42 protein-coding genes and 3 pseudogenes are annotated in these 56,542 nt (G+C 64.1%); 26 read left to right on the top strand and 19 right to left on the bottom strand.

The window, feature by feature from the left end; translation table 11 throughout:
* The first annotated feature begins 222 nt into the window (after positions 1-222).
* The 4 genes from RA24_RS17310 to RA24_RS17295 all read left to right on the top strand — a co-directional run bounded on the left by RA24_RS17310 (position 223) and on the right by RA24_RS17295 (position 7,789).
* Positions 223-1,305: a substrate-binding domain-containing protein gene (locus RA24_RS17310; protein ID WP_039172760.1), complete on the top strand. Its 1,083-nt coding sequence runs from the start codon at positions 223-225 to the stop codon at positions 1,303-1,305.
* Between the two features lie 322 nt (positions 1,306-1,627).
* A complete protein-coding gene (locus RA24_RS21825) occupies positions 1,628-6,439 on the top strand; it encodes a GAF domain-containing protein (protein WP_052269622.1) in 4,812 nt (1,603 codons plus the stop codon).
* Positions 6,436-6,771, top strand: coding sequence for an Hpt domain-containing protein (locus RA24_RS17300; RefSeq protein WP_019296385.1), 336 nt, complete (start codon positions 6,436-6,438; stop codon positions 6,769-6,771). Before RA24_RS21825 ends, RA24_RS17300 begins: the two co-directional genes overlap by 4 nt.
* Entirely contained in the window at positions 6,764-7,789 is a 1,026-nt protein-coding gene (locus RA24_RS17295; RefSeq protein ID WP_019296386.1) for an adenylate/guanylate cyclase domain-containing protein, read from the top strand. Before RA24_RS17300 ends, RA24_RS17295 begins: the two co-directional genes overlap by 8 nt.
* Positions 7,790-7,888: 99 nt before the next feature.
* Here RA24_RS17295 and RA24_RS17290 read toward each other — a convergent pair whose 3' ends face one another.
* Complete coding sequence (locus RA24_RS17290) at positions 7,889-8,794, bottom strand: LysR family transcriptional regulator (RefSeq protein WP_039193185.1); 906 nt, start codon at positions 8,792-8,794, stop codon at positions 7,889-7,891.
* 440 nt (positions 8,795-9,234) lie between these two features.
* On the opposite strand from RA24_RS17290, the gene speB reads away from it, so the two are divergent.
* Positions 9,235-10,200, top strand: a complete 966-nt coding sequence (speB, locus tag RA24_RS17285; RefSeq protein ID WP_019296388.1) for an agmatinase — start codon at positions 9,235-9,237, stop codon at positions 10,198-10,200.
* 119 nt (positions 10,201-10,319) lie between these two features.
* Here the strand turns inward: speB and dld are convergent, their stop codons facing one another.
* The 3 genes from dld to RA24_RS17270 form a co-directional block, all read right to left on the bottom strand.
* Positions 10,320-12,002, bottom strand: coding sequence for a D-lactate dehydrogenase (dld, locus tag RA24_RS17280; protein ID WP_039193183.1), 1,683 nt, complete (start codon positions 12,000-12,002; stop codon positions 10,320-10,322).
* 19 nt (positions 12,003-12,021) lie between these two features.
* Positions 12,022-14,088 carry a TRAP transporter large permease subunit gene (locus RA24_RS17275; RefSeq protein ID WP_039193181.1) on the bottom strand — a complete coding sequence of 689 codons (2,067 nt, stop codon included), beginning with the start codon at positions 14,086-14,088 and terminating at the stop codon, positions 12,022-12,024.
* Positions 14,089-14,211: 123 nt separating this feature from the next.
* Positions 14,212-15,264 carry a TRAP transporter substrate-binding protein gene (locus tag RA24_RS17270; RefSeq protein WP_019296391.1) on the bottom strand — a complete coding sequence of 351 codons (1,053 nt, stop codon included), beginning with the start codon at positions 15,262-15,264 and terminating at the stop codon, positions 14,212-14,214.
* A 330-nt stretch (positions 15,265-15,594) separates the two neighbouring features.
* Between RA24_RS17270 and RA24_RS17265 the strand changes: the two genes are divergently transcribed.
* Complete coding sequence (locus RA24_RS17265; RefSeq protein ID WP_029204832.1) at positions 15,595-16,368, top strand: FadR/GntR family transcriptional regulator; 774 nt, start codon at positions 15,595-15,597, stop codon at positions 16,366-16,368.
* A gap of 465 nt (positions 16,369-16,833) precedes the next feature.
* On the opposite strand, the gene RA24_RS17260 is transcribed toward RA24_RS17265, so the two are convergent.
* Positions 16,834-17,673, bottom strand: a complete 840-nt coding sequence (locus RA24_RS17260; RefSeq protein ID WP_039193179.1) for a universal stress protein — start codon at positions 17,671-17,673, stop codon at positions 16,834-16,836.
* A gap of 284 nt (positions 17,674-17,957) precedes the next feature.
* Here RA24_RS17260 and RA24_RS17255 point away from each other — a divergent pair, with 284 nt between their 5' ends.
* A complete protein-coding gene (locus RA24_RS17255) occupies positions 17,958-18,374 on the top strand; it encodes a CBS domain-containing protein (protein ID WP_039148007.1) in 417 nt (138 codons plus the stop codon).
* 10 nt (positions 18,375-18,384) lie between these two features.
* Here the strand turns inward: RA24_RS17255 and RA24_RS17250 are convergent, their stop codons facing one another.
* The 7 genes and pseudogenes from RA24_RS17250 to RA24_RS17225 all read right to left on the bottom strand — a co-directional run bounded on the left by RA24_RS17250 (position 18,385) and on the right by RA24_RS17225 (position 25,708).
* Entirely contained in the window at positions 18,385-19,137 is a 753-nt protein-coding gene (locus RA24_RS17250; protein ID WP_019296395.1) for a Crp/Fnr family transcriptional regulator, read from the bottom strand.
* A 192-nt stretch (positions 19,138-19,329) separates the two neighbouring features.
* On the bottom strand, positions 19,330-20,688 hold the full coding sequence (gene lpdA / locus RA24_RS17245) for a dihydrolipoyl dehydrogenase (protein ID WP_039193177.1): 1,359 nt from the start codon (positions 20,686-20,688) through the stop codon (positions 19,330-19,332).
* Entirely contained in the window at positions 20,689-22,002 is a 1,314-nt protein-coding gene (locus tag RA24_RS17240) for a dihydrolipoamide acetyltransferase family protein (protein WP_039172772.1), read from the bottom strand. It abuts the gene before it with no gap.
* 4 nt (positions 22,003-22,006) lie between these two features.
* Positions 22,007-23,020, bottom strand: a complete 1,014-nt coding sequence (locus tag RA24_RS17235; protein WP_039193176.1) for an alpha-ketoacid dehydrogenase subunit beta — start codon at positions 23,018-23,020, stop codon at positions 22,007-22,009.
* Position 23,021: 1 nt separating this feature from the next.
* The gene (locus tag RA24_RS17230) at positions 23,022-24,257 is read right to left on the bottom strand and encodes a 3-methyl-2-oxobutanoate dehydrogenase (2-methylpropanoyl-transferring) subunit alpha (RefSeq protein ID WP_039172775.1); all 1,236 of its coding nucleotides are present in this window, start codon (positions 24,255-24,257) and stop codon (positions 23,022-23,024) included.
* Positions 24,258-24,569: 312 nt separating this feature from the next.
* Positions 24,570-24,764: pseudogene (locus RA24_RS22075) on the bottom strand (IS5/IS1182 family transposase); the annotation flags it as partial.
* Between the two features lie 134 nt (positions 24,765-24,898).
* On the bottom strand, positions 24,899-25,708 hold the full coding sequence (locus tag RA24_RS17225; protein WP_039193174.1) for a response regulator transcription factor: 810 nt from the start codon (positions 25,706-25,708) through the stop codon (positions 24,899-24,901).
* Positions 25,709-25,828: 120 nt separating this feature from the next.
* Between RA24_RS17225 and RA24_RS17220 the strand changes: the two genes are divergently transcribed.
* Together RA24_RS17220 and RA24_RS17215 are read left to right on the top strand one after the other, a co-directional pair.
* A complete protein-coding gene (locus tag RA24_RS17220; RefSeq protein ID WP_275041217.1) occupies positions 25,829-26,773 on the top strand; it encodes an ornithine cyclodeaminase family protein in 945 nt (314 codons plus the stop codon).
* Between the two features lie 16 nt (positions 26,774-26,789).
* Positions 26,790-27,911, top strand: a complete 1,122-nt coding sequence (locus RA24_RS17215) for an aminotransferase (RefSeq protein ID WP_039193171.1) — start codon at positions 26,790-26,792, stop codon at positions 27,909-27,911.
* Between the two features lie 312 nt (positions 27,912-28,223).
* Here the strand turns inward: RA24_RS17215 and RA24_RS22930 are convergent, their stop codons facing one another.
* Positions 28,224-28,349 carry a hypothetical protein gene (locus RA24_RS22930; protein WP_019296403.1) on the bottom strand — a complete coding sequence of 42 codons (126 nt, stop codon included), beginning with the start codon at positions 28,347-28,349 and terminating at the stop codon, positions 28,224-28,226.
* A gap of 200 nt (positions 28,350-28,549) precedes the next feature.
* Between RA24_RS22930 and RA24_RS17210 the strand changes: the two genes are divergently transcribed.
* The 9 genes from RA24_RS17210 to RA24_RS22070 all read left to right on the top strand — a co-directional run bounded on the left by RA24_RS17210 (position 28,550) and on the right by RA24_RS22070 (position 40,969).
* The gene (locus tag RA24_RS17210; RefSeq protein WP_019296404.1) at positions 28,550-29,134 is read left to right on the top strand and encodes an ANTAR domain-containing response regulator; all 585 of its coding nucleotides are present in this window, start codon (positions 28,550-28,552) and stop codon (positions 29,132-29,134) included.
* A complete protein-coding gene (locus RA24_RS17205) occupies positions 29,131-30,309 on the top strand; it encodes a CmpA/NrtA family ABC transporter substrate-binding protein (RefSeq protein ID WP_039193170.1) in 1,179 nt (392 codons plus the stop codon). The genes RA24_RS17210 and RA24_RS17205 overlap by 4 nt, the downstream gene beginning before the upstream one ends.
* A gap of 265 nt (positions 30,310-30,574) precedes the next feature.
* On the top strand, positions 30,575-31,942 hold the full coding sequence (locus RA24_RS17200) for a CmpA/NrtA family ABC transporter substrate-binding protein (protein WP_039193168.1): 1,368 nt from the start codon (positions 30,575-30,577) through the stop codon (positions 31,940-31,942).
* Between the two features lie 84 nt (positions 31,943-32,026).
* A complete protein-coding gene (locus RA24_RS17195) occupies positions 32,027-33,115 on the top strand; it encodes an ABC transporter permease (protein ID WP_019296407.1) in 1,089 nt (362 codons plus the stop codon).
* Between the two features lie 6 nt (positions 33,116-33,121).
* Positions 33,122-34,804, top strand: a complete 1,683-nt coding sequence (locus RA24_RS17190) for an ABC transporter ATP-binding protein (RefSeq protein WP_039193166.1) — start codon at positions 33,122-33,124, stop codon at positions 34,802-34,804.
* Between the two features lie 4 nt (positions 34,805-34,808).
* Entirely contained in the window at positions 34,809-37,250 is a 2,442-nt protein-coding gene (gene nirB, locus RA24_RS17185) for a nitrite reductase large subunit NirB (RefSeq protein WP_039193164.1), read from the top strand.
* Positions 37,247-37,579: a nitrite reductase small subunit NirD gene (gene nirD / locus RA24_RS17180; protein WP_019296409.1), complete on the top strand. Its 333-nt coding sequence runs from the start codon at positions 37,247-37,249 to the stop codon at positions 37,577-37,579. The genes nirB and nirD overlap by 4 nt, the downstream gene beginning before the upstream one ends.
* Positions 37,579-40,209, top strand: a complete 2,631-nt coding sequence (locus tag RA24_RS17175; protein WP_039193163.1) for a nitrate reductase — start codon at positions 37,579-37,581, stop codon at positions 40,207-40,209. Before nirD ends, RA24_RS17175 begins: the two co-directional genes overlap by 1 nt.
* 61 nt (positions 40,210-40,270) lie before the next feature.
* Positions 40,271-40,969, top strand: a complete 699-nt coding sequence (locus tag RA24_RS22070; protein WP_241480965.1) for a uroporphyrinogen-III C-methyltransferase — start codon at positions 40,271-40,273, stop codon at positions 40,967-40,969.
* Positions 40,970-41,058: 89 nt separating this feature from the next.
* On the opposite strand, the pseudogene RA24_RS17165 reads toward RA24_RS22070, so the two are convergent.
* Both RA24_RS17165 and RA24_RS17160 read right to left on the bottom strand, forming a co-directional pair.
* Positions 41,059-41,270, bottom strand: a pseudogene (locus tag RA24_RS17165) (transposase); the annotation flags it as partial.
* 222 nt (positions 41,271-41,492) lie between these two features.
* Positions 41,493-41,909, bottom strand: coding sequence for a c-type cytochrome (locus RA24_RS17160; RefSeq protein WP_052257625.1), 417 nt, complete (start codon positions 41,907-41,909; stop codon positions 41,493-41,495).
* Between the two features lie 174 nt (positions 41,910-42,083).
* On the opposite strand from RA24_RS17160, the gene RA24_RS17155 reads away from it, so the two are divergent.
* The 3 genes from RA24_RS17155 to RA24_RS17145 are packed head-to-tail and all read left to right on the top strand — an operon-like array spanning position 42,084 to position 46,891.
* Positions 42,084-43,079, top strand: a complete 996-nt coding sequence (locus tag RA24_RS17155; protein ID WP_039193161.1) for an HlyD family secretion protein — start codon at positions 42,084-42,086, stop codon at positions 43,077-43,079.
* Positions 43,076-45,766: a ribosome-associated ATPase/putative transporter RbbA gene (rbbA, locus tag RA24_RS17150; RefSeq protein ID WP_039193160.1), complete on the top strand. Its 2,691-nt coding sequence runs from the start codon at positions 43,076-43,078 to the stop codon at positions 45,764-45,766. The genes RA24_RS17155 and rbbA overlap by 4 nt, the downstream gene beginning before the upstream one ends.
* Positions 45,767-46,891: an ABC transporter permease gene (locus RA24_RS17145; protein ID WP_039193158.1), complete on the top strand. Its 1,125-nt coding sequence runs from the start codon at positions 45,767-45,769 to the stop codon at positions 46,889-46,891.
* Here RA24_RS17145 and RA24_RS17140 read toward each other — a convergent pair.
* Positions 46,888-47,295 (bottom strand): universal stress protein, encoded by a 408-nt coding sequence (locus tag RA24_RS17140; RefSeq protein WP_039193156.1) that lies wholly within the window; start codon positions 47,293-47,295, stop codon positions 46,888-46,890. The genes RA24_RS17145 and RA24_RS17140 overlap by 4 nt on opposite strands.
* Positions 47,296-47,471: 176 nt before the next feature.
* On the opposite strand from RA24_RS17140, the gene RA24_RS17135 reads away from it, so the two are divergent.
* Positions 47,472-48,317 carry a universal stress protein gene (locus RA24_RS17135; RefSeq protein WP_039193154.1) on the top strand — a complete coding sequence of 282 codons (846 nt, stop codon included), beginning with the start codon at positions 47,472-47,474 and terminating at the stop codon, positions 48,315-48,317.
* A 40-nt stretch (positions 48,318-48,357) separates the two neighbouring features.
* Positions 48,358-49,176: a formate/nitrite transporter family protein gene (locus RA24_RS17130; RefSeq protein ID WP_039172812.1), complete on the top strand. Its 819-nt coding sequence runs from the start codon at positions 48,358-48,360 to the stop codon at positions 49,174-49,176.
* Between the two features lie 10 nt (positions 49,177-49,186).
* Here the strand turns inward: RA24_RS17130 and RA24_RS17125 are convergent, their stop codons facing one another.
* Genes RA24_RS17125 through RA24_RS17115 form a run of 3 tightly spaced genes read right to left on the bottom strand, consistent with a single transcriptional unit; the run spans position 49,187 to position 53,767 of the window.
* Positions 49,187-50,332, bottom strand: coding sequence for a site-2 protease family protein (locus tag RA24_RS17125; RefSeq protein ID WP_039193152.1), 1,146 nt, complete (start codon positions 50,330-50,332; stop codon positions 49,187-49,189).
* A 58-nt stretch (positions 50,333-50,390) separates the two neighbouring features.
* Entirely contained in the window at positions 50,391-51,104 is a 714-nt protein-coding gene (locus RA24_RS17120; RefSeq protein ID WP_039172893.1) for a VIT1/CCC1 transporter family protein, read from the bottom strand.
* Positions 51,105-51,148: 44 nt separating this feature from the next.
* Complete coding sequence (locus RA24_RS17115; RefSeq protein ID WP_039193150.1) at positions 51,149-53,767, bottom strand: cation-translocating P-type ATPase; 2,619 nt, start codon at positions 53,765-53,767, stop codon at positions 51,149-51,151.
* Between the two features lie 302 nt (positions 53,768-54,069).
* Between RA24_RS17115 and RA24_RS17110 the strand changes: the two genes are divergently transcribed.
* The 3 genes and pseudogenes from RA24_RS17110 to RA24_RS22560 all read left to right on the top strand — a co-directional run bounded on the left by RA24_RS17110 (position 54,070) and on the right by RA24_RS22560 (position 56,502).
* Complete coding sequence (locus RA24_RS17110; RefSeq protein WP_039193148.1) at positions 54,070-55,278, top strand: Fic family protein; 1,209 nt, start codon at positions 54,070-54,072, stop codon at positions 55,276-55,278.
* 175 nt (positions 55,279-55,453) lie between these two features.
* A pseudogene (gene repA / locus RA24_RS17105) lies at positions 55,454-56,292 on the top strand (plasmid partitioning protein RepA); the annotation flags it as partial.
* Between the two features lie 39 nt (positions 56,293-56,331).
* The gene (locus tag RA24_RS22560) at positions 56,332-56,502 is read left to right on the top strand and encodes a hypothetical protein (RefSeq protein WP_193747141.1); all 171 of its coding nucleotides are present in this window, start codon (positions 56,332-56,334) and stop codon (positions 56,500-56,502) included.
* The last annotated feature ends 40 nt before the right edge of the window (positions 56,503-56,542 follow it).

Below are 56,542 nucleotides of genomic sequence, written 5' to 3'. Positions count from 1 at the left end.
GGGCGAGGCGGTGCGTCACGCCTTCGCGGGGCTTGGGGAAGCCGGGGAAGGAGCGGGCGGGGGTACTGAACCCCATGTTGTCGAAGTCGCGCAGGACTGCGTAGCGGGTCATTTTCATGCCGAATCTGGTTATGTAACTGGTTACATGGTTGATGAAACCAGTTACATGTGTCAAGAATTTCATTAAGGACGAACCGGAACCGGCAAAGGAAGGCAGGCGGAATGCAGCGGAGCACCAACCGGAAACGCGCCAATCTGCGGGATGTTGCGGCGGCGGCGGGCGTCTCAGTCGCCACCGTTTCCCGCGTCATGAACGCACCGGAAACCGTGGCCGAGGCGACCCGGAAGCGGGTGGAAGAGGCGATGAATAGCCTGCACTGGGTGCCGAGCGCTGCCGCCCGCGCGATCAATACCGGGCGCACACGGTTTGTCGGGGCGCTTGTGCCGACGCTGGACAACGCCATCTTTGCCCGGGTGCTGGCCAGCATGGAAAGCCGACTGGCGGCGCACCGGCTGTCGCTGGTGGTGGCGACAACCGACAATGACCCTGCCCAGGAGGCGGAGAAAGCCAAGGGACTGGTCGATATCGGCGCGGAGGGGCTGATCGTGTCCGGTATTACCCACGCGCCGCAGTTCTACAGCCTGATCGAACGCTGTCAGCTGCCGACGGTTTCCACATCGTTCTATGATCCGGGCTACCGTCTGCCCACTATCGGATATGATAACGCAGCAGCGGCCCGTACCGCTCTCACCCATCTGACGGATCTGGGCCACCGCCGGATCGCGGTGGTGCATGGACCAAGTTCCAGCAACGACCGGACGCGATCGCGCATTGCCGGGCTCGAGGGTCACAGCCCGAAGCCTGACCTGAGTTTCCATGAAGTCCCTTTGTCCATTGCCGGCGGCTGCGAAGCGGGCCGCGGCATCCTGCAGGCGGAGGAGCAGCCAAGCGCTGTTCTGTGCCTGTCGGACGTGCTGGCGTCGGGCGTGCTGTTTGAGCTTCAGCGCGAGGGTGTGGCTGTACCACAGGAAAAATCGGTGATGGGGCTCGACGACTTGGCCGCGTCAGCCCATTTGTTTCCCGCGCTGACCACCGTCCACTTGCCGGTGTCGCGGATGGGCACAGCGGCGGCAGACGCAATAGCCTCATGGGTTGAAACCCAACAGGCGCCCACGCCCAGCTTGTTGAAATCAAAACTGGTGGTCAGGGATTCGACAGCGTTCTTATCGGCAGCTGCCAAGCCTGGCACTGGCAATAGGGATGGTTCAGATTCGGATGGGCAATCCATTCCGGGCACTGCCTGAAACCGCTGCAAGTAAACGGTGTCCGTTCCCGCATCTCCTTCCCCTTAGACAGCCATTTCATTGGCCACGCATGCTATTTGCGTTGGGTTCTCTACTTTGCACCATGTCCCCTTGCACGCCGCAGATGTCCGACGGTGCGGTCGAATTTTGGCCGATTGCCTGCCCGGCATCTGGCAAAATGATAAGCATGCCGAAAACGCGGCAAGTGAGGGCTTAAACAAAATCTGTGATAACTGCGGGGGATCCGCTATGTTTTTAGTATCAGCCCTAGGCAGAATCCTGAATTGGCACCAGGCTGCCGGCAACCGGATTTTGCTTTTTGATGGGATACCGCAGAACGCAGTCAGAGCCGCAGATCACTCCTGCAGATGCTATCAAAGCACTTGAGAAGCAGCTGGCGCAGGAAAAGGCACGGTTTGCCGCCACCGCCGCAATCCTAAAGGTCATCGGACAGTCGCGGGAAGACATTCAGCCGGTTTTCGACATCATTGTAAAAAGCGCCACCGAGTTGTGCGGCGCACGGTTCTGCATGCTGTGGCGCTGCAGCGACGGCATGATCCACTACTGCGCAAGCCACGGCTTCACGCAGGCGTTCATGGACGGTTACCTGGCCAATTATCCGGCACCGCCAGCTGCCGGTTCCATTTCCGGGCCGGCTATCCGAACGGGCCGCACGGTTCATCTGACCGATGCCCAGGCGCCGGACTATTACGATCACAAGACCGCGCGTCAGTTCGGCTACAAGGAGATGGCCGCTATTCCGGTCAAGGCTGGGCCAGGCATATGGGGCGTTCTTGTTCTGGGGTGGCCAACAGGAAAGGCTGCTCTGGCAACTGACATCAGCTTGCTGGAAACCTTTGCCGAACAGGCCAGCATCGCCATCAGCAATGCGCGGCTATTCAGAGACACTAAGGAAGCGCTGACGCATCAAACCGCGACATCTGAGGTGCTGGGTGTGATCTCCCGCTCGCCCAATGAGATCCGGCCGGTGCTTGACGTCATTCTGAAAGTAGCCTCTGACATCTGCAAACCGCAGACGGCCTATGCGACACTGCTGGATCCCGACGGCAAATACAGGATCGCAGCGGCGCATGGCATGACGCCGGAATTCCGCGGGTTCCTTGCGGAGCAGGCGTTTGAGCCAGAGGCCGGCAGTTGCACGGGGAGAACGGCGCTGCTGCAGAAAACAGTGTATATCAGGGACACCGAAGCCGACGCGGAGTTCAAATGGAAAGCCGCCGCCAAGCAGGGAAATTTCCGGTCGGCGCTGGGGGTGCCGCTGATCAAGGATGGTGTCGTGGCGGGTGTCATAACCCTTGGCCACGAACAGACCGGAGCTTTCACGGAGAAGCAAATCAGCCTTTTAGAAACCTTTGCGGCGCAGGCGGTGATAGCGATCAGCAACACGCAGCTGTTCGAGGAAGTACAAATGCGCACGGCTGAGCTGAGCGAAGCGCTAGAGTATCAGACCGCGACATCGGAAGTGCTGAGTGTGATCTCACGGTCGCCGAGCGAACTGGAGCCAGTGCTGGACTCTATCCTCCAGGTGGCCTCCCGGCTGTGCGATCCTGAATATGCGTTTTTTGCAATGCTGGACGCAACAGACGGGCTGTACAGGATCAGCCGGTCCCACAACGTACGGCCTCGGTTTCTTCGCTATCTTGAAGACAACCCGATTGCACCGGGGGAAGGCAGCTGTATCGGCCGGACGGCTTTGACTGCCAGGACAGTGTATATTGCGGATACGCTAAATGACGACAGCTACACTTGGAAGGAAGCGGCGGGAATTGGCAATTTCAGAAGCACGCTGGGGGTGCCTCTGATCAAGGACGGTGTGGTCCTCGGGGTGATCGTGATGGCGCACAGCCAGCCGCGGGCCTTTTCCAAAAAACAACTGGGCCTGTTGGAGACCTTTGCCTCTCAAGCGGTAATTGCAATCAGTAACACCCGGCTATTCGAAGAGGTGCGGGCGCGCACCGCAGAGCTGAGCGAGGCGCTAGAGTATCAGACCGCGACATCAGAAGTGCTCAGCGTTATCTCGCGTTCGCCGAATGAGCTGGAGCCGGTTCTTGAAGCGGTGCTCAAAGTCGCTGTGCGGATTTGCAGCCCTGAGGTGGCCTATGTGGCGCTGCTGAACGAAGAGAGCGGCGCCTATGACGTGGCCGTCACCCACAATGCGAATGACATCTTTGAGGAGATTCTGGCTCAGCAGGAATTCGTGCCGGGGATGGCGACGACAACCGGCAGGGCCGCATTGACAGGCCGAACAATCTACATACCCGACATCGAGGCCGATCCTGACTACGGCTGGCGGGAGCAGGCGCGCAAGGGCGGCTTCCTGTCCAGCCTCGGTGTGCCGCTGATCAAGAACGGCAAAACCATCGGCGTGATCACACTGGCCCATGTCCGCAGGAATGCCTTCAGCACCAAGCAGATCGCCCTGTTTGAAACCTTTGCGGCGCAGGCAGTGATTGCGTTGAGCAATGCGCGGCTGTTCACGGACTTGCAGAATGCGCTGGTCCGCCAAACTGCCAGCGCCGATATCCTGCGAGTGATCAGCAGTGCGCAGGAGGATGCAAAACCGGTTTTTCTGGCGATCGCAGCGGCAGGGGTGCGGCTGCTAGACTGCGACGGGGCCGCAGTGCTGATCCGGAATGGGGATCATTTCTCCCCGGCCGCGGGAATGCGCAGAGACGGGCCGATGGACACTTTGAATCCCGATCCGGTGCTGATTGACCCCAAGCTCAATTTTCCTAGCCAGGTCTTTGTGACTGGAAAGATGGTGCATGTTCCGGACTTCGCCGAAACGGACCTGCCCCCGCATGAAGTCGCAACGGTGGAAAAATTCGGCCTGCAGTCCTGCCTGTACCTGCCGTTGCTCCGCGACGGCGATTGCGTCGGGGTGCTGGCGTTTTCGCGTGCGGACAGCAAACGCGCCTTCACCGGCGAGCAGGTCCGGCTGGCAGAGAGCTTCTGCGACCAGGCGGTCATCGCCATTCAGAATACGCGCATGTTCAACGAGACCCAGTCGGCCCTGGCGCGCCAGACGGCCAGTGCTGATGTGCTGCGGGTGATCAGCAAATCACCGACCGACACCAAGCCGGTGTTCGACGAGATCGTGCGCCTGGCGATCTCATTGATTTCCTGCGATCTGGCGATTGTGACCGAATGCGATGGCAAGGCGTTCTGGCAGACTGCGGTCGCAACGCCTGCCGGTGTGGAAACTGAAATCAGCCAGACCCGGCATCCCGTCGACCCAGCACAGAACTTTCCGTCGCAGTCCTATACAGGCAAGAAGATCCTGCACATTCCCGACTGGTCAAAGGTGGAGCTTCCCCCGATGGACTGGCGGATCTATCACGCCAGCGGCTTCCGCTCCTCCTTGATGCTGCCCTTGCTGCGGGACGGGGTGTGCATCGGCGGCCTGGGATTCATCCGCAAGGCAGCGCGGGCGTTCTCCCGGGATGAAATTGCAATGGCAGAATCCTTTGCCGACCAGGCGGTGATCGCCATCGGCAACGTCCGCCTGTTCCAGGAGGTGCAGGAGGCCCGCGCCGCGGCAGAGAAAGCGAATGAGGCCAAAAGCGCGTTCCTGGCCACGATGAGCCACGAAATCCGCACCCCGATGAACGCGGTGATCGGCATGAGCGGGCTGCTGATGGACACCGAACTGAACGTTGAGCAGGCCGACTATGCCCGCACCATCCGCGACAGCGGCGACGCGCTGCTGGGGATCATCAACGAAATCCTCGATTTTTCCAAGATCGAGGCGGGCCAGATGGTCATCGAGGCGCACCCCTTCGATCTGCGCGACTGCATCGAAACCTCCCTGGACCTGATCAGCGGACGAGCTGCTAAAAAGCAGCTGGATGTTGCCTATGTCATGGACGACAGCGTGCCGCCTGCCATCAGCGCCGACCTGACCCGGCTGCGGCAGATTCTGCTCAACCTCCTGTCCAACGCGGTTAAGTTCACCGACACCGGCGAGGTGGTGCTGTCGGTAACGTCGGACCCACCTGCAGATGGCCGGGTAAAGCTGCATTTCGATGTCCGCGATACCGGCATCGGCCTGTCCGCGGAGGGGATGAGCCGCCTGTTCCAGTCCTTCAGCCAGGCGGATTCCTCAACCACGCGTAAATACGGCGGCACCGGGCTGGGGCTGGCGATTTCGAAGCGGCTGGCAGAGCTGATGGGGGGCACGATGCAGGCCGCCAGCGAGGGGCCGGGCAGGGGATCGGTGTTCAGCTTCACCATCCTGGTGGAACCGGCAGGGATGCCGAAACCGGCGGCCCGCAGCTTGCTGGGCCAACAGCCGGAATTGGCTGGCAAGCGCATCCTGATGGTGGATGACAACGAAACCAACCGGAGAATCCTGACGGCGCAGACCCGCAAATGGGGGACGCAGACAACCGCCGTGGCCTCAGCCGGTGCGGCGCTGGAGGTGCTGGCGAAGGATGCTGAATTCGACCTGGCGATCCTGGACATGCACATGCCCGGAATGGACGGGGTGGCACTGGCGCGCCGGATCAGGGCGACGAACAAGGACCTGCCGCTGGTGCTGTTCAGTAGCCTTGGGGATCGCGGCACCGGTGCGGAAGAGGGGCTGTTTGCGGCCTGTCTGGCCAAGCCGCTGCGCCAGTCGCAACTGTTCGATACGCTGGCCGGGCTGTTTGCGCCGTCGGCTGTGCCTGCGGCAAGGGCCGGCACGGGCGGCAAACCGGCAGCCGATCCGGAAATGGCCGCGCGCCACCCGCTGCGGATCCTGCTGGCAGAGGACAATCTGGTTAACCAGAAGCTGGCGGTCCGGCTGCTGGAGCAGATGGGCTACCGCGCCGACCTTGCCAGCAACGGGATCGAGGCGCTGGAAAGCGTGGCACGCCAGGTCTACGATGTGGTGCTGATGGATGTGCAGATGCCTGAAATGGACGGGCTGGAAGCCTCGCGGCGGATCACCGGCGCATATCCGCAGGACGGCAGGCCCGCGATCATCGCGATGACCGCAAATGCGATGCAAGGCGACCGGGAGATGTGCCTCGAAGCGGGTATGGACGGCTACATTGCTAAACCCATCCGCGTCGAACGGCTGATCGAGGCGCTGGAAGGCATTCAACCGCGCGGAAAGGAGACGCCATGAGCGCCAGCCCCCTGGACCCCGCTGTCTTTGCAGAGCTGCAGGCCGCCACCGGCGCGGATTTCGCGGCAGAACTGGCCGCCACCTTTCTGGAAGAGGCGCCGGGCATGATCGCACAGCTGAAACAGGCGGCGGCGGCCGGCGATGGCGACGCTTTCCGCCGCGCCGCGCATTCGCTCAAGTCCAACGCAAACACCTTCGGCGCCACTGCGCTTGCGGCACTGGCACGGCAGATGGAACTGTCCGGGCTTGGCGGCCCGGCACCGGATCTTGCCGCGCTGGATAGGGTATACACCCGCGCGGATGCCGCGCTGCGGGGGCTGCTGGATGGCTGAGGCGCTGGGGCATGTGCTGATTGTGGACGACAACAAGGTCAACCGGCTGCTGCTGGCGCGCAATGTCGAGCTGCTGGGGCACCGCTCCGAGGCCGCGGAAAACGGCAAGGTCGCGATGGAGCGGCTCAGGGCCGAAACCTTTGACCTGATCCTGCTGGACATTGAAATGCCCGAGATGGACGGCTTCGAAGTGCTGGCGGCAATCAAGGCGGCACCGGATCTGCGCGATATGCCAGTGATTGTCACCTCTTCGCTGGAAGGGCTGGAAAATATCGTGCGCTGCATCGAATTGGGCGCGGAAGACTACCTCCCAAAACCCGTGAACCAGGTTCTGCTGGGCGCCCGGCTCAGCTCGAGCCTGGAAAAGAAGCGCCTGCGGGATGAGCAAAAGCGGCTGCTGGACCGGTTTGCAACCCACGAGGTGGCGCTGGACCTGCAGAACTCCGGTTTTTCCATTGGGGGCAAGCGGCTCACCGCATCGGTCCTGTTCTGCGACATACGCGATTTCACGGCTTTGTCCGAAGATCTGCCGCCGGAGGCCACCATCGAGCTGCTGAACACCTATTACACGCTGATGTTCGACGCCGTCAGCAGCAACGGCGGCATCGTGAACCTGATGATTGGCGACGGGCTGATGGCGCTTTTCGGCGCGCCGCAGCCTCTGGCAAACCCGGCGCAAAGCGCGGTGGCAGCGGCCGGGGAAATGTTCGGCATGATCACGGTTCTGAACCAGGAGCAGCGCGCGGCGGGCGCGCCGGAAATCCGGCTGGGGGCCGGCATTGCCACCGGCGAAGTGGTGGCGGGTTATGCCGGCACGGACGACCGGGCCGCCTACACATGCGTTGGGAAAACCGTCAATCTGGCGGCCCGTCTGGAGGCGCATACCAAGATTGCCTGCCGCAGAATACTGATTGACGAGCAAACCCGGAACGGCCTGCCGGACTCCGCCAAAGCTGAGAAGATTGAGCAAGTGGAGTTCAAGGGGTTCTCAGAAGCGCTGGATATTTTCGCTCTTTGACCCAGTTGCAAGTCGCCGAGTCCGCTGGGCCGCCGAATTTGAAAAAGGCCTGATCAAGGACAGAACTATGCAAAGCTTCCGCTGCAGAAAAAACGTGCTTCAAACCGGCGGATTGCCGGCGTCACGGCAGACGTGCAAAATATCTTGAACAAATAGCTCTACTGCATATCGCGGGATCTGACCGCGGCGTGTTGCCAAATAGAAGGTCGAATTCCAACGCAGCTGCTTGTTCCTGACCTCTTTGAGTTTGCCTTCTGCTACCCGGCTATCAGCAAAGTGATTTGGCAGCGGCCCCAGAAAATGACCGGTTTCGATCAGCATTGCCATCGCTTCCATATTGGCGACGACGGCCTTTGGTTCCGGTGTTCCTAGGTCGGGCGATACCAGCATATCGTAAGAGCGCTGGCACAACTGGTACTGAAAGATGGTTTCTAGGCTGGCCTCCTTGTCCTGTTGCTCAAAGAGGGGATGCCCCGGTGCGCAATACAGACGGTGCTCTTCAGCGCATAGCGGCACATAAGTAAGCTCTGGCACCTGATGACGGAACGGCGCGAAGGCTGCATCAAGCTCACCCATAATCAGCTGCTGCGTCAGATCCGTGGGGGAGGCAACCACCATCTTAATTCGGACTTCATTCGGCCGAGATAAGAACCGCTGCAATGCCTTGACCAGATCACGGTCTGGCAAGCTGTCGATTGCATCCACCATCCCGACTCGCAGGTCTCCTGCCAGGGTATTACGCAGCTCCAGAAGCTCTGCATCGAAATCGCGGGCACTGCGCAGCATATCACGTGCCTTCTGATAAGCGATCGCGCCGCGTTCCGTCAGCCGAAACCCGCCACGGCCGCGTTCGCAAACCCGGTAACCTAGAGAGGTTTCCAGGTCGCGGATACGAACACTGATCGCGGACTGTGTGACCCCAAGGGCATATTGCGCATCGGAGAACCCGCCGCACTCAACTACAGTGACAAAGGTTTCCAGCAAAGTGTTGCGCAGCAGTTTCATAGTCAGTGTGTTCCCTGTGAAGCGCGCTAATTACATAAAAAATTCTCATGTGAAGATATGCAACATAATATTTTGCCACACTGCACACTGTGGTGATGTCTCTCAAGACCCCGTCAAAAACGTAAAGGGTAGGGGCACTCACATGAATAATGACTTAAAATTGGCAGCTTCACCTTTGCTATGCCCGGCCCCCGCCCTTGCTTTTTTGTGGACTGGAATTCGCCATAGTGAAGCTTCCGGACTTAATCACGACACCCACGAGCAGGAGTTCAATAGCGCTTCACGAACGCACCGTCGGCTGCGTTACCTTGGCGGTCTGCCCGATGGGTAAGCTCGGCTCCATGGTGGAGACCGTTTAGCAGACAGCGGACGGCCGCCTTTCCGCAAATCGTCCTGCTCCTTCCGGGGCCGGTCTATCATAGAGAAATTCGGGGAATCATATGTCTGGACACGGTTACGAATCCGGCCGCCTGAACCTGCCCTTTGTCGGCATCGCCACCTTCGGCAAGAAACCCTATGTCGAGGATTGGGACAGCATCGACGCCGATGTAGCAATCCTGGGCGCCCCGTTTGATTTCGGCTGCCAGTTCCGCTCAGGCGCGCGGTTCGGCCCACGGGCTGTGCGCGAAGCTTCGACGTTGTTCAGTTTCGGTCATGCCGGCGCCTATGATCACGAAGATGATGCCACGTACCTGGGTGAGGACGTGCGCATCGTCGACCTGGGTGATGCCGACATTATTCACACTAAGACCGAGGAAAGCCACGCCAACATCGAATACGCCGTAAGGAAAATCTTGGATGCAGGCGCACTGCCCGTCACTATCGGTGGCGACCATTCCGTCAACATCCCATGTATCAACGCCTTTGCCGAGGACTGCGCCAGGAACGGCTCTCTCCATTTGGTCCAAATCGACGCCCATCTGGACTTTGTCGACGAGCGCAAGGGCGTCACCGATGGCCACGGCAACCCGATGCGCCGCGCGATCGAAAAGGAATACGTCTCCGGCATGACTCAGCTGGGCATCCGCAATGTGTCATCAACTGCCAAGGAAGGCTATATCGACGCGCGTGAACGCGGCTCGGACATCCTCTCGGTGCGCCAGGTGCGCAAGCTGGGGACGGACGCCGTGCTGGATCGCATCCCCGCAGGTGCACGCTACTACGTGACCATCGACATCGACGCCTTCTGTCCGTCGATCGCACCCGGAACTGGTACCCCCAGTCACGGAGGCTTCCAATACTACGACGTGCTGGAAATCTTGCAGGGACTCAGCAAACGCGGCGAAGTTGTCGGAATCGACCTTGTTGAAGTGGCCCCGGCCTATGACCCCTCCGAAAGCACCCAGATCCTGGCGGCCCAGCTTTTGCTGAACTTCATCGGCTTTATCTTCCACAACAAGGCATAAGCCCCTCCCGAGGCGCCTGCAAATTCAGCCCCGGTGTCAGCCGGGGCGTGTCGGCATCTGTGCATCAGGCCTCTTGCCAACAAGCGAGCGCTCCGTTTACCTGCAACAACAGCACCGTTTCAGGCGTAGTGTTTGTTCCGGGACATTTTGCCGATGCCGGGATTCATGCTGTTTGTGGGATCTACCGTTTTGTAGAACGCCGCCAGGTCCGGCTTGGCCCGGTACAAATGGCCGACGTTGTGCTCAGCCGGATATTCCGCCCCGCGTTTGTCCAGCAGTGCCAGCATCGCGTCCTTCAGCGCTTTCAAGTCTGCACCCTTCTTCACGATGTAATCCTGATGCAGCACGTGGCACATGAAATGCCCGTAGTAGAGCCTGCGAAGCAGCTGATCCCCGATCTCCGTCGGCAGCTCCTCGAACCAGTCCTGATCGTTGCGGCGCAGGGCGATGTCCAGCGCAATGATGTCCTCCACCTCTGAGCGGTGCACGGCCATGTAGCGCACCGCGGCGCCGGCCGCGGCAAAGCGGTGCAGCCCTGCCATCTTGGCCTCGCGCGGGGTGCATTCGAAGTAGCTGAGGTCGCCGTCCCCCGCCATTTTATCCAGCAGCGCGCGGGCCTCGGCGATGCCGCCATCGCGCATTTTGAGGATCAGGTGATGCGGGTGGGACTGGCGGAACGCCCGCATCCGCCGCGGCAGGATGTCCGGCCACAGGCGCGACAGCATCTGCATCACCCGGTCGGTCAGATTGCCCAGGCCGGGAATGCCCGCCAGCCGCGCATCCACCGCGCCCTTCAGGGCAAAGAACACCGGCAGCCGGTCTGTGCCCAACTTGTCGATCATCACCATGGTGTCCTTGCCATAGCGGTCCGACAAGTCAAAGACATCCCTGTGCATGTATTCGGCGCTCACCGGCAGGGTGGCAAACTCCGCCAGGATGCGGCGGCGCAGGGCGGTCAGCGCCGCGGTGGTTTGGCTGCCGACATAGAAAGTCAGCTCCTCAGCATTCTTGGCGTAGGTATCCAGCCGCACCGCAAAGACCGCCAGCTTGCCCGCACAGCCCGCAGCCTCGTAAAGCCGCGACTTGTCGGCATTGAACCGCGCCGGGGTCGGCGCGTCGATGTCTCTAACCCTGCGCGCATAGGAGGTGTCGGAGGCTTTCCGGTTGCCGGTCTCAACATCCTCAGGGCGGTAATCGCCGCGTTGCAGTCGGGTCAGGATCTCCTCCGGGCTGGCGCCCAGATTTATGCCCAGGTGGTTAACCAGCTCCAGCTGGCCGTCCCCGGTAATGCGAGCAAACAGCGACAGCTCGGTATAGGACGGCCCCCGCTCTACCAGCGACCCGCCGGAGTTGTTGCAGACCCCGCCCACAATCGACGCCCCGATGCAGGAGGAGCCGATCACCGAATGCGGCTGGCGGCCCAGCGGCGCCAGCAGCTTTTCCAGCGCAAAGAGGGTGCTGCCGGGGAAGCTGACGACCTGCTTGCCGCCGTCCAGCAGCTGCAGCTGGTCCATCCGCCGGGTGTTGATCAGCACCACACCGCGGTCATAGCTGCCCTTGGGGGTGGACCCCTCGGTCAGGCCGGTGTTTGCCGCCTGCATGATGATGATCTTGTCCGCCGCTACACAGGCCTGCAGCACCTTCCACTGCTCCAGCAGGGTTGCGGGCTGGACCACCGCCAGCGCTTCCCCCTCGCCGGAGCGGAACCCCTTGCGGAACCGCCGTGTGGCGCGGGCGCTGGTCAGTACATGGCGGCGCCCGCATAGGGATTTCAGGGTCTGGATCAGTTCTGCATCGGTCATCACAGCCGCCTTTCCCTGCTCAGTAAGCCACAGATGGCAGCCAGGTTGCCAGTGCCGGCCACAGGTAGACGAACATCAGGCCGGTCAACTGCAGCAGCACGAAGGGAATGATGCCCTTGTAGATATGGCCCAGGCGGATCTCCGGCGGGCAGACGCCCTTGAGGTAGAACAGCGCAAAGCCAACCGGCGGCGTCAGGAAGGACGTCTGCAGCGTCACCGCCACCAGGATCACGAACCACACCAGCGCCGGTTCATCAATGGCGCCGAAACCGGGGATATCCAGGCCCAGCCCGTTCACGATCGGGCGCATCAGCGGCAGCACGATCAGGGTGATCTCGATCCAGTCCAGCACAAACCCCAAGAGGAACACGATGAACAGGATCATGAAGACGGTGCCCTCGGGGCCGAAACCGGTGCCCTGGATCATCTCCTCGATCAGTGCATCACCGCCCAGCTCCCGCAGCACATAGGAAAACACCGTCGCGCCCAGGAAGATCGCAAAGATATAGGCGGTGGTGTTGAAGGTCGCCTTGAGCACATTGACCAGCTTCGCCAGCGTCAGCTTGCGGTAGCCAAGCGCTAGCAGCGTCGCCCCCAATGCGCCCACGCCCGACGCCTCCGTCGGCGTGGTGAGACCTGCAAAAATAGAGCCTAACACGGCCAGAATCAGCCCCAGCGTCGGCAGCACCGCAATCAGCACGTCCTTGACCGCGGCCCAGTCCGGACGCTTGGCCCCCGCAGGCACCGGCGCGACGTCGCGTTTGATCAGCGCAATCACGAAGATATAGGTGAGGTAGAGCGCGCCGATGATCACGCCCGGGAACACCGCGGCCATGAACAGATCACCAACGCTCAACGCCATCTGGTCCGCCATGATCACCAGCATGATCGAGGGCGGGATCAGAATGCCCAGCGTGCCGGAGGCCGAGACCACGCCCGCTGCCAGCGCGGGGCTGTACTTCTGCTCCATCATCGACGGCAGCGACAGGACGCCCAGCAGCACCACAGAGGCCCCGATGATGCCGGTGGAGGCCGCTAGGATGATGCCGATCATGGTGACAGTGATCGCCAGCCCGCCACGCACGGTGCCGAACAGCCGCTGCATTGCCCCCATTAGCCGCTCGGCAACGCCGCTTTCGTCCAGCATCAGACCCATGAAGATGAACATCGGCAACGCCACCAGCACCGCGTTCGACATGGTGGCATAAACCCGGTTCACCACCGCCCCCAGCGTCAGGTAATCCAGCCCGGTCAGGGTTTCCTCCAACCCGGTCCAGTTCATCATGCCGTTGTCGAACAGATAGGCCAGCCCGCAATAGGCCACCCCGACCCCGGCCAGCGTCCAGGCCACCGGAAAGCCGGTGAACAGCAGCGCAATAAAGGTGAGGAACATGGCAATAACCAGCTTTTCCTCGGTGGTCTCCAACAGGAAGGTCAGCGCGGTCGCGACAACAGCAAAGCCAACCAGCGCCCAGATCACCAGCCGCAGACTCTTGCCGGCGCGCTCCTCTGCCGGACCGGCCAGCAGCGCGTGGCCGTCATGGATCAGCCGCGCCAGCGCCGCTGCCGCCAAGAGGACAAAGCTCAGCGGGATCACCGCTTTCAGCGCCCAGCGGGCCGGCAGGCCCGTGGGGCTGTCGGAACGTTCGCTCACCCGCCAGCTTTCGTAAAAATAATCATAGCCCTGATCGATCATCAGATAGATGAACGGCACCAGCAGGGTCAGGATGCCGATCACCTCGATGATCCGCCGGGCGCGGCGGCTCAGCTGCATATGCAGAACATCGACCCGCACGTGGCTGTCGGTGACCAGCGCATAGGAAATGCCGATCATCGTCACCAGCCCGTAGAAATGCCACTGGATCTCGTCCAGCTTGGGATAGTTCTGGTTCAGCATGTAGCGCAAGGCGACCTGCGAGACGACGGCCAGCACCAGCAGCAGGTTGGCCCACATCACCAGATTTCCGGTGCCCTTGACCGCGTTGTCGATCCACACCGCCAGCTGCTGCCGGTCCTCGTCGCCATGCTCAAGGATCTCTTCGTAGCGTTCGATCGGGTCGTCCTGCAGGTGCAGATTCTCAGCCATGGTTTCCTCCTCCGGAACGTGGCGTGCGCGGACGTGAATGCGCCCGTGTCAGTCAGGGAAATGACGAAAATCAGGGAAAGCGGGGCGGCGGGAATATGGCCGCCCCGAGGTTGCGCAAGCGGCTTACTTGCGCGGGAGGAATGCGTTTTCCTTCCAGACCGCATAGCCTTCGCGGAAGGTTTGCATGTCCAGCAGCACCCGGCCGAAGAACTGGTCGTTGGTGGCCTCTTCCGCGGCAACCTCATCCCAGGTGGCGCGGAACAGCTCCAGCATCTGCGCGTCCCACTGCTTGATGTGGACGCCGTTGTTTTCGACGTTGTCGATCAGCGCCGCGTGCTGGATCGCCTCGCCTTCGGCAAAGCTGTCGGCCATCGAGGCCTTGCAGGCATTTTCGATGATGGCCTTGTGCTGGGCGCTGGCCTCGTTCCAGACATCCTTGTTGACCAGCAGTTCAAACACGGTGGCCTGCTGGTGCCAGCCGGGGAAGTAGTTGTATTTTACCAGCTTGTGGAAGCCCAAACGGGCGTCGATCGCAGGCATCGAGAACTCGGTTGCGTCGATGGCGCCCTTCTCCAGCGCCGGGAAGATCTCGCCGCCGGGCAGCAGCGATGTCGCCACGCCCAGCTTTTGCATCACCTTGCCGCCGAGGCCAAAGAAACGCATCTTCAGGCCGTTCAGGTCCTCGGCGCTGTTGATCTCCTTGGCGAACCAGCCGGAGGTCTCCGGCGCGATCACCGCGCAGGGCAGCACCTTCACATTGTATCCCGCCTGATCGTACATCTCCTGATACAGGGTCATGCCGTTGCCATAGTAGAGCCAGGCCATGTATTCGCCCGCCTCCGGCCCGAACGGCACGGCAGAGAACAGCGGCGCAGCCGGGATCTTGCCTGCCCAGTAGCCGGCGGTGGTGTAGCCGGAGTTGATCTTGCCCGAGGACACCGCATCCAGGATCTCGAACGGCGGCACCAGTTTGCCGGGCTCATAGACTTTCATCTTCAGGCTGCCGCCGGACATCAGGTCCAGCTGCTCTGCCACCCGCGGGATCGGCGTGCCGAGGCCCGGCAGCGCGGTCGAAAAGGCAATCGGGGTCTTGAGCAGCAGCTTGTCAGCGGCCTGCGCGGCAGGGGCTGCCAGCAGCGATGCGGCCACGGCCAGCGAAGTCAGGGTCTTTTTCATGGGGTCTCCTCCGGGTTCAGTCCGGCCGCTCCTCCGGCCGCAATTCCAACCGCTGATGCGGTATGACTGGTAAATATTGTTGACCACACAACTCAGTCAACAACTTTATTTACCACTGAGCTGACTGTCCGCGGGAACGTGAAGCGTACAAAACCGCATGTTTTTTCCGCACTTTGAAGGCAGGTTCAGAAAAGATTGTTTTCTTTCATGCTATTGTATCAACCCCGGATATCCGTATTTCTGGGTACATCAGCTTGCAGTTTTTCGGGGCAGTGGTAAAGTTTCAGAATGACCTCTGTTCCGAGGTTTCCCAGCATCTAAGTGGACGCCATGACCGACATCCGCCCGTTTGACCCCGTTGGACACGAATCAATTGCCGATGCCGTGGTCGAGCAGATTGAGGCGATGATCGTCGACGGCATCCTCAAGGAAGGCCGCAAATTGCCCTCCGAGCGGGAGCTGGCAGAGGCCATGGGGGTGTCGCGCCCCAAGCTGCGCGAGGCACTGCAAACGCTGGAAAGCCGCGGCCTGGTCAATGTCCGCCATGGCGAGGGCACCTTCATCGCGCCGCTCACCGGGCGGGCCATGTCCCCCGCGCTCCTGTCGCTCTACACCCGCCACGGCGGCGCCTTTTACGACTACCTCGAATACCGCCGCGAGCAGGAGGCCTTCGCCAGCCGCCTGGCCGCCACCCGTGCCACAGACTCTGACAAGGCACGACTCGCCGAGATCGTCGCCGATATGCAGACCGCCTGGGAGCAGGACGATCAGGACGCCAGCCAGGAGGCCGACTTCCGATTGCACACCGCAGTGGTCGACGCCAGCCAGAACACCACGCTGATCCACATGATGGCCTCGGTCTACGACCTGACCCGGCAGGGGGTGTTCTACAACCGGGAATTCCTACGCACGATGGATGGCACCGGCGCGGAGCTGCTGAAACAGCACAAAGAGATTGCCCAGGCGATCATCGACGGCAACCCGGACCGCGCCGAGACCGCTGCACGGCGGCATATGGATTTCGTTGAGGAATCCTTCCGTGCCGGCCAGGAGCAGCAAGCCCGCGAGATCCGCGCCGCAAAGCGGCGGCAGCTGACGAGGTAGGTTTCTAGCCTGTGCCGCCAAAGGGCATAGCCGAGCGGCGTCAAGTCAGCTGCAAAGGCGCGGCATACTGACTTCAAAGAAAATTGACGAGCCCTTGAGGGTTGCCATTTTTCACAATAAATCAAAATCTTATGCAAAATCTCTCCAACCATTGGTCACATTTTTTTCAATCGTTTACGAACCACACTTCCAACTTTCTTCATCTCAGTGCGAGCCAACAGGCAGCGGCAGTGACTGGTATGCAATTTGGTGAGCTGAAAGGGCTCGATTTCGCCCCGGACGAGACTGCTGGCTCAGGTTGTGCGAATGGACGCTGAACGTATGGGCTCAGCCCGACAGTACCAGAGGTGAACTTCGCCATCACCGGTAAACTCAGCCTGACATCAGCTACCTGACAAGGCCGCTGAAACTGGCCCGGCGCTGCCAGTTGGCGCCGGGTGTCCTGTGCGGTCATTGCGGCCGTGTTCAGCTGGACATCAGCACCGGGATCCGTGCTTCTTGCAGCACGTGCTCGGAGGCATCGCCGAAGATCAGCCGGTGCAGCCTGGAATGGCCGTAGCCACCCATGATCAAGAGGTCGCATTGCTGGCTGGCCGCCTCCATCAGCAGGCGGAGACCGGCCGAGTGCTCGCCGTCCGGGATATCGCGCACCTCTGCCGTCACCCTGTGGCGGGACAGCATGCGCGCGATCTCGTGCCCTTCGGTGGAGATATCGGCGGAGGTGTGCGGGTGCTCCTCGATGGTGACGACCTCTGCAAAGGCGGCGGTTTGCAGGAACGGCAGCCCGTCTTGCAGGGCGCGGGCCGCTTCGCGGGAGGGTTTCCAGGCTGCCAGAATCCGGGTGCCGATGGGCTGGTCGCCCCAGTCATCCGGCAGCAGCAGCGGGCGGCCGCTGTTGGCAACTAGATCCTTCTGAAATCCTCTTTGGTCGAACCGTTCCCGCTCCGTGTCCGGGAACAGGGCCACGGTCAGATCGGAGCGGATGGCGGATTCCCGCAGCTTATCCGCGGCATCCGGTGAGCGGGCGGCCTGCGAACGCCATTCCGAAATGCAGCCGGCCTGATCCGCTGCGGCCTTGAACAGCTTTTCGATCTTGCGGTCTTCCTCTGTCACCCGGCTGCTGAAATCCCCGATGGTGATTTCGCCTGCAGCGATGGCAATGCCGGAGTAGGGTACAAAAGCCTCCCGCGTGTGCAGCCCGGTCAGATGGGCATCGAACCGCACGGCCAGGCCGCAGGCCGCGGGCAGCAGCCGTCTGGCGGCAAACTCCGATGTCAGGCAGGCCAGAATGGTCTTGTAGCTCATGGCATCTCCTCCCGGTGTGGCGGCCAGGGCGCGGTGTATGCGTGCCCGGGGCCGCCAGTGGCTTATAGCAGGATCAGCCGCCAGCTCCCTTGACCGCAGTCAAGGGCTGACGCACGGGGCAGGGGGCGTTTACCCCGGTTAATGCACCGGCGGAGGCGCTGGCCGAGGCTGGAAGGGTAGCGACTCACCCGGTTTCGGAGGAAACTGAAGGCGGCCCTTGGCGCATTCAGCCGGCAGGCGGCAAGACAGGAGCAGGCCGGGGGCGGTCCAGAAAGGATAGGCCCATGCTTGTACATGAGATCATGACCGTGCCCGCGCGCTTTGCGGCGCCGCAGGACAGTGTCGGCAGCGCGGTACAGCAGATGCAAAACCTTGGCATAGGGGTGCTGCCGGTGGTCGAGGAGGGCCGGGTGGTGGGCATTCTCACCGACCGGGATCTGGTGCTGGCGCTGGCTGGCCAAGACAGCGCGCTGGACGGGATGCCGGTTGCTGCCGTTATGAGCCCCGGGGCGGTCTGCTGCCGGGCCGAGGACACCGTCGAAGCAGCGGCGGCCCTGATGGGGGACCACCAGATCCGGCGGCTGCCGGTGCTGGATGAGGAGGGGCGGCTGGCGGGGCTGCTGTCGGTCACCGACATTGCCGTACATGCCTCGGAACAGCTGGCGGGTGAAGCGCTGGGGGAAATTGCCGAATACCGCTAGGCGCGGGGGCTTAGCCCAGAACCGGGGTGATCTCGGTTGCCAGCCGGTCAGGGTCGGTGCCTGCAACCTCTGCCAGGACGGAGAGATCATTGATCCGGATGTCCATGTGATCGGCGGTATCAACAAGCCCGTTTCTGACAAAGCGGCGCAGGGTGCGGCAGACATGCACCGCCGTCAGGCCGGTAAAGTCGCCGATGTGCTGCTGGGTCAGCGGCAGGTGGAACGCGCAATTCTCGGACAAGCCCAGCGGTTTCAGCCGCAGGCACAGTTCAATCAAAGCATAGGCGATACGGCTTTGGGCGCTGCCGCGGCCCAGGCGCAGCATGCGTTCGGACAGCCGGGTGCGTTCGGCGGCCTGGACAATTTCATTTGCCCGCGCCAGCCGCGGCGAGGCCGCCAGCATCGCGTGCCAGGCGGGCAGGGGGATGACGCAGACCAGAGCGTCCGTCACCGCCTCGATGCTGAGGCCGGCTGTTTTCCCGTCCGCGGAGGTTGGATCCGCTGCATCCCCCGGCAACAGGAAATCGATCAGCTGCACCTCGCCGTTCATTGAGGATTTCGAGGTCGCCAGCCAGCCGTCGATTACGATGATGATCTTGCCGCTGTCTTCGCCGTCCTGCAGCAGCAGCCGGTTGGCCGGCACGGTCTGGATGTTCTTGCGGAAGCTGTGCAGCGCGGGGTCGCTGCCGTCAAAATCCATGGCACCGATGCGCAGGCAGGTGACATCGGCGTTCCGGGGCGGGATCGGGCCTTCCTTGGTCACAGAAACGTTTCCTGTCGCAAATGCAGTACGGGTTCCGGTCCGGAGGCCGCTGCGCGCAGGCGGTGGGCTGCGGCGTGCTGGGGCGGGCCCGGTGTCACAGTGCAACAGCGACGTTACGCCCGCAAAGCGATTCTGTCGACGGGACGGGGCGGTCCTGGGGGCGAGGGCGCGGCGTCTGCGCCCCCGCGGGTCTCAGATGTGCAGCGCGTGCCCCAGCGCGCGCAGGCAGGCCTCCTGCAGGCCTTCCGACTGGGTCGGGTGGGCGTGGATGGTTGCGGCGATGTCTTCCAGGCAGGCGCCCATTTCGATGGCCAGCGAAAAGGCGGCCGACAGCTCTGAGACACCGGCGCCAACCGCCTGCAGCCCCAGCACCGCGCGGTCGGCGTCGCGCCAGACAACGCGGATGAAGCCATCCTCGCGCTCTGTCGTCATCGCCCGGCCATTGGCGGCAAAGGGGAACTCGGTGCTGCTGCTGCCCTCCACTTCGCCCGGCAGGGCGCCGCAGGTGACAATCTCGGGGTCGGTGAAGCAGACGGCGGGAATGGCGCGCTTGTCCCATTCCACGGCGTGGCCCGCGGCATGTTCGGCCACCATTTCACCCTGGGCCATGGCGCGGTGCGCCAGCATCGGCTCGCCGGTGACGTCGCCGATGGCGTAGATGCCGCGCATCGAGGTCTGGCAGGTCTTGTCGATGCGGATGAAGGGGCCGTTCAGGGTCAGCGCCAGCTCATCGATGCCGATGCCCTCGGTGCGGGGGCGGCGGCCGATGGTCACAAGGACCTTGCCGGCCTCGATCCCGCCCTGGCTGGAGGCCAGAACGCCGCCGACATAGCCTTCGGCGCGGGCGCCGGTCATCACCTTGACGCCCAGGGCCTCCAGCCGTTTGGCGACGGGCCGGGTCAGGGCCGCATCGTAAAGCGGCAGAATGCGGTCCTCGGCCTCGACCACGGTGACCTTGGTGCCGAGCTTGGCAAAGGCTGTGCCCAGCTCCAGCCCGATATAGCCCGCGCCAACGACGGCGAGGGTTTCCGGCACCGCCTGCAGCGACAGCGCCCCGGTCGAGGACAGGATATCGCCGCCGAAGGGCAGGGCGGGCAGTTCCACCGGCGCAGAGCCGGAGGCGATCACGATGCGCTCGGCGCGGATCTGGGTGGTTTCGTCACCGTTTTTCACCGCGACGGTCTTGCCGTCGAGGAAACGCGCGCGGCCTTCGACCACGCGCACGCCCGCCTTGCGCATCAGGCCGCTGACGCCGCCGGTCAGCCGCTTCACGATGCCGTCCTTCCAGACCATTGTCCGGCTCAGGTCGATCTCCGGCGTGCCTGCGGAAATGCCAAGCGGCCCATCGGCCGCGTGCGCCATCTTGTGGAACTCATCCGCGGCGTGGATCAGCGCCTTGGAGGGGATGCAACCCACGTTGAGGCAGGTGCCGCCGGGGTTGGCCTCGTCCACCACAATGGTGTCGACGCCCAGCTGGCCCGCGCGGATGGCGCAGACATAGCCGCCGGGGCCTGCGCCGATGATCAGCAATTTACATTTAAGGTCAGTCATTTAGCCCTCGACAAACAGCATGGCCGGAGTTTCCAGCAGGGATTTCAGTTTCTGCACGAACACCGCCGCGTCCCAGCCGTCGACCACCCGGTGATCGAAGGAGCAGGAGATGTTCATCATCTTGCGGGGGCGGAATTGCTGGCCGTCCCAGACCGGGCGGATCTGCATCTTGTTGACGCCGACGATGGCCACTTCGGGGTGGTTGATGATCGGAGTGGTGGCAATCGCGCCCAGCGGCCCCAGCGAAGTGATGGTGATGGTGCCGCCGGTCAGCTCCTCGCGCTTGATCGAGCCGTCGCGGGCGGCGTCGGCGAGTCGGGCAAGCTCGCCTGCGTTGTCCCACAGGCTGTTTGCCTCCGCATGGTGCAGCACCGGCACGTTGAGGCCCTGAGGCGTCTGGGTGGCGATGCCGATGTGGACGCCGCCGTGGCGGTAGATCACGCCGTCCTCATCATCAAAACGCGCGTTGAGGCCGGGCTGTTCACGCACCGCCTCGACGATGGCGCGCATCAGGAAGGGCAGGAGGGTCAGCTTGGGGCGGCTGCCCTCGTGCTTCTTGTTGAGCGCCGCGCGCAGATCCTCCAGCGCGCCCATCTCCACCTCTTCGACGATGGTGATATGCGGGATGTTGCGTTTGGACAGGGCCATCTTCTCGGCAATCTTGCGGCGCATGCCGATGACGCGCTGCTCCTCGACGCCGGTGTTGCGGCCGCGGGTGACGCTGCCCTGGCGGATGCCGCCGGATTCGATCCAGCTGTCCAGATCCTCATGGCTGATCCGCCCGCCCGGGCCCGTGCCGGGCACATGGCGCAGGTCGACGCCTTCGGAGCGCGCCCGCGCCCGCACGGACGGTGCGGCCAGCGGCTTGGCACCCTCGGGCCGGGGCAGGCGGTGGCCGGGTTTCTTGGCAGCAGCCGGGGCAGGGGCCTTTGCAGGCGCCGGTTGCGGTGCCTCCTCAGCCGCAGGCTGTGCCGCTTCCTCCGGGTCCGGCGTGGGCTGCGGCGCCGGGGCGGCGGGTTTGGCTGTGTCAGAGACAGAGGCAGAGGCAGAGCCGGGCGCCTCGTTGCCCTCTCCCTCGACCTCGATCCGGATCAGCACGGAGCCGATCGCCATCATCTGGCCGATCTCGCCGCCCAGCTCCAGTACCTTGCCGGAAACCGCTGAGGGCACCTCGACCGCGGCCTTGTCCGTCATCACCGCCGCCAGGATATCGTCCTCGCGCACAATATCGCCGGGCTTGACGTGCCATTCTGTCAGTTCCGCCTCGGCAATGCCTTCCCCGACATCGGGAAGGCGCATCGCAAACACACCCATCCGGTCAGCCCTCCATCACTTTTTTCAATGCCTCGCCGACGCGGGCAGGGCCGGGGAAATACTCCCACTCCTGCGCGTGCGGGTAGGGCGTGTCCCAGCCGGTGACGCGGATAATCGGCGCCTCCAGATGGTAAAAACAGCTCTCCTGCACCAGGCTCATCAGCTCGGCGCCGAAGCCCGACGTGCGGGTTGCCTCATGCACGATCACGCAGCGGCCGGTCTTTTCGACGGAGGCCTGGATCGTTTCCAGGTCCAGCGGCAGCAGGGTGCGCAGGTCGATCACCTCGGCGTCGATGCCAGAAGCCTCTGCCGCGGCTTCGGCCACATAGACCATGGTGCCATAGGCTAGAACGGTGACATCCGCGCCTTCGCGGGTGATGCTGGCCTTGCCCAGCGGCACGATCTCCGCACCCTCCGGCACCTCGCCCTTGGGGTGGTTCTTCCAGCTAGTGACCGGGCGGTCATGATAGCCGTCAAACGGCCCGTTGTAGAGCCGCTTTGGCTCCAGGAAGATCACCGGATCGGGATCCTTGACGGCGGCCAGCAGCAGCCCCTTGGCATCGCGCGGGTTGGAGGGCACCACCACCTTCAGCCCCGACACATGGGTAAACAGGGCTTCCGGGCTCTGGCTGTGGGTCTGGCCGCCGAAGATGCCGCCGCCGGTGGGCATGCGGACCACCAGCGGACAGGTGAAATCGGCGTTGGAGCGGTGCCGCAGCCGCGCTGCCTCAGACACGATCTGGTCATAGGCGGGATAGACGTAGTCGGCGAACTGGATCTCGATTACCGGCTTCAGCCCGTAGGCCGCCATGCCGATGGCGGTGCCGACGATGCCGGATTCGTTGATCGGCGCGTCAAAGCAGCGGGATTTGCCGTATTTCTGCTGCAGGCCTGCGGTGCAGCGGAACACGCCGCCGAAAAAACCCACATCCTCGCCGAAGACGACGACGCGGTCGTCTGCCGCCATGGCGACATCATGGGCCTCGCGGATGGCCTCGATCATGGTCATGCTGGCCATCTCAGTACCCCGCTTCCTGGCGCTGCCGGATCAGATGCGGCGGCATGGTTTCGTAAACGCCCTCGAACATGTCGCGCGGGCTGGGGGCCTTGCCGCCGCCCAATGTGCCGACGGCCTCAGCCTGTTTCTGGGTGGCGATGACGCCGTCCAGGATTTCCGCCTCGGCCTGTTTGTGGCGGTCCTCGCTCCACTCGCCGATGGTGATGAGGTGTTTCTTCAGCCGCTCGATCGGGTCGCCCAGGGGCCAGGCGGCGGCCTCGCGTTTGGAGCGGTAGGCGGAGGGGTCGTCGCTGGTGGAATGGCCGCCGGCGCGGTAGGTGACATGTTCGATCAGGGTGGGGCCATGCCCCTGGCGCGCCCTTTCACAGGCCCATTTCGCCACCGCGTGCACGGCCAGGTAATCGTTGCCGTCCACCCGGATCGAAGCGATGCCAAAGCCGTGGCCGCGGGCGGCAAAGGTGCCGACGCCGCCGCGGGCAATGCCCTGGAAGGTGGAAATGGCCCATTGGTTGTTGACTATGTTCAGGACCACCGGCGCGTCATAGGTCGAGGCAAAGACCATGGCGGAGTGAAAATCGCTCTCCGCCGTGGAGCCGTCGCCGATCCAGCCCGTGGCGATCTTGGTATCGCCCGAGATTGCCGAGGCCATGGCCCAGCCGACCGACTGCACGAACTGGGTGCCGAGGTTGCCGGAGATCGAGAAGAACCCGTGTTCCTTGGAGGAATACATGATCGGCAGCTGGCGCCCGTGCAGCGGGTCGTCGGCGTTGGAATAGATCTGGTTCATCATGGTCAGCATCGGATAACCACCCGCAATCAGCAGCCCGGCCTGACGGTAGGTCGGGAAGTTCATGTCGCCCGGGCGGAGGGCGCGGGAAAAGGCGCAGGACACGGCTTCTTCGCCCAGGTGCTGCATGTAAAAGCTGGTCTTGCCCTGGCGCTGCGCGTTCAGCATCCGCGCATCGAAGGCGCGCAGGGTCAGCATGTGGCGCAGGCCCTCGCGCAGCTCCTCCGGGCTGAGCGCGCCGGCCCAGTCGCCCACCGCCTCGCCGTCCTTGTTCAGCACGCGCACGATGGAAAACGCCATGTCGCGGATCGAGTCGGGATCCACATCCGTTGGCGGGCGTTTGACTGCCCCGGCGCGCGGAATTTCGAAGTCCGAGAAATCAGGCGTGCTGCCCGGCCTGCAGCCTGGTTCCGGCACATTCAGCGATAGCGGCGGGAAGTCATCACTCATGCGGTTTCCTTCTTGTCTGGGCGTGTTCAGGCGGCGCGCGGTTTGTTTTCAGGCGCGCAGCCTGTCTTTCCAGCTTAGCAAAACCGGTTGGTTGAAAAGCCTCAATTTTGGGGCCGGTGCGGTAAATTTTAGAGAAAAGGCAACGGATTGATGGAAATCTTGGTGGTTTCCGCTACGAATTCAAAAGGTGGAGAGGCTTGCCGCTCCGCGGGGCAGGGGGCGAAACAAGGCTGGAAGAAGTTTTTTAAGAAGCAGAATATTCATCTTGACCCAGCCGCCTGGAGGCACGTTAGGCTCTGGTCTCATTGAATTTCAAAGCCAGCAGAGGGCGAGGACGGCAAGAGCGATAGCTGACAGGAAGGCTTTGGGGCATCTGCCGTAATGCGTTGCGACCCGCCGCCAGTCCTTCAGCCCTGCGTGCATAATCTCAATGCGGTTGCGACGTTTGTAGGGTCGCTTGTCGTATCTGATGGCTCTCTTGCGCAGTTTCCGGCCGGGGATGCAGCACGTATCCCTTTGCCATTTTGCCCGGCCGGAAGAGATCGCGCGTAGCGTAAGACTGTTAGGCAAGACACTCAAAATCATCGTCATTGCCGCCGCGGTGTAAGCTGGTGTCTCAGAACTTGGGAAGAATGCCGCTGCTAACGCGCCTTGCTCTGCCATTGCAGGAAGGCATTGAACAGCTGCTGCTGTGTGCTGATGCCCAGTTTGGCATAGGCGTTCTTGCGGTGGGTCTTGACCGTCGGCAGGGCAATCCCGAGGGTCAGGCTGATCGACAGGCTGGAATGGCCCTTGAGGATCATCTGCACGATCTCCGCCTCCCGCGGGGAGAGGATGGTGCGGGCAAAGTCCTGCAGCGTCCGCTCTGGTTTGGCTGCGCTGAGATCCGGGGCCTGCCGGGACCAGAGCCGGGCGAATGCTGCCCCGAACAGCGGCAGGAAGGGGCGCAGCCGGTCCAGCAGATCATCGGGAAAACCGCCGTCTGCCGCAGGACGGGCAAAGCTGACTTCGCCCATGGCTCCGCCGGGCAGTTCTGTCAGCAGGGTGAGTTCCACCAGCCCTGCGGGCCAGCCGGGGGTGCGGTAGCCGATTTCCTCGGCGTCCTCGACCAGAATGCCCGGGGTCTCCGGCGCCGGGTTCCAATTGTCGGGTGCCAGGTCCGCCATCCTGTAAAGCCCCGGCTGCAGCCCCTCGAGCAGCGCGTTATAGACCGGGTTCAGCAAGTAGGTGCTGTTCACATAGAGCTGCACTGCGTCCTTGGCGGCGCCTTGCGGGTAGCTGTCATCCAGGTAGTGCGGGCGCTGGCCGGGGCGGTTCACAACACAAAAGGCAGCAGTGAAGGGCAAAAGCGGGCGGGCGGCGGCGATCAGCCCGGCCGCGCCGCGCTGGCCGCTGATGACGCTGGCCAGCGCGCTGTTCGCAGCTGCAATGTCAGTGCCTTGAAATTCCACATGATCCTCCCGGTTGATCCGCCATAGCACGCGGCAGGGGGGCGTGCATCATCCTTGGGGATGATGGCGGCGGGGCAGGCGCGCGCGCTACCCTTCGGGCAAAGAAGGAATATGCCGATGATGAAAACCCCGATTGTGTTGGATGCCGAAGCCGTGGCGCAGCTGCTGCCGCAGGTCGATGTGCTGCAGGAAATGCGCGCGCTTTTTGCAGACCTGGGCCTTGGTCAGGCGGTGCAGCCTGCACAGACATTGACGCTGTTTCCGGAAGGGCAGGGGGATTTCATCACCTATCTGGGGGCGGCTGCCGGGGCAGGCACCTTTGGCGCCAAGCTGTCGCCTTATCTGCCGCGCGCGGGCGGGCCGGTTATCACCGCCTGGACCGTGCTGATGTCGATGGAGACGGGCCAGCCGCTGATGCTGTGCGACTCCGGCCGCTTGACCACCGAACGCACCGCGGCCACCACGGCGCTGGCGGTGGATCTGCTGGCAGGCGAGGGGGCTGCGCGGGTGGCCGTGATCGGCTCCGGCGCGGTGGCGCAGGCGCATTGGCGGCATGTGCAGGGTCTGCGCGATTGGCAGGAGGTGCGGGTCTATTCGCCCGGCCTGGGTGCGGATGCGGGCAAGCAGGCCGCGTGGCGCGGGATCTGCCCGGAGGCAGAGTTTGCCGCCAGTGCGGAAGAGGCCGCGCGGGGGGCGGATGTGGTGATGCTCTGCACCTCTTCGGGGACACCGGTTCTGGATGCAGCCGTGGTGGCGCCCGGCGCGCTGGTCACCTCGATCAGCACCAATGCGGCAGAGGCGCATGAGATTGCGCCTGCCTTCCTGGCCTCGGCGCAGGTCTATTGCGACTACCGCGAGACCACGCCGGCAAGCGCCGGGGAGATGGTGCTGGCCGCGCGGGATCATGGCTGGAGCGCGGATCAGCTTCGGGGTGATCTCGCGGGGCTTGCTGCCGGAACCTGCGAAGGGCCTGAAGTCGGCCGGTTGGTATTCTTCCGCTCCATCGGGCTGGGGCTGGAGGATATCGCCGTGGCCAACGCTATCTACCGCGCCGCCAGCGCTTGAGAGACAGGAGAGAGACATGCATATCGAACCTTTCGGTGTCGAAATCTGGATGAACGAGTGGGAGACCAAATGCGAATGGAACCTCGCCGAGACTTGTGTTGAAAGCCTGACCATCGAGGAGCTGCTGCAGCTGGCCGGGAAAAACTCTGCCGATCTGTCAGAGCTTCTGGGCATGAAGATGACTTATGGCGCGATCGATGGCTCGGACCGGCTGCGCAGTGCCATTGCGGCTCTGTATCAGGGACAAGGCCCGGAAAATGTGATCGTCACCCATGGCACCATCGGCGCCAACATGCTGGTGCACAAAGCGCTGGTCGAGCGTGGCGACCGCGTGGTGGCGGTGGTGCCAACCTATCAGCAGCATTACTCGATCCCGGCCAGCATTGGTGCGGATGTGCATCAGCTGCGCCTGCGGGAGGAGAACGGGTTTCTGCCTGACTTGGACGAGCTGCGGGCACAGGTGACGCCGGGGACGAAGCTGATTGCCATCAACAATCCCAACAACCCGACCGGCGCGCTGATGGACCGGGCGATGCTGGAGGAGATCGCCGCCATTGCCCGCGAGGCGGGTGCCTGGATCCTGTGCGACGAGGTTTACCGCGGCACCGATCAGGAAGGGGACGGGATGACTGCCTCGATCGCGGATATCTATGAAAAGGGGATTTCCACCGCCGGCATGTCCAAGGCCTATTCACTGGCCGGGTTGCGGCTGGGCTGGATCGCCGGGCCGAGGGAGGTGATTGAGGCGGTGGCCATTCACCGCGATTACGACACCATCTCGGTGGGCATGATCGACGATCACTTTGCCGCGCTGGCGCTGGAAAACCGCGAACAGGTGCTGGCGCGCAGCCAGCGGATCACCCGCGGCAATCTGGAGATCCTGTCCGACTGGGTGGATCAGGAGCCGAAGATCTCCTGGGTGAAGCCGCGCTCGGGTACCACCGCGCTGCTGAGGTTCGATCTTCCGATGACTTCGCGGGAGTTCTGCGTGGCACTGCTGAAGGAGACAGGGGTGATGTTCACGCCGGGTTCGGCCCTGGGCATGGAGGGCTATGTGCGCATCGGCTATGCCAATGGGCCGGAAGTCCTGAAGCAGGGGCTGGGCCTTGTGTCCGGCTTTTTGGCAGCACAGTGGTAGTCAAGAGGATGCGCGGCGGCTGAACGCCGCCGGCCCGCTGTCTGTTTGAGGCAGTGTATTATTGCGTTGCTTGGCGCAAACAAGGCTCTGAGCCTTCATCTCAAGATCCTCATTGGCCTTGCCAGGCTTCTGTGAAGCCTGCTTTCCTAGCCTGTTCTGGGGTTCGGGCAAGCCAAACGCCACTGAGACAGATTGCCAGGGGATTTGATCTGCCAGATCATAGGAGGCGCTGCCGTCACGACGTTCACCAGGCGCCAATCGCGTGGTCCGGGACCACATGTCCGCTGGGAAGGCCGCTGGCGGAATGCCGCGTCAGAAGCCCCTCAGCGCCTTCAGCGCGGTGAGGTCCAGCCTGGCCCGGAACGGAACCGGGGCTTGATGGGCAAGATCGGGTCCTTCCAGATATTCGCAGAACTTGCAGACGGGAAGCCTGCACATGTCTGCTGCAGGCACATGTCACACATTGCAAACTTCGGACAGCCTCCAAGCAGCCCGCTTCAGGGAAGTCGCCAGCGTGTTTTCTCCATGCCAAATGTTCTGGCAGCCCGCTCAAAAATGCGGCGCAACCACGTTGTCTGAAAATCAGCCCGGCTCCGCGGTCTTTACAGCCCTCCGGCATTCTCATCACGCTCTGCCGCATGCCCGATGCCCTGTCCATTGTTGTCGTCGAAGCCGACCGCGAACGCGCCTTCCTGATTGTAGAGGGGCTGCGGGTTGCCGGGGAATTCGACATTGAGGTCATTTCGAGCCCTTCGGGCCTGGCCCGTCAGATTCAGATGCGTGACCCGGATGTCGTGCTGATAGATATTGCAGATCCCTCGCGAGACGCGCTCGAGGAACTGACGCTGGCCTCCGGCCCCAAGGACCGGCCAGTGGCGATTTTCGCCGACCGCAGCGCGGACGGGCTGTCTGCTGCTGCGGTGGAGGCGGGGGTTTCGGCCTATGTGGTTGACGGTTTGCAGCCCGCCCGGCTGAAACCGGTTCTGGATGCTGCAATTGCCCGCTTCCGGCTGTTTCAGCGGATGCGCACGGAGCTTGCCGAGACCAAGCGGGCGCTGGAAGAGCGCAAGGTGATCGACCGCGCCAAGGGGATGGTAATGAAAGCCCGGGGCGTTGGCGAGGATGAAGCCTATGCGCTGCTGCGCAAGGCGGCGATGGATCAGAACAAGCGTGTGGCCGAGGTGGCGCAGGCGCTGGTCACGGCGGCGGGGCTGCTGGCATGAGCGTGACGCGGATCCCCGCCGGTTATGTCCCGCTGACCGATGCGGCGCCGCTGATTGCGGCGCAGGAAATGGGGTTTGCCGCCGAAGAGAAACTTGCGCTGGACCTGCACCGCGCGCCCTCCTGGTCGTCGCTGCGGGACATGCTGGCCTTTGGACAGGTGGACGCGGCCCAGATGCTGGCGCCGGTGCCGGTTGCGGCGGCGCTTGGCCTGGGCGGCGCCAGCGCGCCTTTGTCGGTGCTGTCGGTGCTGTCCGTCAACGGCACGGTGATCGGGGTCAGCAGCAGCCTGGCCCGCAGACTGGCTGATACTGGGCATGGGTTTTCCTTTGACGATGCCCTGTCTGCTGGACAGGCGCTGATCGTTGCGGGCGGCCCGGAGTTGCGGATCGGCGTCCCGTTTCCATTTTCCATGCACGCTGAACTGCTGAACTATTGGCTGAAGGGGCTGGGGGCGGACACGCCCCCGGACATCGGCATCCGCACGGTGCCGCCGCCGCAGATGGTGGAGGCCATCCGCCGCGGCGAAATCGACGCTTTCTGCGTTGGCGAGCCCTGGGGGTCGATGGCGGTGGAGCAGGGGGCCGGCGCGCTGCTGCTGCCGGGCCGGGCGATCTGGTCTTTTGCTCCGGAGAAGGTGCTGGCCGTGCGCAGTGCCTGGGCAGACGCGGAGCCCGGCCTGGCCAACCGCCTGATCCGGGCGCTGTGGCGGGCAGGGCGCTGGCTGGCCGATCCGGCCTCGCGCGGGCTGGCGGCGGAAATCCTGTCCGCGCGGCGATACCTGGATCTGCCCGCTGAAATCATCGAGCGCGCGCTGTCTGGGACGTTCACGGTGACGCCGCAGGGGCTGCAGCGCGAAGCGCCCGGTTTTATCGGTTTTCACGAGGGTGCGGCGGGGTTTCCCTGGCGCACCCAGGCACAGTGGATTGCCCTGCAACTGGCCCAGCGGAACGGATTGGACCAGCAGACGGCGCTGGAAACCGCGGGAGCCGTTTTCCGCAGCGATCTGTACCGTGCCGCCCTGCGGGGCACTGGCGCGGAATTGCCGGGCGCCGCCTCGAAACCGGAGGGCGATTTTGACGCGCCGCGGACGGCTGGCAGAGAATCGGAACCTGCCGGCCTGCTGCAGAACCGGTTTTTTGATGGCCGCGTTTTTGATCCCCTGATCGCGGACTGATGAAAATACAGGCAGCTTGCCGCGCCGCAGCGCTGCAACGCAGAATTTCTTGCTGCGAGAGCAAAGAAACCTTTGGCGCAGGCCGGGCCTTGCGGCAATCTGAGGTCAGGCAGGCAACGGAGCCTGACTGAGAATTTTCCCGAAGACCGGGGTTCACTGAGCAAAGCCGCTCGACCCACCGCCACTCCTTCCGGCGGTGCGTGTCAGCGGCTTTTTCTGTTCCGGCGCCTGCCGCCGGACGCAGCTAGGAAAAGGAACCAACCCGATGAAGACACTCATCATGGCGCTTGCGGCCTCAACTGCACTGACCGGACCGGCTTTGGCCGCCACCCTGGATTTGGAAAAGGACGTGCTGACCTTCGGCTTCATCAAGCTGACCGATATGGCGCCGCTGGCGGTGGCCTATGAACAGGGCTTCTTTGATGACGAGGGGCTGTTTGTCACGCTGGAAGCGCAGGCGAACTGGAAGGTTCTGCTGGATGGCGTAATCAGCGGCACGCTGGACGGCGCCCATATGCTGGCAGGCCAGCCGCTGGCCGCGACCATCGGCTATGGCACCGAGGCGCATATCGTCACGCCGTTTTCCATGGACCTGAACGGCAACGGCATCACGCTGTCCAACGAAGTGTGGGAGATGATGAAGCCGAACCTGCCCACGGACGCAGACGGCAGGATCGCGCATCCGGTCTCCGCCTCCTACCTGAAGCCGGTGATTGAGGATTTCAACGCCAAGGGCAAGCCGTTCAACATGGGCATGGTGTTCCCGGTTTCCACCCATAATTATGAGCTGCGCTATTGGCTGGCGGCGGGCGGCATCAACCCCGGCTATTACTCGCCCGAGAACGTGACCGGGCAGATCGGGGCAGAGGCGTTCCTGTCGGTGACCCCGCCGCCGCAGATGCCCGCGACGCTGGAGGCCGGCACGATCTCCGGCTACTGCGTTGGCGAGCCGTGGAACCAGCAGGCGGTGTTCAAGGGCATTGGGGTGCCGGTGATCACCGATTACGAGCTGTGGAAGAACAACCCGGAAAAGGCGTTCGGCATCACCGCGGAATTTGCCGAGGAAAACCCGAACACCATGCTGGCGGTGGTCAAGGCGCTGATCCGCGCGGCCCAGTGGCTGGATGAAAACGAAAACGCCAACCGCCCGGAAGCGGTGGAGATCCTGTCGCGCCCCGAGTACGTCGGCGCCGATTACGAGGTGATTGCCAATTCGATGACCGGTACCTTTGAATACGAGAAGGGCGACAAGCGCGACGTCCCGGATTTCAACGTGTTCTTCCGCTACAACGCCACCTACCCGTTTTATTCGGACGCGGTCTGGTACCTGACCCAGATGCGCCGCTGGGGGCAGATTGCCGAACCCAAGCCGGACAGCTGGTATGACGAGGTTGCCCGCTCTGTCTACAAGCCGGAGATCTATCTGGAAGCCGCGAAAATGCTGGTGGATGAAGGGCTTGCCAGCCCGGAGGATTTCCCCTGGGACAGTGACGGCTACAAGGCCCCGACGCCCGCAGAGGACATCATCGACGGCATTCCCTTCGATGGCAAAACACCCAACGCCTATATCGACAGCCTGCCGCTCGGACTGAAGTCCGGCCAGACCGTCGTTGGCAGCGCCATTCAGGGCTGACCCCGGACAGGAGGGCAGGGGGGCGGTGCGCCCGCAAGAGCGGGCGGCCTTCCCCTCCCTCAGCATTTCCCAGAGGACGACACCATGACGATCGCCGACCCCGACACTCTGAACCCCGCCAGTGAACAAAAGGAGGCCCGCCGCGCCCGGCTGTTCACCCGCATCAGCAAGATGGACGCCTGGTTCCAGGTTTTTGGCCTGGCCTGGGTGACGCCGGTGCTGAAAGCCGCCTCCGGGGACAATCCCAGGGCGCAGATCAGGGAAATCTGGCGCTTGCTGGCGGTTCCCGTCATCGCCATTGCCGCCTTCCTGATGCTGTGGGCCGTGCTGGCGCCCAAGGTGCAGACCTCGCTGGGCGCCATCCCCGGGCCCGCTGCTGTGTGGAGCGAAGCGGTGAACCTGCATCAGGATGCGCAGGCCAAGGCCGCCAAGGAGCGCGCCCATTACGAGAAGGTGGAGGCCCGCAACCAGCGCTTCATCGACCGCGGCCAGCCGGAGCGGGTGAAAGACATCCCCTTTACCGGCGCGCCGTCTTATTACCGGCAGATCGGGACCTCGATCCTGACCGTTTTCTTCGGGTTCCTGATTGCTGCCGCCGTGGCGATCCCGCTGGGCATCCTGGCCGGGCTTTCACCGGCTGCAAACGCGGCCATCAATCCGCTGGTGCAGATTTTCAAACCGGTGTCGCCGCTGGCCTGGCTGCCGATCGTGACCATGGTGGTTTCGGCGCTTTATGCCAGCAACGACGGGCTGTTCTCCAAGTCATTCCTCGTTTCCGCAGTCACCGTGACCCTGTGCTCGCTGTGGCCGACGCTGATCAATACCGCGCTGGGGGTGGCCTCCATCGACAAGGACCTGGTGAATGTCTCCAAGGTCCTGAAAATGAACACCTGGACCAAGATCACCAAGCTGGTGCTGCCCTCGGCACTGCCGCTGATCTTCACCGGGCTGCGGCTGTCGCTGGGGGTCGGCTGGATGGTGCTGATCGCGGCGGAGATGCTGGCGCAGAACCCGGGCCTTGGCAAATTCGTCTGGGACGAATTCCAGAACGGCTCCAGCCAGTCGCTGGCCCGGATCATTGTTGCGGTGCTGACCATCGGTATCATCGGCTTCCTCTTGGACCGGGTGATGTACGCGCTGCAGTCGCTCTTTACCTTCACGAACAACCGGTGAGCCGTCATGAGCATTCTTGAGTTCAAAAACGTCTCCAAGAGCTTTGGCGAGGGCAACAGCCGCACCGACGTTCTGAACAACATCAGCCTGCAGGTGCAGGAGGGCGAGTTTCTTGTGCTCTTGGGCTTTTCCGGCACCGGCAAGACAACCCTAATCAACCTGATGGCCGGGCTGGAGAGACCGGCGGAGGGGTCGGTCAAGTACCGGGGCAGGGAGGTCACCGGCCCCGGTCCCGAGCGCGGGGTGATCTTCCAGAGCTATTCGCTGATGCCGTGGCTGACGGTGAACGGCAATGTTGCGCTTGCGGTTGACACGGTCTTTCCCGGCCTCCCGAAGGCGGAGAAACAGGCGAAAGTGGACCATTATGTGGAAATGGTCGGCCTCAGCCACGCTGCGCACCGCCGCCCGGCGGAGCTGTCGGGGGGCATGCGCCAGCGGGTCAACGTGGCGCGGGCGCTGGCGATGGATCCGGAGATGCTCTTGCTGGATGAGCCGCTGTCGGCGCTGGACGCGCTGACCCGCGCCAATCTGGCGGATGAGATCGAGGCGATCTGGGAGGCGGACAAGAAGACCTGCGTGCTGATCACCAACGACGTGGATGAGGCCATTCTGCTGGCCGACCGCATCCTCGCCCTGAACCCGGACGGCAGCCTGGGGGAGGCGTTCACCGTCGCCATTCCCCGCCCGCGCGACCGCTCCGCGATGAACACGGACGAGAGCTTCAAGCGCCTGCGGGCGTCGGTCACCTCCCGCTTGATGGATGTGGGCATCCAAGCGAGGGCCGAAGGCACGAAGACCCTGCCGGACGTGACCCCGATCCACGGGCTGCCGGCGGCTGTGGCGGAGGCTGCAAAGTCGATCACCGAGGAGCGGTTTCTGGATTTCTCGCAGCTGCACAAGATCTACCCGACGCCCAAGGGGCCGCTGACGGTGGTCGAGGATTTCAACCTCAAGATCAGCAAGGGCGAGTTCATCTCGCTGATCGGCCATTCCGGCTGCGGCAAATCCACGGTGCTGACGATGGCCGCCGGGCTGAACCCGATCTCCAAGGGGGCGATCAAGCTGGACCGCCGCCATGTCGAGGGTGCCGACCCGGAGCGTGCTGTGGTGTTCCAGTCGCCCAATCTGTTCCCCTGGCTGACCGCGCGGGAGAACTGCGCCATTGGCGTCGACAAGGTCTATCCCAAGGCGACGCAGGCCGAACGGCAGGACGTGGTGGAATACTACCTGGAGCGCGTCGGCCTGGCGGATGCGATGGACAAGCCCGCACATGCGATGTCGAACGGCATGCAGCAGCGGGTCGGCATCGCCCGCGCCTTTGCGCTCTCCCCGAAACTCCTGCTGCTGGATGAACCCTTCGGGATGCTCGACAGCCTGACCCGCTGGGAGCTGCAAGAGGTGCTGATGGAGGTCTGGTCCCGCACCAGAGTGACCGCCATCTGCGTCACCCATGATGTCGATGAGGCGATCCTGCTGGCCGACCGGGTAGTGATGATGACCAACGGGCCCCAGGCCACCATCGGCAAGATCACCGACGTGGACCTGCCGCGCCCGCGCACCCGCAAGGCGCTGCTGGAGCACCCGGATTACTACACCTACCGGCAGGAGGTGCTCGATTTCCTGGAGGAATACGAGCACGGGGCGAAACCCGCTCCCAAACCAGCCGCAAAACAGATCGCAGCGGAGTAAGACCATGACCCAGAAACTCGTCATCATCGGGGCCGGCATGGCCTCTGGCCGGGTGATTGAGCATCTGCTTGATGCCGATCCCGGCGCCTATGACATCACCCTGTTCAACGCCGAGCCGCGCGGCAATTACAACCGCATCATGCTGAGCCCGGTGCTGTCGGGCGAGAAGACCTATGAGGAGATCGTCACCCATTCGGACGCGTGGTACGCGGAGCGCGGCATCACCTGCCGGTTCGGCGAGCATGTGGTGAAGATCGACCGCGAGATGAAAGTGGTCGAGGGTGAGAACGGCCATGTGCCTTACGACAAGCTGGTAATCGCCACCGGCTCCGCCCCCTTCATCATCCCGGTGCCGGGCCACGACTTGCCTGGGGTGATTTCTTACCGCGATCTGGATGACACCAACGCGATGATCGAGGCCGCCACCAAGGGCGGCAAGGCGGTGGTGATCGGCGGCGGCCTCCTCGGGCTGGAGGCCGCGGCGGGGCTCAAGGAGCGCGGCATGGATGTGTCCGTGCTGCACCTGATGGGCCACCTGATGGAGCGCCAGCTGGATGAGGCCGCAGGGTATCAGCTGCGCAAGGATCTGGAGGCGCGCGGCATCACCGTGAAAACCCAGGCCTCGACCAAGGCGATTTTGGGCGAGGACCGCGCCCAGGCGGTGCTCTTGGAAAGCGGTGAGACGCTGGGGGCGGATCTGGTGGTGATGGCAGTGGGCATCCGCCCGGAAACCCGGCTTGCCACGGACGCGCATCTGGATGTGGCGCGCGGTATCGAGGTGAACGCGCAGATGCAGACTTCCGACCCGGATGTCTATGCGGTGGGGGAATGCGTGGAATTCGGCGGCCATCTGTTTGGCCTGGTGGCGCCGCTCTATGACCAGGCCAAGGTGCTGGCGGACAGCCTGCTGGACCAGCCCAACGCCTTTGCGGTCAAGGAACTGGCGACCAAGCTCAAGGTTACTGGCTGCGACCTGTTCAGCGCCGGGGATTTCGCCGAGGATGAGGGGCGCGAGGACATTGTTTTCCGCGACCCGGCCCGCGGCATTTACAAGCGGCTGGTCATCGAAGACGACCGGCTGATCGGCGCGGTGATGTACGGTGACACCGCAGACGGCAGCTGGTTCTTCGGGCTGATCAAGGACGGCACCGACATCGACGAGATGCGTGAGACGCTTATCTTTGGCCCGGCCTTTCAGGGGGGCGCCTCCGCGGACCCTCTGTCAGCCGTTGCAGCCTTGCCGCCTGAGGCGGAGATCTGCGGCTGCAACGGCGTCTGCAAGGGACAGATCACCAGCGCCATCGAAGGCGGCGCAACCGACCTTGGCGCGATCCGCGCCACGACCAAGGCCAGCGCCTCCTGCGGCACCTGCACCGGGCTGGTGGAACAGCTGCTGGCGGTGACGCTGGGCGATGGCTATACCGCCCCGCAGGCGCAGCCAGTCTGCGGCTGCACCCATCACACCCACGAGGACGTGCGCCGCCTGATCAAGTCGCAGGAACTGAAAAGCCAGGCCGCGGTCTGGCAGGAACTGGGCTGGACCACCCCCAACGGCTGCCATGTCTGCCGCCCGGCGGTGAACTACTACCTGCTGGCGGACTGGCCGCTGGAATACTGCGACGATCCGCAAAGCCGTTTCGTCAACGAGCGCAAGCACGCCAACATCCAGAAGGACGGCACGTTCTCCGTGGTGCCGCGGATGTGGGGCGGCATCACCACCCCGGACGAACTGCGTGCGATTGCCGATGCCGCTGACAAATATGATGTGCCGAAGGTCAAGGTGACTGGCGGCCAGCGTATCGACCTGCTGGGGGTCAGGGGCGAGGACCTGCCCGCGATCTGGTCCGACCTGAACCGCGCCGGGCTGGTGTCGGGCCATGCCTATTCCAAGGGGCTGCGCACGGTAAAAACCTGTGTCGGCACCGACCATTGCCGGTTCGGCACTCAGGACTCGACCGGGCTGGGCATCAAGCTGGAGAAACACCTGTGGGGGTCCTGGACGCCGCACAAGCTGAAGCTGGCGGTCTCCGGCTGTCCGCGCAACTGCGCCGAGGCGACCTGCAAGGACATCGGCGTGGTCTGCGTCGACAGCGGCTATGAAATCCACGTCGGCGGCGCCGCGGGGATGGAGATCAAGGGGACCGAGCTGCTGTGCAAGGTGGCGAGTGAGGACGAGGCGATCGAAGTGATCTCGGCGATGACCCAGATCTACCGCGAGAACGCCCGGTATCTGGACCGGATCTACAAATGGCTGGCCAGGGTCGGGCTTGATTGGGTCAAGGTGCAGATCGTGGACGACGTGGAGAACCGCAGGGCGCTGGCGGAGCGGTTTCAGCTGTCGCAATCCGTCTACCGCAAGGACCCTTGGGCGGAGCACGCGCAGGACAGCGCCACCCGGGCGCGATACGCGCCGCTTGCCAATCTCACCCTGGAGGCTGCGGAATGAACTGGATCGACATCGGCCATATCGACGACATCCCGCCGCATGGCGCGCGGGTGGTGAAAACCCCGGTGGGCTGCGTTGCCTTGTTCCGCACCGGCGCGGCAGAGGTCTTTGCCGCCGACGACCGTTGCCCGCACAAGGGCGGGCCGCTGTCCGAGGGGATCGTGCATGGCCAGAGCGTCACCTGCCCGCTGCACAACTGGGTGTTTGATCTGAACACCGGTGCAGCGCAGGGGGCGGATGAGGGGCGGATCGGCACCTATCCGGTGCGGGTGGACAGTGGCCGCCTGCTGATTGACGGTGATGCTATTGGAAAGCGGAGCGCGGCGTGATGCCGGGGGCCGCCTGCCAGGAAGTCCGCTCCACCTGTCCCTATTGCGGCACCGGCTGCGGCGTGCTGCTGCGCCCGGACGGGCAGGGCGGGCTGGCGGTGCGCGGTGATCCGGACCATCCGGCCAACCGCGGGCAGCTCTGCTCCAAGGGGCTGGCGCTGGGGGAAACCCTGGGGCTGGAGGGCCGCCTGCTGGCGCCGCGGGTGCACGGGCAGGAAACCGATTGGGACAGCGCCCTGGACCTGGTGGCCGCCAGTTTCCGGCAGGCGGTGGAGCAGCACGGCCCGGACAGCGTCGGTTTCTACCTGTCGGGCCAGATGCTGACCGAGGATTACTATGTCGCCAACAAGCTGATGAAGGGCTTTCTCGGCTCCGCCAATATCGACACCAACTCGCGCCTGTGCATGGCCTCCACCGTTGCGGGCCACAAACGCGCCTTTGGCACCGACACGGTGCCCGGCACCTATGAGGATCTGGACGAGGCGGATCTGATTGTGCTGGTGGGTTCCAACCTGGCCTGGTGCCACCCGGTTCTGTATCAGCGAATTCTGGCGGCGCGCGGAAGCCGCGGCACCAGGCTGGTGGTGATCGACCCGCGCCGCACCGCCAGTTGCGACCAGGCGGACATGCACCTGAAACTGCGGGCAGGCAGCGACGTGGCGCTGTTCAACCACCTGCTGGCGGCGCTCCGCGCAGGCGGCGCGCTGGATGCGGACTATCTACGGCATGTGAATGGACTGGGCGCGGCGCTGGACGCCGCCGCCGCGGAGGATGCCTCTGTGACCGGGTTGTCCGAGGGAGAAATCAAGGCTTTCTGCGATCTGTGGATTCGCACCGAGAAGGTGGTGACGATCTTTAGCCAGGGGGTGAACCAGTCCACCTCCGGCGCGGACAAGGTGAATGCGATCCTGAATTGCCATCTGGCCGCGGGGCGCATCGGCAAGCCCGGCTGCGGGCCGTTTTCCGTCACCGGCCAGCCCAATGCCATGGGCGGGCGCGAGGTGGGCGGGCTGTCCAATATGCTGGCCTGCCACATGGATCTGGACAACAGCCGCCACCGCGATGCGGTGCAGGCGTTCTGGGACGCGCCCGCGATGCCTGACCGCGCGGGCCTGAAGGCGGTCGACCTGTTCTGCGCTGCAGGCGACGGGCGGCTCAAGGCGCTGTGGATCATCCACACCAACCCCGCCGTCACCATGCCGGAGGCCGATGCCGTCTCCGCCGCGATAAAGGCCTGCGATTTCACCGTGGTCAGCGACATTACCGCCGCAACCGACACCGCCCGTCTGGCGGATGTGCTACTGCCCGCTGCCGCCTGGGCGGAAAAGGACGGCACCGTCACCAATTCGGACCGCACCATCAGCCGCCAGCGCGCCGCCCTGCCGCCGCCGGGTGAGGCCCGCGCCGATTGGGACATTCTGGCCGGTGCGGGCCGGCGCATGGGCTGGGGCGCGGCGTTTGATTACCAGTCTCCGGCGCAGGTCTTCCGCGAACATGCGGCCTTGTCCGGGCTGGCAGGCGGCTTCGGGCTGGACTTCGATATCTCCGGCCTCAGCTCCCTGTCCGATGCTGGCTATGACGGGCTGGCCCCGGTGCGCTGGCCGGTCAACCGCGACAGGCAGGGCGGGCGGTTCTTTGCGGACGGGCGGTTCTTTCACCCCGACGGCAAGGCCCGGATGCTGGCGGTCCGGCACAGGCCCCCGGCGGCCGCCCCGGACCGCCAGTACCCGTTCCGCCTGAACACCGGCCGCATCCGCGACCAGTGGCACACGATGACCCGCACCGGCATGGCGCCGCGCCTGTCCGGACATCTGGCCGAGCCTTTCGCCGATATCCACCCGGAGGACGCCCGGCGGCTGGGCGTGCAGCCCGCCGACCTGCTGCAGCTCAGCAGCCCGCACGGGCAGGCCATCCTGCGCGCCCGGATCACTGCGGATGTGCAGCCCGGCGACCTGTTTGTGCCGATCCACTGGACTGGAGAAACCGCCTCTTCTGCGCGCATCGATACCCTTGTCGCCGCCGCTGTTGATCCGGTTTCGGGCCAGCCCGAAAGCAAAGCTGCCGTTGTTGCGGCGGAACGCTGGCAGCCCGCCTGGTACGGCTTTGCCGTATCCTGCAGTCCAATGACCCCCCAGGCAGAATACTGGGCCGCGGCACGCACCGGATCCGGATACCGGGCGGAACTAGCGGGGCTGGCTCCGCTTGTGGATCTTGAAGCCGCGGCGCGGGTTCTCTTTGCCCTGCCTGAAACCGAAGTGCAGGTGATCACGGACCGCCACAAAGGTATCGCCAGGCTAGCCTTGTTTCAGGACGGCAGGGTCATGGCCGCGCTGTTCACTGCGCCGGAACCGGTGGCGGTCAGCCGGGACTACCTGGCGGGTCAGCCGGGCAGCTGCACGGCAGAGGTGCTGACCGGTGTTCCGGCGGCGGGGCGGCCTGATCCCGGGCCTGTGGTCTGCGCCTGTTTCGGCGTCGGTGCCAACACCATCTTGCAGGCCATCGAAAGCGGCGGGCTGTTGAGCGTGGACGAGGTCGGCGCTGCCTTGCACGCAGGCACAAATTGCGGCTCCTGCCGCCCTGACATTGCAGACCTGCTGGCACGGCGCCCGTTCAGGCAGGCCGCGGAATAGGAGGGTTTCAGATGCCGGTTCCTCCAGCAAAGGTGCCCGCGATCTGCTCACTCTGCGCGCTGTGCAAGGGCTGCAGCAGGCTGATACGGTTTTCGATCGCCTTGTCGAGAAAGAGGTTCTGAGCCTTGCTCGGCCTGCAGCCAAACGGGTCTTTGCCGGGAAACACGTCGGGGCCCACAGCTGGCCGCAGGACAGGATCAACGCGGCCGTTGTGGGGGAGGCCTTGAAGGGCCGCCGGGTCGTGCGCCTGAAATCGGGAGATCCCAGTATCTTCGGGTGTGCTGCGGAAGAACTGGCCGCCGCGCTTGCAGCAGACATCGATGCGGAGATCGTTCCCGGGATCACCACTGCCTGCGCCGCCGCTGCGCAATCCGGTACGCCACTGACCGAACGCGGCCTGTCTGACACGCTTGTGCTGACCACTGCCAGATGCAAAGCCGGCGACTCTCTGCCCGATTGCGTCCGGCATGAAATGCCGGGAACCACAATTGCCTATTACATGTCGGTGGAGCAGGCACCGCGGGTGCGCGACGGTCTGCTCGGCCAAGGCTTGTCAGCCTCCACTCCGGTCACGATAGCTGCGGATGTTTCCAAGCCAAGTGCACGGACCGTCTCTTGTGGCCTCAGCGTGCTTCCGGACACCCTGAAACTTCATGAAATCTCCGGTTGTGCAGCAATTATCATCACATTTCCAAAACTCGGGTCCGGGCAGGTTTCTCTCCCAAAAACTAAGTCTTGCCGGCAAATAGCACGGCCTTAGGCGGACTGCCGGAACGCGCGAAATTCCTTCTGCCATGCGGCGCGAGTTTTTGAGCATTGCAGAAGATCAGGCTCTGGTCTCATTGAATTTCAACGCCAGCAGATGACGAGGGCGGTAAGAGATATAGCTGACAGGAAGACTTTTGAGCATTGCTGTACCGTGTGGCGGCCCGCCGCCAGTCCTTCTGCCTGCCGAACATAATCTCAATGCGGTTGCGCCGCTTATATCGGCGTTTGTCGTATCTGATGGCTTTCTTGCGCTGCTGTCGGCCGTGGATACGGGCACGTATCATTTTGTCTTTAAACATTTTATAACCTACATCTTGGGCGTCCGTCATCCAGAAATGATCAGACACACACCATTCGTTTTTCAACCGTGAATCATGCCGCCAATCGGATATCAACGGGTCCTGAGCCTTATAGGTGACGCAGTTTGGGGTAGCGCGTACCCGGGCAAAAATGAATTCCAATAATCATACTTATGTTAAATAATTTAACCGAGCAAATTACCTGATGCGGACCAGTCAGTCCGTCCCTTCAGCCAGACTTTGCACCGACTGAAGGTATGTGATGACGTTGCCCAGGGAGCGGGATACCATCATAGGCTGACCGCTTGGCAGGGCCAAAGTCACAAATTGATCCTCATCCAGGGTCGGGCCAAACATTGGCATATCACCGTGGGCGGCAACCGGCTGGCGGCCATCTATTTGCTTGGCAACAGCTGCCATCGGGAATTCACCGTTATTGCGCGCGGCCAAGTGGGTCAGGTCCGGCGGCTGCAAGGCCATCATCTCCGCCATCGGTCCCTGGCTTGCCGCGTCCTTGCCGTGGCATTCAGCGCAGAAATACAGGAACAGGTCCCGCCCCTCTTCCACGCCGTGGATTTGCGCCCAGCCCGGCCCTGCCGCAATTGCAAGTGTTGTCGCCAGCCGCATCAGCATTGCTGTTCTCCTTTGCTCCGGAACCTCCGTGCCGCCCGGCCCGAGCCCGGTATCTACCGCACATGATGTGATGATAGCGGCAATCCGGCAGCGCAGGATTGACTCAGAGCAAGGCAGGATGAGCGGAACCCGGCTAGGCTCCGCAAGTGCTGCAACGGGACGGGGTGCTTTGCCATGACCAAAACTGCCGGTGCACTTCTTGCCGCGGCGGCTGTTCTGCTCTCGGCCGCCGCCGTCTATCTGTTCATTTCAGAAAATGGCGCGGACTTGCCGGATGGCTTCGTCCAGGGCAACGGCCGGATCGAGGCCGAACAGGTTGAGATCGCCGCTGCCCGGGCCGGCCGGGTGGCCAAGGTGCTGGCGGCCGAGGGCAGCCTGGTGGCGGCGGGCAGCATCCTGGTGGAAATAGACACGGATGAGCTGTCGGCGGCGCATGACCGGGCCACCGCCGAAGCCGCGCTTGCGCGCCAGACCAAGGCCGAGGCCGAGGCGCTGGTGGTCCAGCGCCAGAGCGAGCACCGCCGCGCAGAGCATGAGCTGGACCGCGCCACCGCCCTGCTGGCCGGGCACAACATTTCAGAAACGGTGTTTGAAGAACGCGAAACCGCCCACCAGGTCGCCGAGGCGGTGCTGGGCGCGGCCAAGGCGCGAGTCGCCACAGCGGAGGCAGGGATTGCGGCCGCTGAAGCAGAGGTCCGCCGGATCGCCGCGCAGATCGAGGACAGCACCCTCACCGCGCCGGTGCCGGGTCGGGTCCTGTACCGGCTGGCGGAACCGGGTGAGGTGGTCGGCGCCGGCGGCCCGATCCTGACGCTTCTGAGCCTTGAAAACATCTATATGGAGGTGTTCCTGCCCGCCCGCGAGGCCGGTCTTCTGCCAATCGGCGCCGAGGCGCGCATCGTGCTGGACGCCCTGCCCGATTACGCCATTCCCGCCACCGTCACCTTCGTCTCGCCAGAGGCCCAGTTCACCCCCAAGCAGGTCGAGACCCTCAGCGAACGCGAGCAGCTGGTGTTCCGCGTCCGCGTCCGCATCCCGCAGGATCTGGTGGCGGCGCGGATCGAACATGTGAAAACCGGCCTGCGCGGCATTGCGGTGATCCGGCTCGACACCGCCAAGGAATGGCCCGAAGCGCTGGAGCGGCGCATCCCGCCTGAGCTGTTCGAATGACTGCCCGGGCAGACAGTCCCGGGATACGCATCGCGGAGGTCAGCCACCGCTACCGCAAGCATACTGCGCTGGACACGGTCTCCCTGGACCTTCCACCGGGCCGGCTGGTCGGTTTCATCGGCCCGGACGGGGTCGGCAAGTCGACCCTTCTGGGCCTGGTCACCGGCGCCAAGAAGCTGCAGGCCGGCACCATAGATGTCCTTGGCGGCCCCATCGGCGACGCCGCGCACCGGCACCGCATCTGCCCCGCCATTGCCTTCATGCCGCAGGGTCTGGGCCGCAACCTCTATCCTGAGCTTTCCGTACGCGAAAACCTGGAGTTCTTCTCGCGGCTGTTCGGCCAGGGCGCGGCAGAGCGCGAGGCCCGCATCGGATCGCTCCTCACAGCCACCGGGCTGACGCCTTTTGCAGACCGGCTGATGGGCAGGCTGTCGGGCGGCATGAAGCAGAAGCTGGGCCTCTGCTGTGCCCTGATCCACGACCCCAAGCTGCTGGTGCTGGATGAACCGACCACCGGCGTTGACCCGCTGTCGCGCCGCCAGTTCTGGGCGCTGATCGGCGCCATCCGGGAAACCAGCCCCGGCCTCACCGTGCTGGTTTCCACCGCCTATATGGAGGAGGCGCAAAGTTTCGACTGGATCGTTGCCATGGATGCGGGCCGGGTGCTGTACCAGGGACCGCCGGATGACCTGAAGCGCCAGACCGGCGATCTGGAAACCGCATACCGCCAGCTGCGGGCAAACGGCAGCCCGCCGCCGGTTCAGCACCCTGCCCCAGCGGCGCACAGCGGCGAGCCGGTCATCACCGCCCGCGGCCTGACCCGCCGCTTTGGCGATTTCACCGCCGTTGACCACGTCGATTTCAGCATTGCCCGCGGGGAAATCTTCGGCTTTCTTGGCTCCAATGGCTGCGGCAAGTCGACCACCATGAAAATGCTGACGGGCCTCCTGCCCATCAGCTCCGGCGAGGCGCAGCTGTTCGGCAGGCCGGTGGATGCCAGGAACCGCGCCATGCGGCACGAGACCGGCTATATGAGCCAGGCGTTTTCGCTTTATGGCGAACTGACCGTTGAGCAGAACCTGCAGCTGCACGCCCGCATTTTCGGGATCAAAGACCGCGCGGCCCGGGTCGCGGAACTGACGCAGCGATTCGGCCTTGCGGCGCACAGCACCTCCCTGGCCGCTGCCCTGCCCCTTGGCATCAAGCAGCGCCTGTCGCTGGCGGTTGCGCTGATCCACCGCCCGCGGGTGCTGATCCTGGACGAGCCGACCTCCGGCGTCGATCCGGAGGCGCGGGACATGTTCTGGGCGCTGCTCCTCGGCCTGTCCCGCAACGACGGCGTGACGATCTTTGTCTCCACCCATTTCATGGGCGAGGCCGAACGCTGCGACCGGGTTTCCTTCATGCATGCGGGCAGGGTGCTGGCCGAAGGCACACCCAAGGCGCTGATGGCATCGCAGGCTGCGGACACGCTGGAACAGGCCTTTGTCTCCATCCTCAGGGCCGCCGACCCCCCTGCCCCGGTCTCCGCTCCGGAAACCGCCGTTCAGGCACAGGGCCGCGCGGCAGGCGGTCTCACCCGCGCGCTGGCCTATGCGCGGCGCGAAACGGTGGAGGTGCTGCGCGACCCGGTGCGGCTTGCCTTTGCCTTCCTCGGGTCGGTGATCCTGATGCTGGTGTTCTGCTTCGGCATTTCGCTGGACATTGATGAACTGGACTATGCCGCCCTCGACCTGTCGCAAAGCCCCGAAAGCCGCGCCTATCTGGCGGAGATTTCCGGCTCCCGCTACTTCCGCCCCACCCCGCCCCTGTCCAGCGCCGCCGAGGGCCGCAGCCGGCTGGTCGCGGGCGAGGTCTCGCTGGTGGTGGAGCTGCCGCCCGATTTCGGCCGCAAGCTGCGCGCAAATGAACCGGCAGAGGTGCTGGCGATTGTCGATGGCGCCATCCCCTTCAAGGGTGAAACGGTGGAGGGTTACGCCGCCGGTCTGCATCAGACCTTCCTGAGCGCCGAGGCCGCCGCCAGCGGCATCCGGCAGGGTGAAACCGCCCGCATAGAGCAGCGGTTCCGCTACAATCAGAGCTTCGAGAGCATCGCCGCCATGGCGCCCGCAATGCCCGCCATCCTGCTGATCATGCTGCCCGCGGTGCTGATGGCGGTCAGCGTCGCGCGGGAAAAGGAACTGGGCTCGGTCACCAATTTCTACGTCACGCCCACCACCCGGCTCGAATTCCTGATCGGCAAGCAGATCCCCTATATCGTGATCGCCTATCTGAACTTCCTGCTGCTGACGGCGATGACCATCGCGGTCTTCGGGGTGCCGCTCAAAGGCGACCCGCTGCCGCTGGCCCTTGGCGCGCTGCTCTATGTCTGGGCTGCCACTTCCTACGGGCTGCTGATTGCCACCATGACCTCCAGCCAGGTGGCGGCCACCTTTGCGACCACCATTGCCTCGGTGGTGCCGACAATCCAGTTCTCCGGCCTGCTGCAGCCGGTCTCGACGCTGGAGGGCGGCGCCCGGACCATCGGGTCGCTGTGGCCGTCCTCCTATTTCCTGCATCTGAACGTCGGCGCCTTCACCAAGGGCCTGGGCTGGGAGGCGCTGATGCCGGACATTCTGGCGCTGGCCTGCTTCGGCCCGGTGTTCACCCTGCTGGCCGCGCTGGCGCTGCGCGCGCAGGAGAAGTAGATGCAGCGCCTGTCCCGCATATTCTGGCTTGGCCTCAAGGAGATGATGAGCCTGCGCCGCGACTGGGTGATGATGGCGCTTCTGGCCTGGTCCTTCACCCTTGCACCGGTGATGGAAGCGACCGGAGTCGCAACCTCGGTCAACAACGCCTCCATCGCATTTGCCGATGAGGACAACTCGCCCCTTTCCCGCACCCTGGCCGCCGCGTTTTTCCCGCCGGAGTTCCAGCCGGTGGTGCAGATCGAACCCGGCACCGGGGCGGCCCGGATGGACGCCGGCCATTTCCTGTTCGTGGTCGCCGTGCCGCCGGGGTTCGAAAAGGACGTCCGCGCGGGCCGGGTGCCGGAGATCCAGGTGCTGATCGACGCCACCGCAATGGAACAGGCAGGCATCGGTGCCAATTACATTACCAGCATCCTCAGCACCGAGATCCGCCGCTTTGCCATCGGCGCTGATCTGGCCCAACCGCAGCCGCTGGACATCATCATCCGCAGCGCCTTCAACCCGAACCGCGACACCGTGCGCTTTGCCGGCATCAATGCACTGATCGGCCAGATCATGTGGCTGACCACCATCCTCACCGGCGCCGCGATGATCCGCGAGCGCGAGCACGGCACCATCGAGCATCTTTTGGCGATGCCGCTCTCGCCCTTCGATATTGCCGTGGCCAAGATCTGGGCCAACGCCGCGGTGGTGCTGGTTGCGGCGGCGCTGTCGCTGGGTTTTGTGATGCAGGGCGTGCTGGAGATCACCATCGCCGGCTCCAAGCTGCTGTTCCTCTGCGGCACCGCGCTGTTCCTGTTCACCGCCACCGCGCTGGGAGTGTTCCTGGCCACGGTCGCGCGCTCAATGGCACAGTTTGCGCTGCTGGTGATGCTGACCATCCTGCCGATGCTGATGCTGTCGGGCGGCGAAACCCCGGTGGAAAGCCAGCCCGTCTGGCTGCAGGCTGCCACCACCCTACTGCCCTCGCGCCACTACATGGCCGCCAGCCAGGCCATCGTCTTCAAAGGCGCAGGGGTTGAGACCGTCTGGCCCGAGTTCCTGTGGATGGCGCTGCTGGGCGCGGCCCTGCTGGCGGCCAGCCTGGTGCTGTTCCGCCGCTCAGTCGCGCAGGACGGCTAGCGGATCACCACCACGGTGCATTTGGCATGGCGCACCACCCCCGCCGCGGTCGAGCCCAGGAAATAGTCCTGCAGGCCCGGCCGGTGCGAGGCGATGACGATGCAATCCGCGCCATGCGCATCGGCGTAGTCGGTGATCGTGCGCCCGGCATGGCCGGTCACTACATCCGCCTTGACGTCCGTCACCCCGCCCAGGTCCGCCTTGAGCGACACCAGCATTTCTGCGCGGGTGCCTTCCAGCAGCCCCTCCGGCAGCTGCTGCGCCACATAGCCGGGGATCTCGTCAGCCACGGTCAGCGCAGTGATCCTTGCATCGCTGTCCGCCAGCAGGCGGGCAGCCTCCAGCGAGCGGGCCGTATTGGCACCGTGATCCGGTGCGACGGGAACCAGAATATGCTTGTACATCGTGATCCTCCTTTGATGCCGCCCGAGTGTACGCCGCCCGCCGCCGCCCCGCATTGACGGAGGTTAGCCGCCCCAAGGCCGCCGATTGATCCGGATCATGGCACCTGCCGGCAAACCTGTTCTACTGATCAATGCGGTGCGCACCCGCCTGCCGCGATCCAGCCCGGAGGCCCGCCATGCAACGCAAAACCTCTCTCTTCGTTCTTGCCACTGACACCAGCGACGCAACCATCACTGCCGCCGCCGAGGCAGCGCAGGGCCAAAACACCTACCTGGCCTGCCTGCTGCTCGATAATCCGCCCGGCAGACCCTACTTTGTCTCCGGCACAACAGCCTTCGGCTCGGCTGCGATGCCCGCGAACTGGGTTGATCATCTGCGGGACGCCCGCCAGGCGGCAGAAACCCGCGCGGCAGAGGTGAACGATCTCCTCACCCGCAACACCTGCTCTGGCGATGTGCACTATGCGGTCTGCGCCGGCTCGGACATCCGGATGCTTTGCGCCCAGCGGGCCAAGACCTGCGACATCGCGCAGTTTGCCGATGGCCTCAGGGACCACGAGGCTGTCTTCCGCGAGGCACTGCATGGCCTCCTCTTCCAGTCGCCGGTACCGGTGATTGTGAACGGCGCGCCTTTTGCCAGCTACAGCCGCGTTTTCCTGGCCTGGGACAGCAGCCCTGCTGCCTCCCGCGCGGCCCACGCGGCGCTGCCCTATCTGCGCCACGCTGACGAGGTCGTGATCGGCTGCTTTGAAACCAGCACCTCCGATCAGCGCGGCGGTGAGGATCCGGGCACCGATGCCGCCGTATGGCTCAGCCACCAGGGCTGCAAGGTGACCGTGTCTCAATTCCCCGGCGGCGGGCAGGATGTCGGCCACGGCATCCAGCAGCGCGCGCGCGAGGCCGGGGCCGGGCTGGTGGTGATGGGCGCCTATGGCCATTCCCGCCTGCGCGAGGCCGTTTTCGGCGGCACCACCCGCACGATGATCGAGCAGACGGACCTGCCGGTCCTGTTTGCCCACTGACGCCCTCTGCCCCCTAGCCCATGAACTCAGGAGCCGCCTTATGACCAGCCAGGCCCCGTTTGATGCCTACAAGCCTGCTGAAATCGCAAACCTGGTAGAGACCGCCGGGACCGCCAAGGCCCGGCTGCCGCTGCCGCAGATGTTCGTGCTGGCGATGCTGGCGGGCGCTTTCATCGGCTTCGGCGCGGCGGCCTATACCATGACCCTGACCGGTGCATCCCCCGTCACAGGGCCTATACGGGTGCTCGGCGGCGCGGTGTTCTCGCTCGGCCTGATCCTGGTGGTTATCGCCGGGGCAGAGCTGTTCACCGGCAATGTGCTGATGGTGATCGCCGCGGTGGACCGCAAGATCCCGCTGCGCCTGCTGCTGCGCAGCTGGGGCGTGGTCTATGTCGGCAATCTGGCCGGCGCTGCCGGGCTGGCCGCCGCCTTTGCCCTTACAGGGCTGCTGGACGGTGCAATGGGTGCAACCGCCGCCGGGATCGCAGAGGCCAAGGCCGGCCTTGCCCCGCTTGAGGCCTTTATGCGCGGCGCGCTGTGCAACGCCCTGGTCTGCCTCGCCGTCTGGCTGTCTTTCGCGGCCCGCACCGCCGCCGGCAAGGTTCTGGCCATCCTCTGGCCGATCACCGCCTTCGTTCTGCTGGGGCTGGAGCACTCCATCGCCAACATGTATTTCTTCCCGCAGGCGTGGGCAGCGGGAGCGGACCTTCCCCTTTCTGCGGCAGCCGCCAACCTGTTCTGGGTCACCGTCGGCAACATCGCAGGCGGCGCGGGCGGGGTCGCCCTGGCCTACTGGTTTGCCTTCCTGGGCGGCTCTGCGCAGCGCCAGCCTGAACAACCGACTGAGCAAAGCCGCTGACACGCAGGGTTCACTCCGCTTTGCTGTCCGGCAGCCGGATTTCCTGCAGCACCGCCAGATACCCCGTCAAATCAGACAGCGTGACCACCCCCAGCAGCTGGCGCTCCTCTGCCACCAGAAACTTGCGCCGCCCGGTGGAGGAGATCTTTGCCATCAGCTCCGCAGCCGGCATTTCAGGGCCGACCGTATTGTCCGCATCCGCCGGAACATAGACGTCGCCGACATGGGTTTCCGCCCAGTCCGCGCGCGGGGTCTGCGCCAGCAGGCTGGTATCTGCATAGCCCAGCAGCACGTCGCCCAGCACCATCGGTACAAAACTCTTGCGCGCGCTTAGCATCACTTCATCCGCAAGGTATTGCAGGCTGACCTCCGGCTGCACCGATATCACATGATGTGTCATCAGCACGGCAACCGTCTTGCCCTTGAACGCAGCCTCTTGCAGCTGGCGGGCATAGGTGCCCTTGGCCGCCGCCAGCACAAACACCCCAATCAGCACCTGCCACAGCGAGGCAACCGGATTGCCAGAAAACAGCCCGACGATGCCAAAGAAGATCAGCGCATAGGCAAAATAGCTGCTGATCCGCGTGGCGGTGGCGGTCGCCTGCAGCAGGTCGCGGTTGCGGCTCCACAGGAAGGCGCGGAAGATCCGCCCGCCATCCAGCGGAAAGGCCGGCAACAGGTTGAACACCGCCAGCACCAGGTTGATCAGCGCCAGGTAGTCCAGCACCGGGTTCAGCGCTATTCCCGGCGCAAGCCACCCGCCCATCTGCGCCAACAGCCAGAAGCCAAGAGCCAGCGCAAAGCTCATCAAAGGGCCGGCAATGGCAATCCAGAACTCGCTGGCGGCAGTCTTCGGCTCCGATCCCAGCTGGGCAACCCCGCCGAAGATGAACAGCGTGATCCCCTTGATCTCAACCCCGTAGCGCCGGGCCACCACCGAATGGGACATCTCGTGCAGAGTCAGAGAGGCAAAGAAGCCCAGCATCGCCAGCAGCGCCAGTGTGAGATAGACGCTGCCGCCGGCACCGGGATAGACCATCGGAAAATACTGCGAAGACAGGCTCCAGGTGATCAGCGCGGCGATCAGCGCCCAGCTCGGATCGATGCGGATGTCAAACCCCTGCAGGGTGGCGATCTTGATGGCATTGGAAAACATCGGCTCCCCCTCCGGTCCCCAGCTTAGGGCCAAACTGGCCCCGCCCCCTTGATCCGGCTCAAGCCCGGAACAGGCTGCCCGCCAGATAGGCCACCGCAGCCGCGCAGGAGCCGATTGCCAGCGTCTCCAGCCCGGATTTCCACCAGGGCGCCAGCGACCAGACGCTCTTGCTGGCGCCGATGCCAAAAAACACCGCCCCGGTGGCAATGGCCGCCGTCAGGAACGGATCAGGCAGCCCCAGCATGAAGGGCAAGAGCGGCACGATGCCCGCGGCCATAAAGGCGGCAAAGGTGGTCAGCGCCGCCGCCACCGGGTTGGGCTCGGCCGGCGCCAGCCCGTATTCGCTGGTCAGCATCAGCGAGATCCATTTCTCCGGGTTGGCGGCAACCGATTGCACCGCTCCGTCCAGCACCTCGCCGCTCAGCCCTAGCTCCTGAAAGATCTGGCGCAACTCCTCGCGCTCGCCCTCCGGGTAGTCGCGGATATGGCGCTTCTCCACCTTATAAAGCCGCCGCCGGTCGTCCAGATCCGCCTTGGTGCCCAGGTAATTGGCCGCCGCCATGGAAAACCCGTCCGCCAGCACGTTGGCAATGCCCAGGGCAATGATCACGCCTTGCGAAAACCCGGCCCCCTCGACACCCGCGGCAATGGCAAAAGTAGTGACCGCACCGTCAATGCCGCCGTAAACCGCGTCCCGCAGCCGCCCGCTTCCATTGCTGCCCGCAAGCCGCCGCGCGATGTCTTCCTTGCTGTGCCCGTGATCGCCCTTCATACCCGCAGGATGGCCCGGAACGGCAAAACCCGCATTGAGGGAGGTCAAGCCGCAGCCGCAGCCCGCGTGGTCCGGCGGCTGGCGAGATAGCGCAGGGTTTTCAGCCCCTCCGGCACCACTAGGATCGGCAGCACCAGCAGCGCGATCAGCCCCCACTGCTCCACCTGCAGCGGCACCGTATGCAGCAGCACCTGCAGCGGCGGCCAGTACACCGCCGCCACCTGCGCCCCGATGGTCACCGCCAGCGCCGCCAGAAGCAGCGGATTGCTGAACACCCCGATCCGCCAGCACGGCAGATGCAGGGAACGGAAGGCAAAGACGCTGGCCTTCTCAAAGACCACCATGGCAGTAAAGGCGGCGGTGCGGGCCAGATCTTCGTTGCCGTCCAAGAGATGCAGGAACAGCCACAAGCTGGCGAGCCCGGTATAAAGCCCCAGCGCCAGAATGGTCAGCAGACCGGCCTTTCCCACAATCGGCGCGTCCTTCCTGCGGGGCGGATGCTCCATCTGGTCCGGCTCGCCCTTCTCCAGCCCCAACGCCACCGCCGTCACCCCGTCCGTGACCAGGTTCATCCACAGGATCTGGGTCGCCAGAAAGATCAGCGGCCCGCCGATCAGGATATTGATCAAGAGCGCAATCACCTCCCCCGCGTTGGAGGACAGAAGGTAGCGCACGAACTTGCGCACATTGGTGAACTGCCGCCGCCCCTCGCCGATGGCCCGCACGATGGTGGCAAAGTTATCGTCCAGCAGCACCAGGTCAGAGGCATCCTTGGCCACATCGGTGCCCCGCACTCCCATCGAGACGCCGATATCGGCCTGTTTCAGGGCCGGCGCATCGTTCACCCCGTCACCGGTCATCGCCACGATCTGATGCTGCCCCTGCAGGGCCGAGACGATCCGCATCTTGTGGGCGGGCCTTGTGCGGGCAAACAGCACATCCTGCTGCAAAAGCCGGTCCAGCTCCGCATCCTCCAGCGCCTCCAGCGCATCGCCGGTCAGGGTCTTTCCCGCAGGCAGGCCCAGCTGGGCGGCAATTGCCTTGGCAGTCAGCGGGCTGTCACCGGTGATCATGATCACCCGGATGCCCGCCGCCCGCGCCGCGCCGATGGCATCCCGCACTTCGGGCCGCGGCGGGTCAATCAGCCCCGCCAGCCCGAGGAAGGTCATGTCCTTTTCCTCGATCCCGCCGCCCTGCGCCGCGCCGGCTGCCAGGCCGATCACCCGCAACCCTTCTGCGGCCATCGCCTCATAGGCGCCGGTGATGGCGGCCGCTTCCTCCGCACCCAGCTGCCGCGGGCCGTCCTGGGTCAGCACCTCCGTGCAGATGCCCAGAACCTGCTCCGGCGCGCCCTTGGTCAGGATCTTTCCGCCGCCGCCACTGCGCGCCAGCACGCTCATCCGCTTGCGCTCGCTGCTGAAGGGGATCTCCGCCACCACCGCATCCGGCGACGGCAGCGCTGCCCAGCCCTTGTAGCCCAATGTGACTAGCGCGCCCTCGGTCGGGGCGCCGGTCATCTGCCAGTGGTCGCCGTCCTGGTGCAGGCTGGCATGGGTGCAGGTCAGCCCCGCTTCCAGCAGCTCTGCCAGCACCGCATCCTCCCGCGCGCCGGTGACCGCGCCGTTCCAGGCAATATGGCCCGCCGGGTCATAGCCGGTGCCGGTCACCTGATAGCTGCGGTCCAGCGTCCAGACCCGGGTCACGGTCATCTTGTTCTCGGTCAGGGTGCCGGTCTTGTCGGTGCAGATGACTGAGGCCGCACCCAGCGTTTCCACCGCCTGCAGACGCCGCGCCAGCGCCCTTTGGCGCACCATTGCCGCCGCCCCCAGCGCCAGGGTGATGGTGACCACCGCAGGCAGCCCCTCCGGCACCATCGCCACCGACAGCGACAGGCCGGTCATGAACATCTCCGCCGCGTCCCGCCCCATATACAGCCCCAGCGCCAGGATCGCCGCCGCCACCGCCAGCGCCGCGAACCCCAGCTGCCGCGCCAGGCGGCCCAGCTGCACCTGCAGATTGGTCTTCTTCAGGCCGACCGCCCCGGTCAGGGCTGCGATCTCGCCAAAGGCGGTGCGCGCGCCGGTCGCGGTGACCACCGCCAGCGCGCGGCCCGCCGCAACCACCGTGCCGGCAAACACCTCTGCAGTGTCTGTGCCGGGCGCCTTGTCCACCGGAACCGATTCCCCGGTCAGCGCGCTTTCATCCAGCCGCAGCCCGGCAGCTTCGTGCAGGTGCGCGTCAGCAGGCACCCGGGCGCCCGCCTCCAGAATGATCAGATCGCCCGGCACCAGCTCGCGCGCTTCGATCACCTGCTCGCGCCCCTCCCGCACCGCCAGCGCCTGCGGCGATAGCATGCTGCGCAGGCTCTCAAGCGCGGTCTCCGCCCGCCATTCCTGCACAAAGCCAAGGATCCCGTTCAGCCCGATCACCAGCCCGATCGCCAGCGTGTCCGTATACTCGCCCAGCGTGAAGGCGATGATCCCGGCGGCAATCAGGATCAGCACCAGAAAATTGCTGAACTGGCGCAGGAACACCTGCAGCGGCCCGGTCGGCCTGCCCCGCGGCAGCTCGTTCCAGCCATAGGTCCGCCGCGCCGCCTCCGCCTGCTGCCGCGTCAGCCCGCTGAGCCGCCCGCCAGCGCTGTCCTGAGCCGGATTTGCCATGCGCTTTGCCCTCCGCAGCCGCCACCGGCCACCGTTTCCAGCCTGCCGCATCACCGGCCCCTCCGGCAACTGCACCAACGCCGCAGGCGGTCATTCCGAATGCGAACCGGAACAGAAACCGGAACCAAAAGCGGAACCAAAAGCGGAACAGAGTCAGCATAAAGCATTCCAATCACATTGATAGAACCTAGATAATAATACTATTATATCCTATTCCCCAGCGGCAGAAAACGGGCTATAAAACGGAACTGAAACAGGAACAAAACGGGCATCACACCCCAAAACCGGAACAGAGGCAATGCATGGCGGCTGACAGGCCAACCGACTTGGCGGATGATGGCGAGCCGATCACCATCGTCGAGCCGCTGATCCCCGAAGAAGCCTCCCGGCACCGCCCTGCCCTCAACGATCTGGCGGTGGAGCTGGCGATGGCCTCCTCAGCCCTGCGCGCCGCCCTGCCAGAGGCCGTCCGCACCCCGCTGGCCGGCCTGGTGCGGTCGATGAACTGCTACTACTCGAACCTGATCGAGGGCCACAACACCCACCCGGTCGATATCGAACGCGCGCTCAACCAGGATTTCAGCCAGGACCAGGCCAAGCGCGATCTGCAGCTGGAGGCGGTTGCCCATATCGCGGTGCAGAAGTGGATTGATGAGGGCGGGCTGCCCGGCCATCCGCTCGAGCCCGCGGTGCTGCAGGAGATCCACCGCCGGTTCTGCGAGAACCTGCCCGGCAGCCTGCTGGTCACGCGCACCCCCGACGGCACGGAGACCCGGATCATCCCCGGCGCCTTCCGCACCGACTATGTGCAGGTGGGAAAACACGTCGCCCCCAGCCCCGGCGCGGTGGCGCGGCTGCTGGCCCATATGCGCAAGATGTACGGCACCCAGGGCCGCAGCGGCGCGATCATCGCCACCGCCTGCGCCCATCACCGGCTGGTCTGGGTGCACCCTTTCCTCGACCTGAACGGGCGGGTGTCGCGCATGGTCGCCCACGCCATGCTGCGCCAGAACGTGAATTCCGAGGGCCTGTGGTCCGCCTCCCGCGGCCTCGCCCGCAAGGAGGCCGAGTACAAGCAGCGCCTGATGGCCGCGGATGAACCCCGCCACGGCGGCGCCGACGGCCGCGGCAACCTGTCGGAACAGCGGCTGGCGGAGTTCGCCGCGTTTTTCCTGGAAACCTCGATCGACCAGGTCCGCTTCATGGAGCAGCTGATGCAGCCGCAGGCCCTGCGCACCCGCGTCGAGGCCTGGTGCCAGCAGGAAATCAAGGCAGGCCGCCTGCTGACCGGTGCCGAAACCGTGATGCGCGAGGCTCTAACACTGGGTAAACTGGAGCGCGGGAGCGTGCACGGGCTGCTTGGCGTCAGCGACCGCCAGGCCCGCAAGGTGACCGCCGGATTGCTGGCGGCCGGCGCCCTGGCATCGCCAACCCAGCGCGCACCTTTGCAGCTGAACTTCCCGGCTACCCTGGCCGGAGACTGGATGCCCGGCCTGTTTCCCAGCCGCTGACACCGCGCCCCTGCCCGCCCGGCAGCCGCCAACTATAGAAAACGCTTGCACGAAATCCCGCTCTTTGGCCAGCAGTCCCGGAAAAGAGGCGGCAAACGCCAAATTCCGTGAACGCGCCAGGCAGCAAACACACGGGTAAAATGCAGAGCGGCGCAGATGGCAGGCACAAGGGAAGATGGGTCGTGCATACACACCTGGGGATCTGAATGCGGTGATCCTTCAGCATTCAAAATGGATTGCGGCCCAGCTTCACGCGCGGCACGAGTTCTTTAAAAAATCCGATTGCAAACCAGGCGACTACCTGCCCCGTCGGCGCAGTGGTGATCACATGCAGATCATCGGCGTGATGAATTTCAAGGCGGCTCCGGCAAAACCACCACCTCCGCCCATCTGGCACAGCGCCTCGCGCTCAAGGGCTACCGGGTGCTGGCGATCGACCTCGACCCGCAGGCGTCGCTGACGGCGCTGCACGACGTCCAGCCGGAGTTCGACCTCAAGGACGGCGGCACGCTTTACGACGCCATCCGCTATGACGACCCGGCGCCGATCTCCTCGGTGATCCGCAAGACCTATATCCCGAACCTCGACCTGATCCCCGGCAACCTCGAACTGATGGAGTTCGAGCACGACACCCCCCGTGCGCTCGCGCAGGGCAGCGCCGGATTGTTCTTTTTCCGGGTCAAAGTGGCTCTAACACATGTCGATTCCGACTATGACGTGGTGGTGATCGACTGCCCGCCGCAGCTCGGCTTCCTCACCATGTCGGCGCTCTCCACCGCAACCGGCGTGCTGGTCACCATCCACCCGGAAATGCTCGACGTGATGTCGATGTCGCAATTCCTGCGCATGACCGCCGACCAGATGGACGTGATTGCCTAGTCCTGCGCTGACATGAGCCACGACTGGATGCGCTACCTCTTGAACCGCTATGAACCGTCGGATGCGCCGCGGAACCGCATCGTTGCCTTCCTGCGTACCATGTACGGCTACAAGGCGCTGTTCGCGCAGGAGCTGGTCGAAAATAGCTTTGGCAACTAGTCGCAGGTCGTCGAGGTGCTGGCCGTCACCAAATCCTCCGTCTCAATCGCCATTGACGAGGCAATCGGCACCGATCTGATCCGCGCCATCGGCTCGGCACAGGGCATCGGCCGCCACCGCTGGGACGCGCTGGCCAAGGCGATTCACGGGCCGCTCGTCTATTTGTCTTTCGTGATGATGGCATAGGATATATGCCCCTCACGCCTTTTGGGCGTCAAGTGAAGCG

Source organism: Leisingera sp. ANG-M6 (genome assembly GCF_000813905.1).
Lineage (GTDB): Bacteria > Pseudomonadota > Alphaproteobacteria > Rhodobacterales > Rhodobacteraceae > Leisingera.
The sequence above is the reverse complement of the archived record's forward strand: the minus strand, read 5'-3'. Positions and strand labels throughout refer to the sequence as shown.

What these genes read in the sequence shown, in the direction of transcription:
- RA24_RS17115 (WP_039193150.1), bottom strand. Translation starts at nt 53,767, where the DNA reads ATGGCAAATCCGGCTCAGGACAGCGCTGGCGGGCGGCTCAGCGGGCTG.
- RA24_RS17200 (WP_039193168.1), top strand. Translation starts at nt 30,575, where the DNA reads ATGAAGACACTCATCATGGCGCTTGCGGCCTCAACTGCACTGACCGGA.
- RA24_RS17270 (WP_019296391.1), bottom strand. Translation starts at nt 15,264, where the DNA reads ATGAAAAAGACCCTGACTTCGCTGGCCGTGGCCGCATCGCTGCTGGCA.
- RA24_RS17275 (WP_039193181.1), bottom strand. Translation starts at nt 14,088, where the DNA reads ATGGCTGAGAATCTGCACCTGCAGGACGACCCGATCGAACGCTACGAA.
- RA24_RS17255 (WP_039148007.1), top strand. Translation starts at nt 17,958, where the DNA reads ATGCTTGTACATGAGATCATGACCGTGCCCGCGCGCTTTGCGGCGCCG.
- RA24_RS17220 (WP_275041217.1), top strand. Translation starts at nt 25,829, where the DNA reads ATGAAAACCCCGATTGTGTTGGATGCCGAAGCCGTGGCGCAGCTGCTG.
- RA24_RS17260 (WP_039193179.1), bottom strand. Translation starts at nt 17,673, where the DNA reads ATGAGCTACAAGACCATTCTGGCCTGCCTGACATCGGAGTTTGCCGCC.
- RA24_RS17135 (WP_039193154.1), top strand. Translation starts at nt 47,472, where the DNA reads ATGCAACGCAAAACCTCTCTCTTCGTTCTTGCCACTGACACCAGCGAC.
- RA24_RS17145 (WP_039193158.1), top strand. Translation starts at nt 45,767, where the DNA reads ATGCAGCGCCTGTCCCGCATATTCTGGCTTGGCCTCAAGGAGATGATG.
- RA24_RS17235 (WP_039193176.1), bottom strand. Translation starts at nt 23,020, where the DNA reads ATGGCCAGCATGACCATGATCGAGGCCATCCGCGAGGCCCATGATGTC.
- dld (WP_039193183.1), bottom strand. Translation starts at nt 12,002, where the DNA reads ATGACCGATGCAGAACTGATCCAGACCCTGAAATCCCTATGCGGGCGC.
- nirD (WP_019296409.1), top strand. Translation starts at nt 37,247, where the DNA reads ATGAACTGGATCGACATCGGCCATATCGACGACATCCCGCCGCATGGC.
- RA24_RS17120 (WP_039172893.1), bottom strand. Translation starts at nt 51,104, where the DNA reads ATGAAGGGCGATCACGGGCACAGCAAGGAAGACATCGCGCGGCGGCTT.
- RA24_RS17205 (WP_039193170.1), top strand. Translation starts at nt 29,131, where the DNA reads ATGAGCGTGACGCGGATCCCCGCCGGTTATGTCCCGCTGACCGATGCG.
- RA24_RS17155 (WP_039193161.1), top strand. Translation starts at nt 42,084, where the DNA reads ATGACCAAAACTGCCGGTGCACTTCTTGCCGCGGCGGCTGTTCTGCTC.
- RA24_RS22930 (WP_019296403.1), bottom strand. Translation starts at nt 28,349, where the DNA reads ATGTGCAGGCTTCCCGTCTGCAAGTTCTGCGAATATCTGGAAGGACCC.
- RA24_RS17140 (WP_039193156.1), bottom strand. Translation starts at nt 47,295, where the DNA reads ATGTACAAGCATATTCTGGTTCCCGTCGCACCGGATCACGGTGCCAAT.
- RA24_RS17215 (WP_039193171.1), top strand. Translation starts at nt 26,790, where the DNA reads ATGCATATCGAACCTTTCGGTGTCGAAATCTGGATGAACGAGTGGGAG.
- speB (WP_019296388.1), top strand. Translation starts at nt 9,235, where the DNA reads ATGTCTGGACACGGTTACGAATCCGGCCGCCTGAACCTGCCCTTTGTC.
- RA24_RS17310 (WP_039172760.1), top strand. Translation starts at nt 223, where the DNA reads ATGCAGCGGAGCACCAACCGGAAACGCGCCAATCTGCGGGATGTTGCG.
- RA24_RS17190 (WP_039193166.1), top strand. Translation starts at nt 33,122, where the DNA reads ATGAGCATTCTTGAGTTCAAAAACGTCTCCAAGAGCTTTGGCGAGGGC.
- RA24_RS17175 (WP_039193163.1), top strand. Translation starts at nt 37,579, where the DNA reads ATGCCGGGGGCCGCCTGCCAGGAAGTCCGCTCCACCTGTCCCTATTGC.
- RA24_RS17210 (WP_019296404.1), top strand. Translation starts at nt 28,550, where the DNA reads ATGCCCGATGCCCTGTCCATTGTTGTCGTCGAAGCCGACCGCGAACGC.
- nirB (WP_039193164.1), top strand. Translation starts at nt 34,809, where the DNA reads ATGACCCAGAAACTCGTCATCATCGGGGCCGGCATGGCCTCTGGCCGG.
- RA24_RS17265 (WP_029204832.1), top strand. Translation starts at nt 15,595, where the DNA reads ATGACCGACATCCGCCCGTTTGACCCCGTTGGACACGAATCAATTGCC.
- RA24_RS17130 (WP_039172812.1), top strand. Translation starts at nt 48,358, where the DNA reads ATGACCAGCCAGGCCCCGTTTGATGCCTACAAGCCTGCTGAAATCGCA.
- lpdA (WP_039193177.1), bottom strand. Translation starts at nt 20,688, where the DNA reads ATGACTGACCTTAAATGTAAATTGCTGATCATCGGCGCAGGCCCCGGC.
- RA24_RS17295 (WP_019296386.1), top strand. Translation starts at nt 6,764, where the DNA reads ATGGCTGAGGCGCTGGGGCATGTGCTGATTGTGGACGACAACAAGGTC.
- RA24_RS17125 (WP_039193152.1), bottom strand. Translation starts at nt 50,332, where the DNA reads ATGTTTTCCAATGCCATCAAGATCGCCACCCTGCAGGGGTTTGACATC.
- rbbA (WP_039193160.1), top strand. Translation starts at nt 43,076, where the DNA reads ATGACTGCCCGGGCAGACAGTCCCGGGATACGCATCGCGGAGGTCAGC.
- RA24_RS17300 (WP_019296385.1), top strand. Translation starts at nt 6,436, where the DNA reads ATGAGCGCCAGCCCCCTGGACCCCGCTGTCTTTGCAGAGCTGCAGGCC.
- RA24_RS21825 (WP_052269622.1), top strand. Translation starts at nt 1,628, where the DNA reads ATGGGATACCGCAGAACGCAGTCAGAGCCGCAGATCACTCCTGCAGAT.
- RA24_RS17230 (WP_039172775.1), bottom strand. Translation starts at nt 24,257, where the DNA reads ATGAGTGATGACTTCCCGCCGCTATCGCTGAATGTGCCGGAACCAGGC.
- RA24_RS17110 (WP_039193148.1), top strand. Translation starts at nt 54,070, where the DNA reads ATGGCGGCTGACAGGCCAACCGACTTGGCGGATGATGGCGAGCCGATC.
- RA24_RS17290 (WP_039193185.1), bottom strand. Translation starts at nt 8,794, where the DNA reads ATGAAACTGCTGCGCAACACTTTGCTGGAAACCTTTGTCACTGTAGTT.
- RA24_RS17240 (WP_039172772.1), bottom strand. Translation starts at nt 22,002, where the DNA reads ATGGGTGTGTTTGCGATGCGCCTTCCCGATGTCGGGGAAGGCATTGCC.
- RA24_RS17160 (WP_052257625.1), bottom strand. Translation starts at nt 41,909, where the DNA reads ATGCTGATGCGGCTGGCGACAACACTTGCAATTGCGGCAGGGCCGGGC.
- RA24_RS17195 (WP_019296407.1), top strand. Translation starts at nt 32,027, where the DNA reads ATGACGATCGCCGACCCCGACACTCTGAACCCCGCCAGTGAACAAAAG.